Origin of the sequence: Oceaniradius stylonematis, assembly GCF_003149475.2 — a bacterium.
Classification (GTDB): domain Bacteria; phylum Pseudomonadota; class Alphaproteobacteria; order Rhizobiales; family Rhizobiaceae; genus Roseitalea; species Roseitalea stylonematis.
Map to the genome: position 1 here is coordinate 984,077 of NZ_QFWV02000004.1, position 57,671 is coordinate 1,041,747.

The 57,671-nt window shown below is 66.1% G+C and carries 48 protein-coding genes, 4 pseudogenes and 1 riboswitch (2 of these 53 running past the window's edge); of the genes and pseudogenes, 19 read left to right on the forward strand and 33 right to left on the reverse strand.

From position 1 onward, the window contains the following. The 3 genes in view from DEM25_RS08390 to DEM25_RS08400 are tightly spaced (at most 17 nt apart) and all read right to left on the reverse strand, a layout consistent with a single transcriptional unit that may run on beyond the window. Positions 1–656, reverse strand: partial view of an ABC transporter substrate-binding protein gene (locus tag DEM25_RS08390; RefSeq protein ID WP_109765320.1) — the 5' portion only. It extends 292 nt beyond the left edge of the window; only the first 656 of its 948 coding nucleotides appear in the window; its start codon is at positions 654–656; the stop codon falls past the left edge of the window. 17 nt (positions 657–673) lie between these two features. Further along, a complete protein-coding gene (locus tag DEM25_RS08395; RefSeq protein WP_109765318.1) occupies positions 674–1,495 on the reverse strand; it encodes an ABC transporter ATP-binding protein in 822 nt (273 codons plus the stop codon). Beyond that, positions 1,492–1,995: a DUF1636 family protein gene (locus tag DEM25_RS08400; protein ID WP_342633466.1), complete on the reverse strand. Its 504-nt coding sequence runs from the start codon at positions 1,993–1,995 to the stop codon at positions 1,492–1,494. Before DEM25_RS08400 ends, DEM25_RS08395 begins: the two co-directional genes overlap by 4 nt. Before the next feature lie 11 nt (positions 1,996–2,006). Continuing rightward, positions 2,007–2,229, reverse strand: a riboswitch (cobalamin riboswitch). Positions 2,230–2,428: 199 nt separating this feature from the next. Between DEM25_RS08400 and DEM25_RS08405 the strand changes: the two genes are divergently transcribed. Together DEM25_RS08405 and maiA are read left to right on the forward strand one after the other, a co-directional pair. Then, positions 2,429–3,124 carry a fumarylacetoacetate hydrolase family protein gene (locus DEM25_RS08405; RefSeq protein ID WP_109765759.1) on the forward strand — a complete coding sequence of 232 codons (696 nt, stop codon included), beginning with the start codon at positions 2,429–2,431 and terminating at the stop codon, positions 3,122–3,124. A gap of 4 nt (positions 3,125–3,128) precedes the next feature. Further along, positions 3,129–3,776, forward strand: a complete 648-nt coding sequence (maiA, locus tag DEM25_RS08410) for a maleylacetoacetate isomerase (RefSeq protein ID WP_109765316.1) — start codon at positions 3,129–3,131, stop codon at positions 3,774–3,776. A 66-nt stretch (positions 3,777–3,842) separates the two neighbouring features. On the opposite strand, the gene DEM25_RS08415 is transcribed toward maiA, so the two are convergent. The 7 genes and pseudogenes from DEM25_RS08415 to DEM25_RS08440 all read right to left on the reverse strand — a co-directional run bounded on the left by DEM25_RS08415 (position 3,843) and on the right by DEM25_RS08440 (position 10,552). Next, complete coding sequence (locus DEM25_RS08415) at positions 3,843–5,684, reverse strand: AMP-dependent synthetase/ligase (protein ID WP_109765314.1); 1,842 nt, start codon at positions 5,682–5,684, stop codon at positions 3,843–3,845. Positions 5,685–5,694: 10 nt separating this feature from the next. After that, entirely contained in the window at positions 5,695–6,489 is a 795-nt protein-coding gene (locus DEM25_RS08420; RefSeq protein ID WP_109765312.1) for an ABC transporter ATP-binding protein, read from the reverse strand. Positions 6,490–6,535: 46 nt separating this feature from the next. Further along, positions 6,536–7,264 (reverse strand): ABC transporter substrate-binding protein, encoded by a 729-nt coding sequence (locus tag DEM25_RS08425; protein ID WP_281004528.1) that lies wholly within the window; start codon positions 7,262–7,264, stop codon positions 6,536–6,538. A 139-nt stretch (positions 7,265–7,403) separates the two neighbouring features. Further along, positions 7,404–7,673, reverse strand: a pseudogene (locus tag DEM25_RS18425) (ABC transporter substrate-binding protein); the annotation flags it as partial. A 31-nt stretch (positions 7,674–7,704) separates the two neighbouring features. Beyond that, the gene (locus DEM25_RS08430) at positions 7,705–8,778 is read right to left on the reverse strand and encodes a branched-chain amino acid ABC transporter permease (protein ID WP_109765308.1); all 1,074 of its coding nucleotides are present in this window, start codon (positions 8,776–8,778) and stop codon (positions 7,705–7,707) included. Beyond that, positions 8,775–9,779, reverse strand: a complete 1,005-nt coding sequence (locus tag DEM25_RS08435) for a branched-chain amino acid ABC transporter permease (RefSeq protein WP_109765307.1) — start codon at positions 9,777–9,779, stop codon at positions 8,775–8,777. Before DEM25_RS08435 ends, DEM25_RS08430 begins: the two co-directional genes overlap by 4 nt. Positions 9,780–9,790: 11 nt before the next feature. Then, on the reverse strand, positions 9,791–10,552 hold the full coding sequence (locus DEM25_RS08440) for an ABC transporter ATP-binding protein (RefSeq protein WP_109765305.1): 762 nt from the start codon (positions 10,550–10,552) through the stop codon (positions 9,791–9,793). A gap of 230 nt (positions 10,553–10,782) precedes the next feature. On the opposite strand from DEM25_RS08440, the gene uxaC reads away from it, so the two are divergent. Together uxaC and DEM25_RS08450 are read left to right on the forward strand one after the other, a co-directional pair. Then, positions 10,783–12,204 carry a glucuronate isomerase gene (gene uxaC / locus DEM25_RS08445; RefSeq protein ID WP_109765301.1) on the forward strand — a complete coding sequence of 474 codons (1,422 nt, stop codon included), beginning with the start codon at positions 10,783–10,785 and terminating at the stop codon, positions 12,202–12,204. Positions 12,205–12,225: 21 nt separating this feature from the next. Further along, entirely contained in the window at positions 12,226–13,647 is a 1,422-nt protein-coding gene (locus DEM25_RS08450; RefSeq protein ID WP_109765300.1) for a mannitol dehydrogenase family protein, read from the forward strand. A 42-nt stretch (positions 13,648–13,689) separates the two neighbouring features. Here DEM25_RS08450 and DEM25_RS08455 read toward each other — a convergent pair whose 3' ends face one another. The 9 genes and pseudogenes from DEM25_RS08455 to DEM25_RS18170 all read right to left on the reverse strand — a co-directional run. Then, the gene (locus tag DEM25_RS08455) at positions 13,690–15,093 is read right to left on the reverse strand and encodes a sulfatase family protein (protein ID WP_109765298.1); all 1,404 of its coding nucleotides are present in this window, start codon (positions 15,091–15,093) and stop codon (positions 13,690–13,692) included. Beyond that, positions 15,090–16,025 carry a carbohydrate kinase family protein gene (locus DEM25_RS08460; RefSeq protein WP_158585213.1) on the reverse strand — a complete coding sequence of 312 codons (936 nt, stop codon included), beginning with the start codon at positions 16,023–16,025 and terminating at the stop codon, positions 15,090–15,092. Before DEM25_RS08460 ends, DEM25_RS08455 begins: the two co-directional genes overlap by 4 nt. Before the next feature lies 1 nt (position 16,026). Beyond that, the gene (locus DEM25_RS08465) at positions 16,027–17,046 is read right to left on the reverse strand and encodes an ABC transporter ATP-binding protein (protein ID WP_109765294.1); all 1,020 of its coding nucleotides are present in this window, start codon (positions 17,044–17,046) and stop codon (positions 16,027–16,029) included. A 4-nt stretch (positions 17,047–17,050) separates the two neighbouring features. Next, entirely contained in the window at positions 17,051–17,884 is an 834-nt protein-coding gene (locus DEM25_RS08470; protein ID WP_109765292.1) for a carbohydrate ABC transporter permease, read from the reverse strand. Next, a complete protein-coding gene (locus DEM25_RS08475; protein WP_109765290.1) occupies positions 17,881–18,861 on the reverse strand; it encodes a carbohydrate ABC transporter permease in 981 nt (326 codons plus the stop codon). The genes DEM25_RS08470 and DEM25_RS08475 overlap by 4 nt, the downstream gene beginning before the upstream one ends. 60 nt (positions 18,862–18,921) lie before the next feature. Continuing rightward, on the reverse strand, positions 18,922–20,187 hold the full coding sequence (locus DEM25_RS08480; RefSeq protein WP_109765758.1) for an ABC transporter substrate-binding protein: 1,266 nt from the start codon (positions 20,185–20,187) through the stop codon (positions 18,922–18,924). A 49-nt stretch (positions 20,188–20,236) separates the two neighbouring features. Further along, positions 20,237–21,805 carry a PHP domain-containing protein gene (locus DEM25_RS08485; protein WP_109765288.1) on the reverse strand — a complete coding sequence of 523 codons (1,569 nt, stop codon included), beginning with the start codon at positions 21,803–21,805 and terminating at the stop codon, positions 20,237–20,239. Continuing rightward, positions 21,802–23,028 (reverse strand): Gfo/Idh/MocA family protein, encoded by a 1,227-nt coding sequence (locus DEM25_RS08490; RefSeq protein WP_158585214.1) that lies wholly within the window; start codon positions 23,026–23,028, stop codon positions 21,802–21,804. The genes DEM25_RS08485 and DEM25_RS08490 overlap by 4 nt, the downstream gene beginning before the upstream one ends. A 1,228-nt stretch (positions 23,029–24,256) precedes the next feature. Further along, positions 24,257–24,685: pseudogene (locus DEM25_RS18170) on the reverse strand (Lrp/AsnC family transcriptional regulator); the annotation flags it as partial. 176 nt (positions 24,686–24,861) lie between these two features. On the opposite strand from DEM25_RS18170, the gene rocF reads away from it, so the two are divergent. From rocF to purU, 3 genes are read left to right on the forward strand one after another with little or no spacing between them, the layout of a single operon-like run. Next, positions 24,862–25,806, forward strand: a complete 945-nt coding sequence (rocF, locus tag DEM25_RS08500) for an arginase (protein WP_281004532.1) — start codon at positions 24,862–24,864, stop codon at positions 25,804–25,806. A gap of 34 nt (positions 25,807–25,840) precedes the next feature. Then, on the forward strand, positions 25,841–26,941 hold the full coding sequence (gene ocd / locus DEM25_RS08505) for an ornithine cyclodeaminase (protein ID WP_109765757.1): 1,101 nt from the start codon (positions 25,841–25,843) through the stop codon (positions 26,939–26,941). Between the two features lie 45 nt (positions 26,942–26,986). Next, a complete protein-coding gene (gene purU / locus DEM25_RS08510; RefSeq protein WP_109765278.1) occupies positions 26,987–27,874 on the forward strand; it encodes a formyltetrahydrofolate deformylase in 888 nt (295 codons plus the stop codon). A gap of 13 nt (positions 27,875–27,887) precedes the next feature. Here purU and DEM25_RS08515 read toward each other — a convergent pair whose 3' ends face one another. Continuing rightward, a complete protein-coding gene (locus DEM25_RS08515; RefSeq protein ID WP_342633467.1) occupies positions 27,888–29,303 on the reverse strand; it encodes a formimidoylglutamate deiminase in 1,416 nt (471 codons plus the stop codon). Between the two features lie 53 nt (positions 29,304–29,356). Between DEM25_RS08515 and hutI the strand changes: the two genes are divergently transcribed. The 3 genes from hutI to hutU all read left to right on the forward strand — a co-directional run bounded on the left by hutI (position 29,357) and on the right by hutU (position 34,018). Continuing rightward, entirely contained in the window at positions 29,357–30,562 is a 1,206-nt protein-coding gene (gene hutI / locus DEM25_RS08520; protein WP_109765277.1) for an imidazolonepropionase, read from the forward strand. After that, positions 30,559–32,097: a histidine ammonia-lyase gene (hutH, locus tag DEM25_RS08525; protein ID WP_196780306.1), complete on the forward strand. Its 1,539-nt coding sequence runs from the start codon at positions 30,559–30,561 to the stop codon at positions 32,095–32,097. Before hutI ends, hutH begins: the two co-directional genes overlap by 4 nt. A 253-nt stretch (positions 32,098–32,350) precedes the next feature. After that, positions 32,351–34,018 carry a urocanate hydratase gene (gene hutU / locus DEM25_RS08530; RefSeq protein WP_109765273.1) on the forward strand — a complete coding sequence of 556 codons (1,668 nt, stop codon included), beginning with the start codon at positions 32,351–32,353 and terminating at the stop codon, positions 34,016–34,018. 3 nt (positions 34,019–34,021) lie between these two features. On the opposite strand, the gene DEM25_RS08535 is transcribed toward hutU, so the two are convergent. The 4 genes from DEM25_RS08535 to DEM25_RS08550 are packed head-to-tail and all read right to left on the reverse strand — an operon-like array spanning position 34,022 to position 39,696. Further along, the gene (locus DEM25_RS08535) at positions 34,022–35,002 is read right to left on the reverse strand and encodes a universal stress protein (protein WP_109765271.1); all 981 of its coding nucleotides are present in this window, start codon (positions 35,000–35,002) and stop codon (positions 34,022–34,024) included. Beyond that, on the reverse strand, positions 35,002–36,720 hold the full coding sequence (locus DEM25_RS08540) for a cation:proton antiporter (protein WP_109765269.1): 1,719 nt from the start codon (positions 36,718–36,720) through the stop codon (positions 35,002–35,004). The genes DEM25_RS08535 and DEM25_RS08540 overlap by 1 nt, the downstream gene beginning before the upstream one ends. Before the next feature lie 6 nt (positions 36,721–36,726). Next, complete coding sequence (locus tag DEM25_RS08545) at positions 36,727–39,450, reverse strand: cation-transporting P-type ATPase (protein WP_196780307.1); 2,724 nt, start codon at positions 39,448–39,450, stop codon at positions 36,727–36,729. Positions 39,451–39,483: 33 nt separating this feature from the next. Continuing rightward, a complete protein-coding gene (locus DEM25_RS08550; protein ID WP_109765265.1) occupies positions 39,484–39,696 on the reverse strand; it encodes a helix-turn-helix domain-containing protein in 213 nt (70 codons plus the stop codon). Between the two features lie 206 nt (positions 39,697–39,902). Between DEM25_RS08550 and DEM25_RS08555 the strand changes: the two genes are divergently transcribed. Beyond that, positions 39,903–40,781 (forward strand): UTP--glucose-1-phosphate uridylyltransferase, encoded by an 879-nt coding sequence (locus DEM25_RS08555; RefSeq protein WP_109765263.1) that lies wholly within the window; start codon positions 39,903–39,905, stop codon positions 40,779–40,781. 3 nt (positions 40,782–40,784) lie between these two features. On the opposite strand, the gene galE is transcribed toward DEM25_RS08555, so the two are convergent. The 3 genes from galE to trhO form a co-directional block, all read right to left on the reverse strand. Continuing rightward, complete coding sequence (gene galE, locus DEM25_RS08560; RefSeq protein WP_109765262.1) at positions 40,785–41,807, reverse strand: UDP-glucose 4-epimerase GalE; 1,023 nt, start codon at positions 41,805–41,807, stop codon at positions 40,785–40,787. 93 nt (positions 41,808–41,900) lie between these two features. After that, positions 41,901–42,761, reverse strand: a complete 861-nt coding sequence (locus tag DEM25_RS08565) for an urease accessory protein UreD (protein WP_439650660.1) — start codon at positions 42,759–42,761, stop codon at positions 41,901–41,903. Further along, positions 42,751–43,686, reverse strand: coding sequence for an oxygen-dependent tRNA uridine(34) hydroxylase TrhO (gene trhO, locus DEM25_RS08570; RefSeq protein ID WP_109765260.1), 936 nt, complete (start codon positions 43,684–43,686; stop codon positions 42,751–42,753). Before trhO ends, DEM25_RS08565 begins: the two co-directional genes overlap by 11 nt. An 894-nt stretch (positions 43,687–44,580) precedes the next feature. Here trhO and DEM25_RS08575 point away from each other — a divergent pair. Continuing rightward, positions 44,581–45,498, forward strand: a complete 918-nt coding sequence (locus tag DEM25_RS08575; RefSeq protein WP_109768566.1) for an N-acetylmuramidase domain-containing protein — start codon at positions 44,581–44,583, stop codon at positions 45,496–45,498. Between the two features lie 77 nt (positions 45,499–45,575). Next, positions 45,576–46,211 (forward strand): 2-dehydro-3-deoxy-phosphogluconate aldolase, encoded by a 636-nt coding sequence (locus tag DEM25_RS08580; protein WP_109768567.1) that lies wholly within the window; start codon positions 45,576–45,578, stop codon positions 46,209–46,211. 249 nt (positions 46,212–46,460) lie between these two features. Here the strand turns inward: DEM25_RS08580 and DEM25_RS08585 are convergent, their stop codons facing one another. Continuing rightward, the gene (locus DEM25_RS08585; RefSeq protein ID WP_109768568.1) at positions 46,461–47,567 is read right to left on the reverse strand and encodes a TRAP transporter substrate-binding protein; all 1,107 of its coding nucleotides are present in this window, start codon (positions 47,565–47,567) and stop codon (positions 46,461–46,463) included. 261 nt (positions 47,568–47,828) lie between these two features. Here DEM25_RS08585 and DEM25_RS08590 point away from each other — a divergent pair, with 261 nt between their 5' ends. Beyond that, complete coding sequence (locus DEM25_RS08590) at positions 47,829–48,590, forward strand: gamma-glutamyl-gamma-aminobutyrate hydrolase family protein (RefSeq protein WP_109768569.1); 762 nt, start codon at positions 47,829–47,831, stop codon at positions 48,588–48,590. Between the two features lie 440 nt (positions 48,591–49,030). Here DEM25_RS08590 and DEM25_RS18175 read toward each other — a convergent pair. The 3 genes and pseudogenes from DEM25_RS18175 to DEM25_RS08605 form a co-directional block, all read right to left on the reverse strand. Then, positions 49,031–50,014: pseudogene (locus DEM25_RS18175) on the reverse strand (2-hydroxyacid dehydrogenase); the annotation flags it as partial. Positions 50,015–50,017: 3 nt separating this feature from the next. Further along, on the reverse strand, positions 50,018–51,037 hold the full coding sequence (locus DEM25_RS08600) for a LacI family DNA-binding transcriptional regulator (protein ID WP_109768572.1): 1,020 nt from the start codon (positions 51,035–51,037) through the stop codon (positions 50,018–50,020). Between the two features lie 82 nt (positions 51,038–51,119). Then, positions 51,120–51,608 carry a MarR family winged helix-turn-helix transcriptional regulator gene (locus DEM25_RS08605; protein WP_109768618.1) on the reverse strand — a complete coding sequence of 163 codons (489 nt, stop codon included), beginning with the start codon at positions 51,606–51,608 and terminating at the stop codon, positions 51,120–51,122. A 129-nt stretch (positions 51,609–51,737) separates the two neighbouring features. Here DEM25_RS08605 and DEM25_RS08610 point away from each other — a divergent pair, with 129 nt between their 5' ends. The 5 genes and pseudogenes from DEM25_RS08610 (at position 51,738) to DEM25_RS08630 (ending at position 56,792) form a co-directional block, all read left to right on the forward strand. Beyond that, complete coding sequence (locus DEM25_RS08610; protein WP_109768573.1) at positions 51,738–53,096, forward strand: 8-oxoguanine deaminase; 1,359 nt, start codon at positions 51,738–51,740, stop codon at positions 53,094–53,096. 43 nt (positions 53,097–53,139) lie between these two features. After that, positions 53,140–54,084: an NAD(P)/FAD-dependent oxidoreductase gene (locus tag DEM25_RS08615; protein WP_158585215.1), complete on the forward strand. Its 945-nt coding sequence runs from the start codon at positions 53,140–53,142 to the stop codon at positions 54,082–54,084. Positions 54,085–54,136: 52 nt separating this feature from the next. Further along, complete coding sequence (locus tag DEM25_RS08620; RefSeq protein ID WP_109768575.1) at positions 54,137–55,057, forward strand: LysR family transcriptional regulator; 921 nt, start codon at positions 54,137–54,139, stop codon at positions 55,055–55,057. 70 nt (positions 55,058–55,127) lie between these two features. Next, a pseudogene (locus DEM25_RS18360) lies at positions 55,128–55,764 on the forward strand (DUF1007 family protein). Continuing rightward, on the forward strand, positions 55,755–56,792 hold the full coding sequence (locus DEM25_RS08630) for a nickel/cobalt transporter (protein WP_439650661.1): 1,038 nt from the start codon (positions 55,755–55,757) through the stop codon (positions 56,790–56,792). Before DEM25_RS18360 ends, DEM25_RS08630 begins: the two are co-directional and overlap by 10 nt. 10 nt (positions 56,793–56,802) lie before the next feature. On the opposite strand, the gene DEM25_RS08635 is transcribed toward DEM25_RS08630, so the two are convergent. Next, positions 56,803–57,045 carry a hypothetical protein gene (locus DEM25_RS08635; RefSeq protein WP_109768576.1) on the reverse strand — a complete coding sequence of 81 codons (243 nt, stop codon included), beginning with the start codon at positions 57,043–57,045 and terminating at the stop codon, positions 56,803–56,805. Next, positions 57,042–57,671: the 3' portion of an SDR family oxidoreductase gene (locus DEM25_RS08640; protein WP_109768577.1), read on the reverse strand. 129 nt of this gene lie beyond the right edge of the window; 630 of the gene's 759 nt are visible here — the last part of the coding sequence; its start codon lies beyond the right edge, outside the window; its stop codon occupies positions 57,042–57,044. Before DEM25_RS08640 ends, DEM25_RS08635 begins: the two co-directional genes overlap by 4 nt.

Consider the following 57,671-nt stretch of genomic DNA (forward strand, 5'->3'; position numbering starts at 1 on the left):
TCGATCATGGCGGTGGTGATGGCGTATTTGCCTGCCGTGAAGGGCTGATCTTCGCCGGAATCATAAAGAAACACGCGCGTGGCTTCGCCTTCCGGCACCGATTGCCGGATGGCTTCGAGCTTGGATGTCCAGTCATCGACAAGGGCCTTTGCCTCGGCTTCCTTGCCGAACACTTTGCCAAGGCGCAGCGTGTCGTCAAACAGAAGGTCCATCGATGCCGCGGGCCGATCCTGGTCCAGGTGAATGCAGCTTTCCGTCAGAACCAGCGTCTTGATGCCCTGCGCTTCCAGTGTTTCCGGCGTCACTTCGCCGCCCGGGCGCATGCCATAATACCAGCCGGCGAAGAAGAGGTCGGGCTCGGCGGCGACAAGGTTCTCCATGGTCGGATATTTGGGTGCGAGTTCGGGAATGTCGCCCCGACGCTCGTCGAACTCGGCGCTTGTCTTGTACCAGCCCGAGATGCCGGTCACGCCGACCATGCGGTCCTGCAGGCCCAGTGCGAACGCCATGTCGGCCATGTTGATGTCGTGAACGACCATGCGCCCGGGCGCCGCCTCGAAGGTGACGAGCGTGCCGCAACTGTCAACGGTGACCGGGAACGCCATGGCGGGCGAGGCCAGCGCGGCCAACAGAAGGGTGGTGAGCAATCGTTTCATCGGAACGTCTCCATCTTTCAGCATGGCGTCGTGGAGTGTGTCGTCGGCATTGGAAGCCGGATATCCAGCGTCGGCAGATGGTAATCGTGTTCGGGGTGTTTGAGCCGGTGCATGTCGACCCCGAACACGTCGCGGACATTGGCGGTCGACAGCGTCTCGCCCGGAGGCCCGAAGGCGCGCAGGCGCCCATCGGCGAGGATTGCGACCTTGTCGGCAAAGGCATCGATCAGGGTGAGATCGTGAAGCGCGGCGACGATCGGAACGCCCATCGATGCGACGATGGCAAGCTGTTCGCCGCGAGCCAGGGGGTCGAGATGATTGGTCGGTTCGTCCAGGACCAGAAGCGACGGCTTTTGACACATGGCGCGCGCAATCCTGGCCCGCTGCCGCTCGCCGCCCGAAAGCTGGTCGAGCCGCCTTTCGGCAAGGTCGCCAAGCCCGACCGTTTCGCAGGCCCGGCGGGCCTCGTCCCGCCCTGTGCCGCCGGCGAACAGCCGCGCATGGGGCAAAAGGCCGAGCGCGACATAGTCGGCAACGCTCAGCCGCCCGTCGGCTTCGTCGGACTGGCCGACATAGGCGATGCGCCGTGCCCGCTCGGCAAAGCTCATCGCCGATATGGACTTGCCATCGATCATGATCGTGCCCGTGCCGGGCGATGCAAGGCCGGCGATCATCCGGACGAGCGTGGTCTTGCCGGCGCCGTTCGGGCCAACCAGAGCGACGCACTCGCCGGCGCCGACGGAAAAGCTGATGGCTGAGACCAGCGCGTCGGCGGGGCTTCGTCCGCTCGGCCAGTAGCCGACATCGCGTAGGTCGAGAGCGGCGGTCTGGCGGGTCATTGGACCGATACGCCCGCTTCGGCCACCAGGAGCGCGGCGGGAATCCGTGCCAGCGTCTTGCCGGACAGGCCCGGCGGCCGCGATGTGGACGAGCACCAGCCATCGTCGAGCGATGCATACTGGCGGGCAAACGCGACCAGATCGTCAATGTTCGCGTCGGCGTCGATGTCGCCGAACAGATAGGTGGCCTTGTGCGAACCGAAATAGGCAACCGTGCAGGGCCGGTCGCAGCCGGCCATGCAGACCGTCCCCGAGATTGCGAAGTCCGCGCCGATGGCATCGCCGGCAAGGGTCATGGCCTTCCGAAGGCGCGCGATCAGCTCAATGCCGGGCCGGCACTGGTCGTCGGGCTCACCTCTCTTGTGACGGCACGAAACGCATACGGTTATCTTGTGGTTGGATCGATCGACCATCCGCTGCTCCGCGGGGCGGAGGGCAAAGACCGTGATGTGCGGCGCAAGGCGCCAGATCGTCTCATCATGTGTCTCTCCTCCGGACATCCCCGTCCGGTTCGAGTGAAATGATGATGGCAGGTCTCCTGACTTGCGGTTCCTCGCTTCCCCGCGCCTTCCCGGACGGACGATGCCGGCCAGTGGCATTGGTGGGGGTCGCTCTCCGCTCACAGTTGCGGGGGCAGTCACGGTTTTGGCGCCCTTGAGGCTCCTCCTCACCGTGTTCCCTTTTCATCCCGCGGACGCGCTCGGCCCGCAAGAACCATCGCGTCCACGCTAGTCCGGTTGCCGGCCGGCTTCAACTCCGAAATTGTCCGAACGCTCGATGTGCACATGCAGCGATACCGGCTGCCATGACCGTTATCGATGTTTGGGGCGACTTGCGCCTCGATGCTGCCCGCCATGGCGGGCGGGACCGGGCAATGATAAGCGTCTGCCAGGGCCACCCGGCCAAGACCATGTTCAATTGAAGGAAGCCTGCATGTCGTATGTCTTCGAACCGGCGCCGGTCCCGACAATCGCGGTGGCTGACAGCGACGATCTGGTCCCCGTGCGCCGCATCTTCTGCGTCGGCCGCAACTATGCCGCCCACGCGCGCGAAATGGGCCGTGATCCCGATCGCGAGCCGCCCTTCTTCTTCACCAAGCCGGCCGATGCGGTCGTCATGGACGGCGAGACGGTGGCCTATCCGCCGGAAACCGAAAACTTGCATCATGAAGCCGAACTGGTGATCGTCGTCGGCACCGGCGGGCGCGACATCGCCGAAGCCGACGCCCTGTCCCATGTCTGGGGCTATGCGGCGGGCAACGATCTGACCCGCCGCGACCTGCAATCGGCGGCACGTGAACTGGGCCGTCCGTGGGACATGGGCAAGGCGTTCGACCGCTCGGCGGTGATCGGGCCGGCCCATCCGGCCTCGAGGGCCGGCCATCCGGACAAGGGCTTCATCCGGTTGACGGTCAATGGCGAGACCCGGCAGGATGCCGACCTGTCCGAAATGATCTGGTCGGTGCCGGAAGTCGTCTCGATCCTGTCGCACTCGATTGCCCTGCGGCCCGGAGACCTGATCATGACCGGCACGCCCGCCGGTGTCGGCCCTCTGGCCGCAGGCGATGTCTGCGTGGTCTCCATCGAGGGGCTCGGCGAAATCACGACCACGATCGGACCGCGCGGATAAGCCAATGACCCTCAAACTGCACAATTATTTTCGCTCATCCACATCGACCCGGCTGCGCGCGGCGCTCAATCTCAAGGGCGTGGACTATGACTATGTCTCCTACGCCCTGCGCGCCAAGGAGAACTATTCGCCGCGCTTTCTGGCCCTCAACCCGCAGGGCCTCGTGCCGGCGCTCGAACGCGACGACGGTACGGTGCTGACCCAGTCGCTGGCGATCATCGAATGGCTCGATGAAACGCATCCCGGGCCGGCGCTGCTGCCTCCCGATGCGGACGGGCGTGCGCGCGTGCGCGCGCTCTCCTACATGATCGCCTGCGAGGTGCATCCGCTCAACAATCTGCGTGTCCTCAACCATCTCGCCGACCGTTTCGGCGCCGATGAGGCCGGTCAGAAAGCCTGGTTCACCCATTGGGTGACGACCACGTTCGAACCGCTGGAGGCGATGCTCGCGGGCGATCCGGCGACCGGTCCGCTCTGCCATGGCGACACGCCGGGCATGGCGGACATCTGCCTTTACGCGCAGGTCTGGAACAACAGGCGTTTTGCGATCGACACCGCCCGGTGGCCGACGATCTCCGCGATCTTCGAGCGGCTTGACGCAATCGATGCTTTCCGCAAAGCCGCGCCGCCCAACCAGCCCGACGCCGCGTGACCGCGACCGACCCGGACCCGCCCGGGGGAATGCCATGAGCCGGCGCGCAATGCACGACGCTGGCGCTCAGTTCGCCGGCGCCTTGTCGTAGAGCGCCTCGATCTCGGTGCCGTAGAAATCGTAGATCTTGGCGCGGCGCACCTTCATGGTCGCGGTGACCTCGCCATCGTCATGATCGAGTTCCTTGGGCAAAAGCCAGACCTTCTTGACCTGCTCGACGCGCGCCAGAAGCTGGTTCTGCTTGTCGACTTCGCGGTCGATCAGCGCCTTGACGTCAGCGTTTTCAGCCAGCGAACGGAACGTTGTGTAAGCGATGCCTTTCGATTCAGCCCACAGGCGCACCGTGTCCATGTCGAGCTGGATCAGCGCGACGGCATAGGGCCGCCGGTCGGCGATGACGATGCATTCCTTGATGAAGGGTGAGGCCTTCATCGTGTTCTCGATCAGCGACGGCGCCAAGTTCTTGCCCGCCGCGTTGATCATGATGTCCTTCTTGCGGTCGACGATGGAGATCGAGCCGTCGGGCGCGGCTTCCGCGACATCGCCCGTGTGCAGCCAGCCATCGGTGATGGTCTCCGACGTTGCCTCGGGATTGTTGTAATAGCCCTTGAAGACGAGGCCCGACTTGACCAGCAGTTCGCCATCGTCGGCGATCTGCCATTGCACCTCCGGCAGGAAGAAGCCGACGCGGCCTTCGCTGCCGCCCCAGTCGGGCTGGACGCTGGCCGCGCCGGTGGTTTCCGTCATGCCCCAGATCTCGCGCACATTGACGCCGATGCCGCGCAGGAAATGCACGAGATCGACCGAGATGGGCGCTGCCGCGGTGATCGCGAAACGGCAGCGGCTGAGGCCGAGATAGCTGCGGATGTGGCGGTAGACGAGCACGTCCCAGAAGGCGTTCTCCAGGCGCTGGGCCAACGACCAGTCGCGGCGCGGCGTGTCGCCGCGCTTTTTCGCCGAGGCCAGCGCCGCCATCGTGAGCGCCCGGCGGACCCGGCCGGACGTGTTGGCCTGGACCATCACGCCCGCCTGCATCTTCTCCCAGATGCGCGGCACGCCGAAAAAGATCTGCGGGGCGACATCGCGCAGATCGAGCGTGATCGTGCGCAGGGATTCGCCGAAATTCATGACGAACTGGCCGGTAAGCGCGTTGATCACCGTCATGTTTTGCTCGGCGATGTGGCACAGCGGCAGATAGCTCAAAATGTTGGTGCCCGGCGAGAAGCCGGCAAAGATCTTGGCCGCCTGCGTGCTGGCCACATAAAGGTTGCTGTGGCTGATCTCGGCCGCCTTGGGCAGGCCCGTCGAGCCGGACGTGAAGACCATCATGGCGGTCTGGTCGGGCCGGATCGACGCCTTGCGGGCATCGATCTCGGCGCCATGGTCGGCGATCGAGGCATGGCCGGCTTCCAGAAGCGCGTCGAAGCTGATCAGGCCCAGTTCGGTCTCGTGCTGCGTGCCCTTGGGTTCGAAGATGACGAGCTTGCGCAGTCTTGGCAGCTTGCCGCGCAGTTCGATGATCTTGTCGAGCTGTTCCTGATCCTCGATGAACAGGATCTCGGTGTCCGACGCGTTGACCAGATGTTCGATCTCGGCGGCGGGGCTCGTCGGATACATGCCGACGACGGTACCGCCTGCGGCGTTGATGCCCAATTGCGCCAGCACCCATTCGCGGCGGTTCTCAGACAGGATGCCGACATGGGTGCTGTTGCCGACACCCAGATCGATCAGCGCCGCGGCCATGGCGTGCATCGTCGTTTCAAGGCCGGCCCATGTCATCTCGTTCCAGATGCCGTGGCGTTTCTGGCGCATGGCGACGGCGTCCGCGTGGGACCGGGCATGTTCGGACACGATGGCAACCAGCGGCCGGAAGCCCTTGTCGGCGAATGTGGAGACGTCGTAGCGCATCGCTTCGTCCTCAGCTCAGCCAGCGTTTGCGGCGCTTGTAATGTTTGACTTCGCGAAAGCTCTGGCGCCCGGTGCCCCGCTCGGCAACGCCCAGATAGAAGCTGCGAATGTCGGGGTCTTCCTTCAGCTTGGCGACCGGGCCCTCGAGCACGATCTGCCCGCTTTCCATGATGTAGCCATAGTCGGCGACCTGGAAGGCGACGCCGGCATTCTGTTCGACCAGCAGGATCGATGCGCCGTCCTCTTCATTGAGTCGCTTGATGGTCGAAAAGATCTCCTCGACGATCTTCGGCGCAAGCCCAAGCGAGGGTTCGTCCATCAGGATCAGGCGCGGCTGGGCGATCATCGCGCGCCCGAATGCCAGCATCTGCTGTTCGCCGCCGGACAGATAGCCGGCGATCTGGCCGCGCCGCTCACGCAGCCGCGGGAAGAAGTCGTAAACCTTGTCATAGTCGGGCTTCCGGCTCGACCCGTCCAGCGCGTAGGAGGCGGCGATCAGATTGTCGTCGACGGTCATCTCGGTGAAGATGTGCCGCCCCTCCCGGACGTGGAACATGCCGCGCTGGACGAGCTTGTCAGGCGGCACGCCCTTTGTGGGCTGGCCGCGAAAGATGATGCGTCCGTCGCCGATCTGGCCGTTTTCGAGTTGCAACAGGTTCGAGGCCGCCTTCAGCGTCGTCGTCTTGCCGGCGCCATTGGTGCCCAGAAGCGTCACGATCTTGCCCTCGGGCACCTCGAGCGACAGGCCCCGCAGGGCCTGCAGCGTGTGGTGATAGGTGACCTCGATGTTCTCGATGGTGAGCATGAACGCGCAGCCGGCCTGCGCCCGGACCGAAGCCCGGGCGTCAGGGTCAGACCGTGAACCAGTCGGATGTCGGCGTGAACAGGCCCGACTCCGTCGAATACTGGTACACCCGGCCGGTGCCGATCTTGTTGTCGACCATCGATACGGGGCCGCCGAAGAAACCGCCCGTATCCCAATCGGTGATCCCCGACAGGGCCTCGGCGAGGTTGTCCGGCGTCGGTTCCTTGCCGCCTTCGACCGTGTCGCGCAGCGCCTTTATGGCGATTTCGAGCGCGCACATGGTCTGCAGCGTCCAGGTCGACATGTAGTTTTCGAGCGGCGTGCCGGCGAACATCTCCTTGGCGGCTTCGGCGAACAGCTGGTAACGCGGCGCGTCCTCGCGGTCGTAGAAATAGCGATAGGGCATGACGCCCTGATAGCCATCGAGGAACGGGCCGGCCTCGGCGGTCACGCGGTCGGCGATCAGCTTTTCCATGCCCCAGAAGGTTCCCATGAACTGGGTGGGCAGGCCGAACTGGCGGGCGCCGCCGATCAGTTGCGGCCAGACGCCGGTCACATAGCCCTGAAGGATCGCATATTCGGCGCCCGACTGGGCCAGCTTGGTCACATGGGTCGGAATGTCCGCGCCCTGCGGCTTGGTCGATTCTTCCAGAACCACTTCGATGCCCAGTTCCTCGGCGCGCATCTTGCCATGCTCGATCGGATCGCGGCCGAACTCGGTGTTCGAGAAGATGAAGGCGACGTTCGAGCCACCGGCATCCTTGATGTTCTGCAACAGGATGTCGAACTGGTCCTGATAGGACGGCCCGGCGAGGTACTGGTAGGGGTTGGTGGCNGACCAGTTTCATGAAGCCGGTCGAGTCGCCGAAATAGGCGACCAGCGCATCGCCTTCTGTTGCGAGCGCGCGCTGATAGTTGGCCAGCGCGTTTTGCGGGATATAGCCCGAATCCTCGGTGACGAAGCGGATCGGCGTGCCGCCGATGCCGCCCTCATCATTGATCAGCTTCTGGGCGAGGGTGAAGGCCGGTGCGACCAGTTGGCCCGCGGTGGCGAACGGGCCGGTCAGCGGCAGCGAGGCGCCGATGACATATTCGGACGGCTGCGCGCGCAGGATGGTCGGCATGCCCAGCGCAGCGGTCGCGGCGGCACCGGTGGCGATAAAGGTACGGCGGGTCTGTTTCATGTCGGTCTCCTCCCTGAGACGGTTTGATCGGTCAGCCGCGGGCGAACGGCCAGCGGTTGAGGGCCCGAATGCCCCTGTCGACCAGTTGGTTGATGCCCAAAGGTTCGAACATCAAGAAAAAGATGATCAGAAGACCGAAGACGATCTCCTGAACCGGCGCGCGCAACTGCGCCACTTCGGCCGCTCCTCCCGCGACCATACCGAAGGTGAACTTCAATACTTCCGGCACCATGACAATGATCATCACGCCGAACACCGGCCCCATGGTGCGGCCCATGCCGCCGACAATCAAGGCGGCGACCAGTTGAAGCGACAGGGCCAGTTCGAACTGTTCGGGCAGGATGCGGGCGTAGAAATAGGCGAACAGCGCTCCCGCCAGACGGCAGCAGGCAGCCGAGATCGCAAAGCTCATCAGCTTGTAGCGGAACAGGGATATGCCCAGAATCTCGGCGGAATAGTCGCGTTCGCGAATGGCGATGAAGGCGCGGCCGACCCGTGTGCGGAAGAGGTTCTGGATGGCCAGAATGGTGACGAAGGCGAGGGCTGCGATCAGCGCGAACATTTCGCGCTGCGTGTCGAACACCCATCCCAGAATGTTGGGATCGGGCGTGTTCAGCCCGACAAGGCCGCCGGTCCATGGCGCAAGCGCCTCGAGCTCGATCAGGAAGATGATGATGAAGTTGGCGCTGAGCGTTGCGACCGCCAGATAGAGCCCTTTGACCCGCAGCGACGGCAGGCCGACAATGATGCCGACGATCGCGGAGATGGCGATCGCGCCGGGGATTGCGATGAACGGCATGATGCCGTCCGGCAATCCGATATTGTCCATCAGGCGGTGGAGGATCGGTACCGAATAGGCGCCGATCGCCATGAAGGCGGCATGGCCGAGCGACAGGAGGCCGGTATAGCCGATGACGACGTTCACGCCGACGACGGCGATCAGCATGATGCCCATCTGCGAGGCGACGAGGATGATGTAGTCGTTGGCGATGAAGGGCATCAGCGCACACAGCGCCGCCATCGCCAGAACGAAGGCCTGCTTGTAGCCATTGTTGAGAACGCGCTCGTCGGCCGCGTAAGTCGCCTTGAGGTCGCCGGTGATCATATGCGCTCGACCTCCTTCTGGCCGAACAGGCCGTGCGGCCGGATCAGGATGACGACCAAGACAGCGATGTAGGGCACGACCTCGGCGAATTCGCCGCCGAACTGCCACTGGGCCATGGCTTCCAGGAAGCCGACCGTCAACGCCGCGATGAAAACGCCGACATAGCTGTCGAGCCCGCCCATCAGGACGATGGCCAGCACCGAAAAGCCGAACAGGCCCAGCGAGGGCGATACGCCGTTTCGGGTCGCAAGGATCGCGCCGGCTATCGCGCCGGTCGTCGCCGCCAGCACCCATGCCCGCGAAAAGACGCGCGGCACGGAGATGCCCATCGAATAGGCCGTCGACTGATCCTCGGCGGTGGCGCGGATCGCAACGCCGCTCTTTGTGTAACGCACCATGGCGACAATGGCACCGAACAGCAGCAGCGCGACGGCGACGTTGACCAGATCGGCGCCGAACAGGAAGATCGGCGTGTCGAAAAGGTTCAGCCGGATCGGCGTGTTGGGCGCGATGTGCGGCACGAATTCGGCATCGGCCGTCCAGATCAGCCCCTTGGTGCCCGACAGGACCGAGATCAGCCCGACTGTGATCATGATCATCGCAAAGGTCGACTGGCCGATCAGCGGCCGCATCAGGGTGCGCTCGATCAGAAGGCCCAGAAGCGCGTTGCAGATGACGGCGCCGGCGAGACCCAAAATGATGCGCGGCAGGTTGGACAGCCAGTCGAGCACCGCGCCCATGGGCGAGAACATGGGCAGATCGGCCTTCATGGCCACCATCCATGCGGGCTCCCAGCTCTGCAGCCAGTCGGGCGCCCATGCGGCGCCCGGCACGATCACCGAGAAGGTGAAATAGAAATAGGCGCCGAACATGATGATGTAGCCGTGGGCGAAATTGACCACCTTGGTCGCCTTGAAGACCGAGACGATGCCGACGGCGATCAGCGCATAGATGGCGCCGGACATCAGCCCGTTCAGCGTAAACTGTATGAACTCTCCCATCGCCAGGCCCCCTACGCTGCCGCGCCGAGATAGGCTTCGATGACGCCGGGGTCGCCGGAGACTTCCGCCGGCGTGCCGGACGCGATCTGCTGGCCGAAGTTCAGCACCACGATATGCGAACAGATGTCCATGACCATGTGCATGTCATGTTCGACCAGAAGGACGGTGATGCCGAACTGCTCCTGCACGTCGAGGATGAAGCGCGCCATGTCGGCCGTCTCCTCGCGGTTCATGCCGGCCACGGGCTCGTCGAGCAGCAGCACCTTGGGCTGCATGGCCAGCGCGCGGCCGAGCTCGACGCGTTTTTGCAGGCCGTATGGCAGGATGGTGATCGGGTATTTGCGGATGTGGTCGATCTCGAGGAAGTCGATGACCTTCTCCTCGATCTCGCGGCGCAGTTCGAGCTCCTCGCGCCGGGCCGGCCCGAAATAGCTCAGTGCCGACCAAAGCCCGGTCCGCAGCCGCGTGTGGCCGCCCAGCTTGATGTTGTCGAGCACCGTCATGCCGCGGAACAGCGCGATGTTCTGGAAGGTTCGCGCGATGCCCATCTCGGCGCGCCGGTCTGGCGAAAGATGGGAGATATCGTTGCCGCCAAAGAAGACCTGGCCGCGATCGGGCTGGTAAAAGCCGGAAATGGCGTTGAACAGGCTTGTCTTGCCGGCGCCGTTCGGGCCGATGACGCCGGTGATCTCGCCGGGTTTTGCGGCGAAGCTGACGCCTTGCAGCGCCTTGATTCCGCCGAACGACAAATGAACGTCGCGCACTTCGAGCATGCGCCGTTTTCCTCCCCAAGCGGCGAAGACGCATCGCGCTCGCTGCCGCTTTCAATCCTCCGGCATCGGCGTCGATCCATCGGGCCTTGGACTTTCTTCGCACGGCCCGCACCGGGCTGCAACATGCCACTCAAGCACGGCGACGGTTGCCGACGTGTGGTTTCGGTTGACCGCACCGGCCGAAGGCTTTTGACATGGGGCGGTGAGGGAACCGGCAAAGGGTGGTGTCATTGGGCGCTTTGAGTTCGGACAATCTGCTGTTGGGCGACGAGGGCAGGCAGGCCGGTCTGGCGCGCGCGCTCTACCGCACCGTCTGCGATCTGCCGATCATCAGCCCGCACGGCCATACGGACCCGGCCTGGTTTGCGCTGAACGAGCCGTTTCCCGATCCGGCGCACCTGTTGGTCGTGCCCGACCATTACGTATTCCGGATGTTGGTCAGCCAGGGCGTGCGGCTTGACGATCTCGGTATTGCCCGTATGGACGGTGCACCGGTCGAGGCCGATCCGCGCGCGATCTGGCAGCGTTTCGCCGAGAACTGGCATCTGTTCCGCGGCACGCCGACGCGGCTGTGGCTGGACTATACGTTCGAGAAGCTGTTCGGGCTGACCGAGCCGCTGAGCGCCGCGACCGCAACTGAGGCCTACGAGCAGATTGACGCCTGTCTCAAGCGCGACGAATTCCGGCCGCGCGCGCTTTTCGAGCGGTTCAACATCGAGGTGATCAGCACCACCGAGGGCGCGCTCGATCCGCTCGATCATCACCGGGCGATCGCAGAAAGCGACTGGCAGGGCCGTGTGGTGACGACCTACCGGCCCGATGCGGTGATCGATCCCGACCATGAAGGCTTTTCCGGCGCGCTCGATGCGTTCGGCGAACTCACGGGCTGCGACACGGGACGCTGGCAGGGTTATCTGGATGCACATCGTGTCCGCCGCGCCTTTTTCCGCAGCCATGGCGCGACGGCCACCGACCACGGGCTTCAATCGGCTCGGACCGCCAACCTGTCGGGTGCCGACGCACAAGCATTGTTCGACCGTATCCGGTCGGGACGGGCGGGCGAGGGCGATGCCGACCTGTTTCGTGCGCAGATGCTGACCGAGATGGCGAAGATGAGCGCCGAGGACGGCATGGTGATGCAGATCCACCCCGGCTCGGTGCGCAACCATCATGGCGGCGTGTTCGAGACCTACGGCCGCGACAAGGGTTTCGACATTCCTTCCGCCATCGACTACGTCCACGCGCTGCGGCCGATGCTCGACGCGGTGGGCATGGAGCCCGGCCTGTCGGTGATCGTCTTCACGCTGGACGAGACCAGCTATGCGCGCGAACTGGCGCCGCTCGCCGGCGTCTACCCATCGCTGAAGCTGGGACCGGCCTGGTGGTTCCATGACAGCCCGGAGGGCATGCGGCGCTTTCGCGAGATGACGACGGAGACGGCGGGCTTCTACAACACGGTCGGCTTCAATGACGACACACGCGCCTTCCCTTCGATCCCGGCGCGCCACGACATCGCCCGGCGGGTCGATTGTGCGTTCCTTGCGCGGCTCGTGTGCGATCACCGCCTGCGCGAGGACGAGGCGTTCGAGCTGGCGCGCGAGTTGACGGTGGACCTGCCGCGCAAGGCCTACAAGTTCGATGAACCGCGCTGAAAGCCATCGAGGAACGAGCCGATCCGCCTGACCAAAGACACTGTTGACCATGCCGCCGCGCGCCGGCCCGGCTATGACCGCGCAAGGGTTACGCCCGGCATCGTGCACTTGGGCGTCGGCAATTTCCATCGCGCTCATCAGGCCGTTTTTGTCGACGATTGCCTGGCGTCGGACGGAACGTGGGGCATTCGCGGCGTATCGATGCGCCGGCCCGACATGCGCGATGCACTGGCGCCGCAGGATGGTCTCTACACGCTGGCAGTCAAGGACGGCGCGTCCACCGAAGCCCGCATCATCGGGTCGATCCTCGATGTGCTGGTCGCGACCGAGGGTGTCGAGCCGGTGCTGGCCGCGTTGACCGATCCGGCGACGCGGATCGTCAGTCTGACGGTCACCGAGAAGGGCTATTGCCGCGATCCGGCGACCGGCGATCTCGATCCGGAAAATGCCGGCATCAAGGCCGATCTGGCCCGCCCCGGTCGGCCGGCAACGGTGCCGGGGCTTCTGGTCGAAGCGCTGCGCCGGCGGCGACGGGCCGGTGTCGCCCCTTTCACCGTTCTGTCCTGCGACAACCTTCCGTCCAACGGCAAAACGCTGGGTCGCATCGTCGGCCAGTACGCCGCGCTTGCCGACGGCGCTCTTTCTGAATGGATCGCCGGCCATGTCGCCTTTCCGTCCAGCATGGTCGACCGGATCGTGCCGGCGACGAGCGATGCGGACCGGGCTGAGGTCGAGGCCTTGATCGGTCTCGAAGATGCCTGGCCGGTCGTCACCGAGCCCTTCACGCAATGGGTCATCGAGGACATGTTTCCAGCAGGCCGGCCCGATCTCGCCGCGGCCGGCGCCGAACTGGTGACCGATGTGGAACCCTTCGAGCGCATGAAGCTGCGCATGCTCAATGGCGCCCATTCGACGCTGGCCTATTTCGGCCAGCTTCTCGGGCACGAGACGGTGGCCGATGCGATGGCGGACGACGCGCTTGCGCGGCTGATCGCGCGGGTGATGGACGAGGCTGCCGCGACGCTCGATCTGCCGGCCTCCGACCTTGCGCGCTACGGGACCGCGCTGCGGACCCGGTTCCGCAACCCGGCGCTGAAGCACAGGACCGCGCAGATCGCCCTGGACGGCAGCCAGAAGATCCCGCAGCGGCTGCTCGGCACGATCGCCGACGCACATGCCGCGGGCAAGCCGTGGGATGGCCTGGCAAGCGGCGTGGCGGCCTGGATCGCCTTTCTTCAGCAAGGTCCGGTCGACGATCCGATGGCCGGCCGGTTTTCGGCGCTCGCCGCCCGTCATGCCGATCCGGTACACCATGCCAATGCGGTGCTCGGTCTGCGTGAGGTCTTCGGCACGCTGTCGGATGCCGACTGGTTCACAAGCCGGATGCGGTCGCTTGTCCAGACCATGGCCGACGCAGGTCCGCGCGCGGTCCTGCCGCAATGACCGTGCGAGCGTCAAACGCTGATCGAAAATTTGGCTTGCCGGTCAGCGGCTGGCCGGATCGTCGCAATCGAAATCGAAACGGTCGGGCAATCGGAGCCCGGCGTCGAGATGATGGCGCACGGCGCGCACCGACACGCCGTCGCGATAGAGCCAGGGATCGTCGGTGGCGCGTTGCCAGTCCTCGGTCGCCGCGCGCAGCTGTTCGAGCGTTTCCCGATGGTCGGGATGGCCGGCCAGATTGTCCACCTCGAACGGATCGGCATCGAGGTCGTACAACTCTTCGGGCGGGCGGCGAACATAGTCCCTGACGGTGCGCTTGCCGATCATGGCCGGGTCGGCATTGCGCATGCCCTCCCAGGAGAGCGAGCCGTAGAGATCGCCGGAGAACGGAAAGTCTAGCTGCCATGCGACATTGCGATGGTATTTGTAGCGCGGCGTGCGGGCGAAGCGGGTCGGCCAGTAATTGGTGATCTCGTGGAAGGTGTGCGAGCCGAAGACGATCTGCCAGTCATCGTGCAGCGTCTCGTCTTCGAGGATCGTCAGCAGCGACCGACCCGGTCTCGTGCCCTTGGCTTGCGCGGCGCCGGCCCAGTCGAGCAGGGTCGGCAGGATGTCGACAAAGGAGACGAGGTTCGGATTGCTCAGGCCGGCGCGCGCGCCGGGCTTTCGCATGATCAGCGGCAGATGGACGCCGGCATCGTAGAGCGTCGTCTTGGAATTGAGGAACGGCGCGCCATTGTCGCTGAGAAAGACCACCAGCGTGTCGTCCGCATGGCCGGCCTCTTCCAGCGCATCGAGAAGAAGCCCGACACCCCGGTCGAGCCGGTGGACCGAACGGTAGTATTCGGCCAGTTCCAGCCGCACCTCCGGCAGGTCGCTGAGGAAGGGCGGCACCGAGACCTCGGCGGGTGAAAAGACGCGCTCGTTGGGGTCGTCTTCGAAATCGCCGTTGCCGAAACCCGAGCGCGTCATGTCGCGATGCGGATCGATGAAGCCGACCGTCAGGAAGAAGGGCTTTTCGGCGTTGCGGGCGGCATCGAGAAAGGCGCGCGCCTGTGCGGCGACCCAGGCGATGTCGCGCGTGCCGCTCTCCTCGCGCACCGCCCATGGATAGGTCTCGGGCGGGCCGACATGAACCTTGCCGACGATGCCGGTCAGGTAGCCGCGGGCATTCAGAAGGGCCGGCGCGGTCTCGACATGATGGAAGGTCATGAAATGGTGATGGTCGTGATGCAGGCCGTATTGGCCGTTCTGGTGCGTGTGCAGGCCTGTGTAGATCACCGAACGGCTGGCAGAGCAGGATGCCGTCGACGTGAAGGCCATGTCAAAGCGTGTGCCCTGGCCGGCGAGCCGATCGATGTTGGGCGTCGCGATCGTCGGTTCGCCGTAGCAGCCCGCCATGCGGCCCAGATCGTCGGCGATCATCATCAGGATGTTGCGGCTCATGCGGGGACGCTTTCGGGAGTGGTGCCGAGCGGCGACGATGTGCGCGGGAACTCGGCGATCACTTCGCCGGCGACGGCAACGGCGTGCTTGAGGCGCTCATGCAAGGGCATGCCACGTGCCAGCGCGTCGAGATAGCCGGCATTGAAGCTGTCGCCGGCGCCGACCGTGTCGACCGGTTGCGCGGGGACCGCGCTCGCGTGAAGCGTCCGGCCATTGCTGTGGCCGGTGGCGCCCTTGGCGCCTCGCTTGATGACAAGCGTCGCCTCGGCGTCCAACCAAGGCGCAAGCGTCGCGGTGGCGCTCTCGGCATCGTCGGTGCCGGCCAGCGCGGCGGCTTCCTTGTCATTGACCAGAAGGTGGTCGCAGCCGGCGATCCAGTCGCGCGCCAGGGTTCGTTCATCCGGCGTCCAGTCGCCGTCCGGCCAACCCGGATCGATGGCAATCTCCGCGCCGCGTGCGCGCAGCCAGTCCTGCAGCGCACGGTGACCTTTCATGAGCGCGGGCATCGCAAATCCGCCGCTGAGCATGACGAGAGTACCGTCCAGCGGCAGGCCGTCCAGTTCGGTGCAGAAGAAATCGGCGTCGAGATCACCCAGATGTCCGAGCGAGGACAGGAACGTGCGCTCGCTGTCGGGGTGCAGCAGGCCGATCGTGAAGCCGGTGGCGCCGGCGCGCGTGGCCACGCGGTCGAGCGGTCCGTCGAAGGCGCGTCCGATGGCTTCGCCGGCAAAATCGTCGCCGCGCGCCGAAACAAGGCCGGATCTGGCGCCCAGCCGCTGCAGCACGAGCGCGGTGTTGGCCGCAGAACCGCCGACGCGCAGGTCGCCATGCGCGAAGAAGGATTCGGTTCCCCGCTCGGGCCACTGGTCAAGATGGCCAATGATCACGTCCAGATTGGCGTTGCCGACGACAAGGATCGGTCGGGCCGCCATGTCAGGCTGCCCTGGCACCATGCACCGGACGGCCCGATGCATCGAACAGGTGAATGGCGTCCGGTTGCGGGGTCAGGAACACCATCTCGCCTTCGCCAATCGGTTCGGCGCCGGCGAGGCGCACATTGACCATGCCGGCCGTCTCGGTGTCGACATGGGCGAATGTGTCCGAGCCGAGCGCTTCGGTCAGCCGGACGGTGCCCTTCCACAGGCCCTTGTCGCGCGACAGGTCGACATGTTCGGGCCGGATGCCGAAGGTGGCGGCGCCATGGCCGGCAGCGACCTCGCCAACGATGAAGTTCATGCGCGGCGAGCCGATGAAGCCGGCGACGAACTGCGAGGCGGGCCTGGCATAAAGTTCGAGCGGGGTACCGACCTGCTCGACATTGCCCGCGTTGAGGACGACGATCCGGTCGGCCAGTGTCATCGCCTCGACCTGGTCGTGGGTGACATAGATCATGGTCGTGTCCGCAAGCCGCTTGTGCAGGGCGGCAATCTCAAGGCGCGTATCGACGCGAAGCGCCGCGTCGAGATTGGAAAGCGGCTCGTCGAACAGGAAGACGCGCGGCTGCCGGGTGATGGCCCGGCCGATGGCGACGCGCTGGCGCTGGCCGCCGGACAGTTGCCGCGGCTTGCGCTCCATGTAGTCGCTGATCTGCAGCATGTCGGCGGCCTGGGCGATCCGGGCCTTGATCTCGTCGGACGACAGCTTGGCCTGTTCAAGCCCGAAGGCCATGTTCTCGAACACGGTCATGTGCGGATAGAGCGCATAGGACTGGAACACCATCGAGATGCCGCGCTTGGCCGGCAGCACATCGTTCATGCGCTGGCCATCGATCATCAGGTCGCCGTCGGAGATGTCCTCGAGCCCGGCGATCAGGCGCAGAAGGGTGGACTTTCCGCAGCCCGACGGGCCGACGAAAACGACGAACTCGCCGCCCTCGAGCGCCAGATTGACGTCGCGCAGCACCTCGACGGTGCCGAACGACTTGCAGACGTTTTTCAGTTCGACCGAGGCCATGTGGTTACCCCTTGACCGCGCCGGCGGTGAGGCCGGAGACGATCCTGCGTTGGAAAATGAGAACGAGCACCACCAGCGGCAGCGTGACCACGACCGAGGCGGCCATGATGTTGCCCCAGGGCACTTCGAATTCGCTGCGCCCGGAAATCAGCGCGATGGCGACGGGCACCGTGCGCTGGGCATCGGTGGACAGGAAGGTGAGCGCGAACAGGAACTCGTTCCAGGCCTGGATGAAGGCGAGAAGGCCGGTCGTCACCATGGCGGGCCACAGAAGCGGCACGAAGATGCGCCTGATGATGGTGAAGGAGGAGGCGCCGTCCATGATCGCTGCCTCCTCGATCTCGACCGGCAATGCGCGCATGAAGGTGGTCAGCACCCAGACCGTGAAGGGCAGGGTGAAGATCATGTACGAAAAGACCAGCGACCAGAGCGAGTTGAACAGGCCAAAGGCGCGGACAAGTTCGAACAGCCCGGACAGGACCGCGATCTGCGGGAACATGGACACCGACAGGATGGTGAGCAGCAGAAGGCCGCGCCCGCGAAAGCGGATGCGGGCGAGGGCGAACGAGGCGGTGATCGCGAGAAACAGCGAAATGATGACCGTTACCGTCGCCACGAAAACCGAGTTGACGATCTGCTTTCCGAAAACCCCGTCCGACAGCATGGAGCGGTAGTTGGACAGGTCGAACACGGCCGGCAGATAGTTGACATCGAACAGCGCCTGGCCGTCTTCCAGCGACGTCAGGACCGCATAGTAGAACGGGAACAGCGCCTGAATGACGATGATCGCAACCAGGGTGTAGAAGCCCGTCGTCTTGAGCCAGGCCGGCGCGGTCATCGCTCGTCTCCCTCAAGGTTCATGCGGGTCGCGTAGATGAAGCCGATGGTGATCAGCGCGATGATGAAGAACAGAAGGGTCGATGCGGCCGAGCCGTAGGCGAAGCGGTCGAAGTCGAACAGGTTCTCGCGGGCGTAGACGCTCATGGTGCGCGTGGCGTCCGTGTTGGGCGTCATCACATAGACGATGTCGAAGACCCGCAGCGCATCGAGCGCGCGGAAGACGATGGCGACCAGAAGCGCCGGCATGATCAGCGGCAGCGTCACCCTGCGGAACAGGCGGAACGGCGGCACGCCGTCGAGCCTGGCCGCCTCATACATGTCCCTGGGCACCATTTGCAGGCCGGCGAGGATCAGAAGCGCCATGAAGGGCGTCGTCTTCCACACATCGACCATGATGACGGCGATCATCGCGGTCTCGGGCGACGCGGTCCAGGCGACGGGCGCATCGATCAGGCCGATGCGCTGCAGCATGTCGTTCACGATGCCGAACTGGTCATGCAGCATCCAGGCCCACATGCGGGCCGAGACGATCGTCGGGATCGCCCAGGGGATCAGGACGGCGGCCTGCACCCAGACGCGGCCGGGAAACTTCTTGTGCAGGACGAGCGCGATGACGAGGCCGAACAGGGTCTCCAGCGACACCGAGACGATCGCGAACCAGACCGTGTTCCAGACCGAGCGCCACCAGCGCGAATCGGCGAGCAGGCCAAACCATTCGCCGTCGCCGTTTCCGTAATCGACATATTCGAGATAGTTGCGCCAGCCGATGAAGCGCGCTTCGCCCAGCAGGTCGAGCGAGGCGTCGGTGAAGGAAAACCAGATCGTCCGATAAAGCGGATAGAGCGCGACGCCGGCGAGAACGATCAGCATCGGCGCCAGGAAAAGCCATGCCGACCGGATGCGCTCGCGCGACAGGCGCGAGGTCCTGGCGCTGGCCCTTGCGGTGGCCGGGGAGATGTCCGGTGCAGCACTCATGGTCGGTTCCGAGAGGGTTTGCGCACGGGCCGCGAACGGCCCGCGCGCGGGGAGGAAAGCTTACCAGCCGGCGCCCTTCAAGCGCTTGAGGCGCGCTTCGAGCTTGGCCAGGTTCTCTTCGGCGGTGCCGTTGCCGCTCATCGTGTCGTGCACGGCGGTCCAGAACTCAGAGGAGACCTCATTGTACTGGCGCTTGGTGGCGGCCGACGGGCGCGGCAGTGCACCGTCCACGACCGGCTTCCAAAGCGGGATGAATTCCTGCTCGGCGGCGACCTCGGCGTCTTCATAGACGGCGGTCAGGGTCGGCGGGCGCGAGGTGACGATGGCGCGCTCTTTCTGGTTCTCATAATTGTTCAGGAACCGGACGAGTTCGATCGCTTCCTCCTGGTTTTCGGAGTATTTCGACACACCCAGATGCCAGCCGCCAAGCGTGTGCGCCGACGGCTTGCCTTCGCCGCCCGTCGGCAGGGTGCGGACGCCGAAATTGCCCTTGATCGGGCTGTCGTCGCCATTGCCCAGCGCATAGGCATAGTTCCAGTTGCGCATGAAGACCGCATTGCCCGACTGGAACACGCCGCGCGCATCCTCTTCCTTGTAGTTGAGCACGCCATCGGGCGCGATGTCGCCGACCCAGGATGCGGCCATGGTCAGCGCCTCGGCGGCCTGCGGATTGTTGATGCCGATCGAGCCGTCGTTTTCGACGATGCGTCCGCCGCCGAAGCTGACGATCCATTCCTGCGCATTGCAGGTCAGACCCTCATAGGCGGCACCCTGGAAGACAAAGCCCCACATGTCGGCATTGCCCTCGGCCCGCTCGGCTTCCATGATCGCGCGTGCGGTCTCGGTCATCTCCTGCCAGGTCTCCGGCACCGCCTTGCCGTGCTTTTCCAGAAGGTCCGAGCGGTAGTAGAGCGCCGGCGCGCCCAGGAACATGGGAAGCGCCACCAGCTTGTCGCCGACCATCTGGCTTTCGACGGCACCGGGCACGAAGTCGCCGATAATGTCTTCGACATGCGGCATCAGGTCGATGAAGTGGGTCTCGATCTGCGGTGCCCAGATCACGTCGAGCCGATAGACGTCGATGTCGGACGACTGGGCCGCCAGCCACAATTTGTACTGGGCGAACTGGTCGGTGGTCGATTCGGGCATGGAGACGATGGTCACGGTGTGACCGGTCTCGGCCTCGAACTTGTCGAGCTGGGCGCGCAGGATCTCCTGGTCGCGGCCCACCGAGCCATGCACGATGTTGAGTTCGGCCGCGATGGCGGTGCCCGCAAGAAGCGTGGCGCCGGCCAGCGCGGTCATGAATTGAAGATGTCGTTTCATCGGAATTCCTCCCTGGTTGGTGAAACGGTCGGCGGTTTGCGGAGACGGTTCATTGAGCTGCGTCTCCAAAAAAGATCGGTGAAGTCCAGGCCATCTGGCCATCGCGCTGACAAAGGCGCGCATAGACGGTTTCGCCGGGCTCGGCCGCGCCCAGATCGAGGGTGCCGGCCCATTGCCACTGGTGCGGCTGCGGCAGCATGTGAAAGCGGAAGGCGGGCGAATCGATCGGCCCCAGATTGCCGCTCAAGGCGCCTTCCATCAGGCGCGTCAGCGGAACGGAGATCGACGTTTCGTCAAGTTCGGCATGGATGACGGCGTCGGCGCGGGCGGTCAGGCGCAGCGCGAAGCCCTGCGTCGCCGAGGTGACATTGTTGGGGTTGGCTTCGGCGGTCACGGCAAAGCGCACCGTTTCGCCGTCGTGGATCAGTTGCGGCAGCGGATGGGCATTGTCGCCGCCCTCCAGCGGCGAGACCACTTCGGGGCCGCGAAAGCGCGGTTCGACGGCATCGATGGCGCCGTTTTCGAGCCGGACGGTGCCGGTCCAGTGGTGGCTGGTGCGCCGTGCGCCCCAGCCCAGTTCGACATAAAGAACGGTCTCGACGGTGCCGGCGGCCGAACGGCTCACCGGCGCCGGTGTCAGATCGGGCGAGATGCGCGTGAAGAGCTCGCCATTGCGGACGATGTCGATCGTGTCGATGAACCCGCCGGCAACGGCCTCTATCTGCAGTGTGGCGCGCGGCGCCGGCGCGGCAACGTCACCCTGGATCGCGTCGCCCGCTGCGATGAGGAGATGGGTCGTGTCGCCGGTCAGCGCGTTGGTGTGCCGGCCGCGCATGGCCGCCCAGATCGCCTCGCGTCCGCCGCCGTCGATCGCGCCATAGGCCGCCATCCGGCCATGGCCCCACGAGCCGGGAAAGCCGCTGTGATGGTCGGTGTTGCCGACAATGCCGAACCGGGCGCCGCGCCGCAGCCCCTCGGCCATGGTCGAGCGGCCGTCGACGGGACCCATGGAATGCAGATAGCCGCGTGATGTCTCGGATGCCTCGGCGCAGCCATGCATCGAAAACATTTCGACAAAGGGCGACAGGGCGGGATCGAACGTGTCCCAATTGATGCCGCGGGCGCCCTGCCGGTAACCGATATGGTGCGGGAAAGCCAGCGCCCGGCCACCCTTGTCGGCGGCAAGCCTTGTCCTCAGCTCTGCCGGCGTGTCGGCCAGCACGATCGGGTCCGGCTCGAGATCGGCATAGACGATCGTGTAGTCGCCATCGGCGCATGAGTGGATTTCATATCCGGGAAAGACCCAGAAGCCGTTCTCGTCATTGTGGCGGGAGAGCGTCTCGAAATGGTCCTTCCAGCCGGCACGCAGCTTGGCGAAACCCTTTTCGTGGAAGTCGACAATGTGGGCGACGGCAGGGTCGTCGACCGGCATGTCGGGCCAATGGGCATGGCCGGTGATCGAGACGAAGTCGAGCTGGAGGGCCGCGCGGTCGAGCGCGCCGTCGAGGCTGCCATGGCCGTAGGACAAGGCGCAGTGATTGTGGATGTCGCCGAAATAGGCGCGCACGCCGCGCGCGGCGGCAAGGGGGGCGAGCCGGTCTGGCAGGGGCGCTGTCATGGCGCGTCCTCCACCCTGGCGGGATCGATCGGCTGGCCGCCATTGCGCAAGGACCACAGGGCCGCATGGACCATGCGCAGCGAGGAAAGCCCGTCGCCGGGACCGACCGGCGGCGTGGCGCCGGCGCAGAAGGCGCGCATGGTGCGCACCAGTTCGAGGTCGGCGCCGAAATGGGTGGACTGGCGTTCCGGATCGGTGAAGGTCACCGTCTCGGCCTTGTGGCCGTGGGCGGAGACGATGTCGATGCTGCCCGAATGGCGTTCCATGCGCAGCCGGCCCGACGCGCCGACGATCTCCAGCGTTTCCTGATCGGCCGCCCACGGGCCGAAAATGGTGAAGAACAGGCAGGCCGTCATGCCGTTCTCATAGGCGACCGAGATGATCGCGTGGTCGTCAATGTCGGCGCCGGGCAGGAAGACGCAATTGTCGTTGCGGTCCTCGATGCGGTGCGCATGGGTCCAGCTGTCATTGGCGACGCGGCCGACACCCTCGAACTTGTCGACCAGCGTCTGGTGCCGGCGATAGGGGCAGACACGCTCGCACTGGCTGCACCGCGGCGGCGCGTCGGGGTCGGGCGCGAAGATGCCGCTGCGCCCGCCGATGGCCGACACCGAGACCGGGCGGGCGCCGGCGATCCAGTTGAGCACGTCGAAATGGTGCGAGCACTTGTCGTTGATCGCCCCGCCGGACTTGGACTGGTTGCGGTGCCAGAGCTGAAGATAGCGCGTGTAGGGGATGACCGAGCGCAGCAGGATCATCTGCGGATCGCCGATGCGGCCCTTGTGGGCCAGATCGACGGCCTCGATCCAGGGCTTCTCGTAGCGGCGGGTGAACCCCATCATGACCGGGCTCGAAGCCGCCTCGGCGCGCAGGATCGCCTCGGCGTCGGCGAGCGTGACCGAAATCGGCTTGTCCAGATAGATCCGTTTGCCGGCTCTGGCGGCGATCTCGACCGGCTCGCGATGAGCGTCGGTGTGGGTGGTGACGAGGACGAGACCGACCGATGGATCGGTGATGGCCGCTTCCATCCCGTCTTCGGGCATGACGGTGTGGGCGATGCCCTTGTCGGCATAGATCGCGGTCAGGTGGTCGGCGGCGTGGCGCGCACGGTCGGGCAGCGCATCATGCACCGAGACGATCCTGAAACCGGTCTCGGCGGCGATTTCGGCCATGCGCGCGCCGATGTAATAGGCGCCGCGTTCGCCCGCCCCGATGATCGTCACGCCGATCTGATGTTGCTGTTGTGGGGTGTGAAGCACGCCGCGCGTCCGCAATTGGTCTGAATGGCGGCACGTTATTTGAGTACAGGAATGGCTACAATGTGCCCTATACTCAATCGGCGTCCGGCGGCACGACACTGCCATGGACGATGTGGCCGATCGGCAGATAGTGCACGGTCGGCGCCGAGCCGGACATGGCGATCCGTTCGGTGATGATCCTTTCGAACAGGTCGAGCTTTTCGCGGTGCGAATTGCCGATCACGTCGAAGCGGCGCACATGCTCGGACGGAAAATCGGTGCTGCCGAGCAAGAGTACGCTGAGTTCGTCGCCGATCGTCTGGCCCAGATCGGTCAGCGCGCGCTCCAGCATGAAGCCCTCGACGATCCCCCAGGCGATCAGCGCGGTGAAGGGCAGCTTGCCGTTCTCGTCGCGCAGCGGGCCGAGGGCCGCGGTGATGTCACCGATCTGGGTGGCGCCGGGAAGTTTGTCCATGGCGATCAACCGGCCGGCATCGGGGTCCGGCAGCCAGCGGCACAGAAGCTCGAATTCGCGCCGCGCCATCGCGATCTGGCGGGCCTCATGACCGGAGGTGAGAAAGCCGATCCGCTCATGACCCTTGTCCTGAAGCGTGCGGAAGGCGATCGACAGCGCCTCGCGCCAGTTGGTGCCGATGGCGTCGGCATCGATGCCGGTCGCCGACACGCCGTCGACGATGATGGCGCGCGCATGGCGCTGCAATTCGGCCAGAAGCTCGATCGACATGACCTCGAAATGGATCTGGATGAGGCAAGCCTTGAAGCGGCCAAGACGCCCGAGCAATGCGACCGCCTGCTCCTCGCTCGAATAGCCGATCTGCAGCACCGAGTGCCCGCGCGCCTTGAGCCGCTGTTCCATCTCCTGAAGCACCGACCGGGCAAGCCGGCTGTCGGAAATCCGGTAGAGAACGAGAAGGTCGCCCTCCCACTGTTCGGCCTCGCCCGTGTCGGGATCGGCGACAATCAGGCCCAGGCCGGGCTGGGCGCGCAGGCGGCCTTCGTCGAGAAGCGGCCTGAGCGCCTGTTCGACGGTGCGTTGCGCCGTACGGTGGGTGCGCATCAGCGTCTTGACCGTCGGCAGTTTTTCGCCCGGTTCGGCCGCTTCGATCCGCCGGGTCAGCGTCTGTCTTATGCGGTCTATCTTGTCGATGGTGCTCTGGCGCATCGGTGTGCTTGTGCGGGTTGCCNGGGGCGCGGCGCGCCTGGCGCGGCGGGTCGACAGGTAGAGGCTGGTCTGCGAATTGGCGATGCCGTCGACCAGCCGGATGCGGTTGAGCACCGCATCGACATCCGACAGCGTGTCGGCGGCCAGTTCGACGACGAGATCCCAGCGGCCATTGGTCGTGTGGACGGCATGAATCTCGGGAAATCCGCCGAGCGTTTCGACGATGCGGTCCTTCCCCTTGCCCTCGATCTCGATCATCGTCACGCCGCGCACGCCGCGTTCCTCGACATCGCCGCGCAGCACGACCGAGTATCCCAATATCTCGCCGCTCGCCTCAAGGCGGGACAGGCGCGCGCGCACCGTCGCGCGGGTGATCCCAAGCTGCGCGGCGAGCTGCGAAATGGACGCGCGTCCCTCGCCGCGCAGAACCGACAACAGCCGATAATCGGTTTCATCCATGGTTTGTCGCCCAAACTGGTCGTTTCCATTGATCACAACAGATAATCGGAATGCAAGTTTGGTCACTATTTTGGCTTGTGACTGCGCATTTCACCGTGGTCGTTTGGGCGGAGAGCGATACAGGGAGCCGACGCGTGCAGCACACTGGCAACAGACCGGACATTGGGGGAACGAGGGTGCCCGGTGGGGCGGCGGCCGCGCCTCTCGACATAACGCTTGTGGGCGTGCCGGTCGATTGCGGCAGCGCCTATCGGGGTTGCCTGATGGGTCCCGACGCATTGCGTGTCGCCGGGCTCGCCGAAAGCCTGTCCGAACTCGGCCATCGCGTGTCGGACGCCGGCAATCTGGCGCCCGACTTGCCCGGACCGCGCGAGCATACCAATCCGGCAATCCACGATCTGGGACCTTCGGCGGGCTGGGTATCCGCCCTGTCGGATGCCGCCTTTGCCGCCAGTGCCGACGGGCCGCCGATCTTTCTGGGCGGCGATCACCTGATGTCGGCGGGCACGGTTTCAGGCGTTGCGCGACGGGCGGGAAAACGCGGCAGGCCGCTTTTTGTGCTGTGGCTCGACGCACACACCGATTTCCACGATCTGAACAGCACGCGCAGCGGCAATCTGCACGGCACGCCGGTTGCCTATTTTACCGGCCGCGCCGGGTTCGAGGCTTTCCCGCCAATGCCGGCGCCGGTCGCCGAAGAAAGGGTCGCCATGCTGGGCATCCGCTCGGTCGATGCCGAAGAGGCCGCGCGGATCGGTGGGACGGCGATCGCCGTCACCGACATGCGGGCGATCGACGAGGTGGGCATCGCGCGGCCGCTGCGCGCTTTTCTGGACCGCGTCGCCGCCGAGGATGGCGACCTGCATGTGAGTTTCGATGTCGATTTTCTCGATCCGGACATCGCGCCCGCTGTCGGCACCACCGTGCCCGGCGGCGCGACCTTCCGCGAGGCGCATCTGGTGATGGAGATGCTGCATGACAGCGGCCGGGTGACCTCGCTCGACATCGCCGAACTGAACCCGTTCCTCGACGATCGCGGCCGCACTGCCCGGCTGGTCGTCGATCTGGTCGCCAGCCTGTTCGGCAAGCGGGTGATGGACCGGCCGACGCGCGCCGCCTGACACCGCTTTTTCAAGGGAATCCGCCATGACCGCCATGACATCGACACCGTCAAAGCCCGCATCGCAGACGCCGCCCGGACCGCCCGAAGGCTCCAATCTGGTGCCGTTCGTTTCGGTCGACAACATGATGAAGCTGGTCAATGCGATCGGCGTCGAGCGGGTGCTGACGGAGCTTGCCGATTACATCGAGGACGACTTCCGGCGCTGGCCGCATTTCGACAAGACGCCGCGCGTCGCCTCCCATTCCAAGGTCGGCGTGATCGAATTGATGCCGACGTCGGACGGCGAGTATTACGGCTTCAAATATGTCAACGGCCATCCAAAGAACACGCGCGAGGGACTGCAGACCGTCACCGCTTTCGGCGTTCTGTCGTCGGTCGAAAACGGCTATCCGCTGCTTTTGAGCGAGATGACGATACTGACGGCGCTGCGCACGGCGGCGACATCGGCGGTCGCGGCGCGCCATCTGGCGCCCAAGGGCGCGCGCACCATGGCGATGATCGGCAATGGCGCGCAATGCGAGTTCCAGGCTCTGGCCTTCAAGGCGATGCTCGGCATCGACGCGGTGCGCCTCTATGACACCGACCCCGGCGCGACCGCCAAGGCGGCGCGGAACCTTCAAGGCACCGGCCTTGCGGTCACCTCCTGCACGAGCGGCGAGGAAGCGGTCGAGGGTGCGCAGATCATCACAACCTGCACCGCCGACAAGCAATATGCGACGATCCTGACCGACAACATGGTCGGCTCGGGCCTGCACATCAACGCGATCGGCGGCGACTGCCCCGGCAAGACCGAACTGCATCGCGACATCCTGCTGCGGTCGGACATTTTCGTCGAATACCCGCCGCAGACGCGCATCGAGGGCGAAATCCAGCAACTCGACGACGACCATCCGGTCACCGAATTGTGGCAGGTCATCACTGGCGACACCGCCGGGCGCACGGCGCCCGAACAGATCACGCTGTTCGATTCGGTCGGGTTCGCGACCGAGGATTTTTCGGCGCTGCGTTACCTCCATGACCGGCTGCGCGGGACCGGCTTCTTCGAGGAACTCGACATGCTGGCCGACCCGGACGAACCGCGCGATCTCTACGGCATGCTGATGCGGGCTTCCGCGGCTTCCCGATCGGATTGAACCGCTCTACAAGCCGGGTGCAACATCCCACCTTCGGCAAGAGCCATGAACATCATCATCAAGATCACATGCCCGGACCGGATGGGCATCGTCTCCGCCCTGTCCACGGCGCTCGCCGCGCATGGCTACAACATCATCGAGAGTTCGCAGTTCCACGAGCCGGCGCTGGGCACGGCGCGCCGCGCGGGCGAGGGACGCTTCTTCATGCGCGTCGATTGCGTCCAGACCGCCGACGGTGCCGGGGCCGAAACCAATGCCGCCGGCCTTGCCGCCTTCCTCGACGGGTTCCGCAGCGAGTTCGATGCCCAAGTGTCCGTCGACGACAAGGACCGGGTGATCCCGGCGATCGTCATGGTCTCGAAATTCGACCATTGCCTTCAGGACATCTGGTACCGGGTACGCACCAACACCCTGCCGATCCGCATGGCCGCGATCGTTTCCAACCACACCGATTCGCAGGCCGATGCCGCGCGCTGGGGCGTCGATTTTCATCATCTGCCGGTAACGCCCGGGACCAAGGCGGAACAGGAGGCGCGGCTTGAGGCGATCATGGCCGAAACGGGCGCCGAACTGGTGGTGCTCGCCCGCTACATGCAGATCCTGTCCGACGGGTTCAGTTCGCGCCATTTCGGCAAGCTGATCAACATCCACCATTCCTTCCTGCCGGCCTTCAAGGGCGCCAAGCCCTATCACCGGGCATGGGACCGCGGCGTCAAGCATATCGGCGCGACCGCCCATTATGTGACGCCCGATCTGGACGAAGGGCCGATCATCGAGCAGGGGACCGAGCGGGTGAGCCACACCTCAGACCCCGACGATCTGGTCATGCGCGGGCGCGATGTGGAGGCGCGCGTCCTGTCGCGGGCGATCCGGCTCCACGCGGAGGGGCGCGTCTTCATCAATGGCAGCCGCACGGTCGTGTTCGAGCCGTAAGGACCGCCCCGGTTCAAAGCCGGTCGACGATCCGCTGCATCGCCGCCTTGTAGCGCCGGCTGACATCGTCGCGCGCGATGTGCCGTCCATCGCGGACCACATGCCGGCCGGCCGACCAGACATCGCGGAGCGCTTTCGATGCACCGGCGAATATGAACCCGTCGAGCAGCTGACCGGTTGTCAGCGGCAGCAGCGTCTCATCGTTTCGATCAAGCGTCAGAAGATCGGCGCGCATGCCCGGCGCGATGGCGCCGCACTTGCGGCCAAGCGCCCGGGCGCCGCCGGCGAGCGCCGCGCGGTAAAGCGTGTCGCCCGTCGATGTGCTGCGTCCGGCGATCACGTTTCGGGCGCGGTGGTGAAGGCGGTGGCCATATTCGAGAAGGCGCAGTTCGCCCGCCAGCGTGATCTGCACATTGGAATCGGTGCCGATGCCGAATGCGCCGTCAGCAGCGAGATAGTCCGCCGCGTTGAAAAGCCCGTCGCCGAGATTGGCCTCGGTGATCGGGCAGAGGCCGGCCACCGCTTCGCTTTTCGCAAGCCGGCGTGTTTCCTCGGCGCTCATGTGCGTGGCGTGCACGACGCACCAGTTTTCACCGATGCCGACCCGGTCGAGCAGCAGTTCGATCGGCCGTGCGCCATGGGCCGCGACGATCGCCTCCACTTCGGCGGTCTGTTCGGCGGCATGGATGTGCACGGGGCCGTCCGCGAATGCTGCCTGCAATTCGGCGATCTGGTCGAGCGTCACGGCGCGCAGGGAATGGGGCGCGATGCCGAGCGCGCCGTCTTCGGCAAGCACTGGCCGCGCCGCCTCGGCGATCCGCAAAAGGCTGTCCGTGTCGTTGCCGAAGCGGCGCTGGCCGCCCGACAGCGGCTGTCCGCCCGTGCCCGCAAATGTGTAGAGAACGGGCAGCAGTGTCAGGCCGATGCCGGTCTCCGCGGCGGCGGCGATGATGCGATGGCTCAGTTCGGCAGGGTTTTCGTAGGGTGCGCCGCCCGGCTGGTGGTGCAGATAGTGGAACTCGGCGACGCTGCCATGGCCGGCCTCCAGCATCTCGATGAAGGCGAGCGCGGCGACGGCGCCGATCTCGTCGGGCTCAAGCGTGCCGACGAAACGGTACATCAGGTCCCGCCAGGTCCAGAAGCTGTCGTCGGTCTCGCCGCGCCGCTCGGTCATGCCGGCCATCGCCCGCTGGAAGGCGTGGCTGTGCAGATTGGCCATGGCCGGCAGCAAGGCGCATCCGGTCAGGCGCCGGTCGCCGTGCTCAGCCGGCGTGTCCGCGACCACTGAGGCGATTTTTCCGTCTTCGACGGTGACGCGGACATTTTTTGCCCAGCCGTTCGGCAACAGCGCTTCGGGCGTCCACAATGCGGTCATGATGCCGTCTCCGATTGGTGCCATCGCCGCGTCGAATGCGATTGACAGCGTCATCAATGGCTTATTGAGTTGGCCGCGTTCAAGCCAAATCTGCGAGGGGAGGGCGGATGGCCGGGCCGGTCGACATGGTGATCCGCAACGCGACCCTCGCCACCATGGTGCCGGGCGGCGCGCCCTATGGGCTGGTGCGCGACGGGGCGATCGTGATCGGCGACGGTCTGATCGTCTGGGCCGGGCCGGCGGAGGAATTGCCAGATGCAGGCGACGCGACGATTCGTGATCTGGGCGGGCGCCTCGTCACACCGGCGCTGATCGATTGCCACACCCATCTCGTGCATGGCGGCAACCGGGCGCGCGAGTTCGAAATGCGGCTCGAAGGGGCGAGCTATGAAGAGATCGCGCGGGCCGGCGGCGGGATCGTCTCGACGGTCGCCGCGACCCGCGCCGCCGACGAAGACTCACTGCTCGCCAGTGCGCTGCGCCGTGTCGATGCGCTGATCGCCGAAGGCGTCGGCGTCGTCGAGATCAAGTCGGGCTACGGGCTCGACGCGGACACCGAACTGCGCATGCTGCGCGTGGCGCGGCGCATCGCGCGGGACCGGCCCGTGCGGGTGCGCACGAGCTTTCTTGGCGCTCATGCGGTGCCGGCCGGAATGGAAGCGGACGCTTACATAGATGATATCTGCATTCCCGCGCTGCGCCGCGCGCATGCAGACGGGCTGGCCGATGCGGTGGACGGGTTCTGCGAAGGGATTGCGTTCTCGCCGGAACAGATCGCCCGTGTGTTCGATGTGGCGGTGGAACTGGGCCTGCCGGTCAAGCTGCATGCGGAACAATTGTCCGATCTCGGTGGCGCGAAGCTCGCTGCATCCCACGGCGCGCTGTCGGCCGATCATCTCGAATATCTGGGCGCCGAGGGCATCGCCGCCATGGCGGAGGCCGGCACGGTGGCGGTGATCCTGCCCGGCGCCTTCTACACGCTGCGCGAGACGCAAGCCCCGCCGATTGCCGCATTGCGCGCGGCGGGTGTGCCGATGGCGGTGGCGACCGATGCCAATCCCGGCTCGTCGCCGATGGTCTCGCTGCTGCTCGCCATGAACATGGCCTGCACGCTGTTTCGCATGACGCCCGAGGAAGCGCTGGCAGGCACCACGCGCAATGCCGCGCGCGCGCTGGGGCTTGACGATTGCGGCACGATCGCGTCCGGCCTGCGTGCCGATTTTGCGGTATGGGATGTCGAAGAACCGGCTGAACTCAGCTACCGGATCGGCTTCAATCCGCTGTACAGACGGATCTTGGGAGGCCAGTTTTGACACAAACGTTCGAGCCCGGCCGTCTGGACATGGCGCAGATGCGCGCTTTTTTCGCCGGCGGGCGGGCGCCGGGCGTCGATGCGCGCGCGCGTGCCGGCATCGACCGCGCCGCGGCGGTGATCGCCGATATCGCGCGGGGCGATGTGCCGGTCTATGGCGTCAATACCGGGTTCGGCAAGCTGGCCTCGATGCGGATCGCGCCGGACGACACGGCCCGTCTGCAGCGCAATCTGATCCTGTCGCATTGCGCCGGCGTCGGCGATCCGCTGCCGCGCGCCGAAACGGCGCTGATGATGCTGCTCAAGGTCAACTCGCTGGCGCGCGGCGCATCGGGCGTGCGGTGGGAATTGATCGCACTGCTCGAAGCGATGCTCGCCCATGACATCTGGCCGAACGTGCCCGAACAGGGGTCCGTCGGCGCCTCGGGCGATCTGGCACCGCTTGCGCACATGGCCGCCGTGATGATTGGCGAGGGGCAGGCTTGGGGTGCCAAGGTGGACGGTCATCCCGTGTCCGGGAGCGAAGCGCTGGGGAACGCCGGCCTTGATCCGATCGTGCTCGGCCCGAAGGAAGGGCTCGCGCTGATCAACGGCACGCAATTTTCGACGGCGGTCGCGCTCGGCGCCCTGTTCGACCTGTGGCATCTGGTCGAAAGCCAGATCGCGGTGGCGGCCCTTTCGACCGATGCGATCATGGGTTCGACCGCGCCCTTGCGCCCGGAGATCCATGCGCTGCGCGGCCATCGCGGACAGATCGAGGTGGCAGCCGCGATGCGCGGCCTGCTGGACGGCTCGGAAATTCGCGAAAGCCACCGGGAGGGCGACACGCGCGTCCAGGACCCCTATTGCATCCGCTGCCAGGCGCAGGTGGCGGGCGCCGCGCTCGACCAGCTGCGCATGGCAGCGCACACGCTCGCCATCGAAGCCAATGCAGTCACCGACAATCCGCTGGTGTTCGAGGACGCTTCGGTCATCTCGGGCGGCAACTTCCATGCCGAGCCGGTCGCCATGGCAGCCGACCAGATCGCCATCGCGATCGCCGAGCTGGGCGCCATCGCGCAGCGCCGCATCGCGCTGATGGTCGACCCGACATTGAGTTTCGACCTGCCGCCGTTCCTGACGCCCGAGCCGGGGCTCAATTCCGGCCTGATGATCGCCGAGGTCACGTCAGCCGCGCTGATGAGCGAGAACAAGCATCTGGCCAATCCCTGTTCGACCGATTCGACGCCGACATCGGCCAATCAGGAAGATCATGTGTCGATGGCCGCCCACGGCGCGCTGCGGCTGAGGCGCATGGTCGACAATCTGGCCCATATTGTCGGCATCGAATTGTTGTGCGCGGCGCAGGGGGTCGAGTTCCGCGCGCCGCTTCAGACCAGTGCGCCGCTGCGCGAACTGGTCAAACGACTGCGAACGACGGTGCCGCCGCTGGGCGAAGACCGGATGGTGTCGGCCGATATCGGCCGGGCTGCCGCCCTGTGCGCGACCGGGCTCGACCTTTGCACCCTGGAGATGGGCGAGAGCGCTTCGTTATGAGATCGGAACAATTCTGTTTGCCGACCGGTGTGGCGATCCGCCAGGAGAAGCGTGCGGCGCGTAGCGGGGCTACGGGCAAGCGGTTTGACGTCGCGGGTGTCCACCGGTCGCAAACCCGAAGGGCCGGGCCGGTTTGGTCCAACTCCGGCGGCCTTCGGCTCGGCCGTATCCCGATACGACCATCGCCAAAGCCCTTGGCCTTGAACCAAACCCACACCGGCAGAATGGTTCGATCTCATAACGGAGCGCTCTAATGACCGACCCGCGCCACAATGTCCGAGACGTGTTCCCGCCGACCGGACCGGAAATCACGGCGAAAAGCTGGATGACCGAGGCGCCGATGCGGATGCTGATGAACAATCTGCATCCCGATGTCGCCGAAAACCCGCACGAACTCGTCGTCTATGGCGGCATCGGCCGGGCGGCGCGGACCTGGGGCGATTTCGACCGGATCGTCGATGCGCTCAAGGGCTTGGACGATGACCAGACGCTGCTGGTCCAGTCGGGCAAGCCGGTCGGCATTTTCCGCACCCATGCGGACGCGCCGCGCGTTCTGATCGCCAATTCCAATCTGGTGCCGCACTGGGCCAATTGGGACCATTTCAGCGAACTCGATCGCAAGGGTCTGATGATGTACGGCCAGATGACGGCGGGCTCGTGGATCTATATCGGCACGCAGGGCATCGTGCAGGGCACCTATGAGACCTTCGCCGAGGCCGGCCGGCAGCATTATGATGGCGATCTGACAGGCAAATGGATCCTGACGGCGGGCCTTGGCGGCATGGGCGGCGCGCAGCCGCTGGCCGCCGTCTTCGCCGGCGCGTCGTGCCTTGCCGTCGAGTGCGATCCGACGCGCATCGATTTCCGCCTCAGGACGAAATATCTCGATGAGAAGGCCGAGACGCTCGACGAGGCGCTGGCGATGATCGACGCATGGACGAAGGCGGGCGAGGCCAAGTCGGTCGGCCTTCTGGGCAATGCGGCCGATGTTTTCCCTGAACTCGTTCGGCGCGGCATCCGGCCCGACATCGTCACCGACCAGACATCGGCGCACGATCCCGTCCACGGCTATCTGCCGCAGGGCTGGTCGGTCGCCCAGTGGCGCGAAAAGCAGGAAAGCGACCCCAAGGCAGTCGAAGCTGCGGCTCGCGCATCGATGAAGGTGCATGTGGCGGCGATGGTCGACTTCTGGAACCAGGGCGTGCCGACGCTCGACTATGGCAACAACATTCGGCAGGTCGCGCTTGAGGAGGGGCTCGAAAACGCATTCGCCTTTCCGGGGTTCGTGCCTGCTTACATAAGACCGCTCTTTTGCCAGGGTATCGGCCCGTTCCGCTGGTGCGCATTGTCGGGCGATCCCGAGGACATCTACAGGACCGACACGGCGATGAAGGAACTGTTTCCGGACAATGCCCATCTGCATCAATGGCTGGAGATGGCGCGCGCGCGGATCGCCTTTCAGGGGCTGCCGGCGCGCATCTGCTGGATCGGGCTGGGCGACCGGCACCGGGCCGGTTTGAAGTTCAACGAAATGGTGGCCAGCGGCGAACTCAAGGCGCCGGTTGTGATCGGCCGCGACCATCTCGATTCGGGCTCGGTCGCCTCGCCCAACCGCGAGACCGAGGCGATGAAGGACGGCTCCGACGCGGTGTCGGACTGGCCGCTTCTGAACGCTCTTCTGAACACCGCCTCCGGCGCGACATGGGTGTCGCTTCATCATGGCGGCGGGGTCGGCATGGGCTTTTCGCAGCATTCGGGCATGGTGATCTGCGCCGATGGCACCGAGGACGCCGCGCGGCGGATCGAGCGCGTCCTGTGGAACGATCCGGCCACCGGTGTGATGCGCCATGCGGATGCCGGCTATGAGATCGCGCGCGACTGCGCGACCGAACACGGCCTCGATCTGCCGGGCATCCTGTAGCGGTCATCCCGATGCCAGCGGGCTGACATAGCCGGGGGGCTTGACGGTGAGCACCGAGCAATCGACCGCATTGAGCACGTCTTCGGCGGTATTGCCGATGATCAGGCCCGGAATTCCGGTGCGCACCAGCGTGCCGATCACCAGAAGGTCGACGCCCATCGCATCGACATGGGCCGGGATGACATCGCGGGGCCGGCCGCGCGCCAGATGAGGCACGATGGCGGCCGGCAGCGCGTCTTCAGCCATGTCCTCCCTGGCTTGCCGCGTAAGCGCATCGAGCGCCTTGCGGCGGGCCGCTTCGGTTGCGTCCAGATAGCGGCGCACATCGCCCGAATCATTGGTCCAGCGGCGCACCAGATCCTCGGCCGGCGCGTCCCATACATGGGTGATGTGCAACGTCGCGCCGCTTGACGCTGCGACGCGGCAGGCGGTCTCGACGATGATGCGGTTGAGGGCGTCGTCCCTGTCGCCCTCTTCGTCGTCGAGATCGACGGCGGCCATGATCGTCCTGGGCGGCTGGGCGGCGCCGGGCATGGCGAGCCAGACCGGGCATGGGCATTTGCGCAGGAGGTGCTGGTCGGTCGAGGTGAACAGGTAGCGGTGCTTCTGGTCGAACGGCTCGGCCATCTTGATGACGAGATCGCGTCCGTTCTCGATCACATCGCCGATGATCTCGCGGAACGGCCGCCCCAGCCGGGTCTCGATGGCGATGGTCAGGTCGCCGGCAAACGGCGCGACCCTTTCGGCCAGTGCGGACTTGAGCGCATCCATCATTCCCGCTTCGATCTCGGCGGCCTCGACGCCGGCAAAGCGTGCGAGATGTTTGATCTCCGCATGATCGTCACCGACGGCCAGCGCCGTCAGCCGGGCATTGTTCGCGCGGGCCAGATCGGCGGCGCGCGCCAGGCTTTCGGCGCCGCCGTCGCCGGTTTCGCAGACCGCAACGATGTTGGAGAACGGCGCTGCCGCCGGGCGGTCGGCCATCACTGGACCTCCTCTTTCTTGGAAGCGGGTCTGGCGGGTTCGCGCGCCTGCGCGCGTTCGGTGCCGAGCACCAGGCTTGCGGCCTGCGAGGCGGCATCGCGATAGGGATTGAGCACCAGATCGGCGCCGCCCTGCTTCAGCCGTTCGGCATTGTCTTCGCTGTGTACCGCAACAGCGGTGCGGCCGGCAAAACCGGTATCGTGCAGCGACCGGATCAGCGACCGGCGCGGATCGTCATGGGTGATGCCGCTATCGTGCTCGGGCACCGCCGAGATCGCCCAGCGAACCGGGGCCAGCGGCAGATGGGCGATGAACTCCGGATCGGTGGCGTCGCCGAACATCACGTCGAACCCCAACTGACGCGCCTCGCGCACGGCAACCGGATTGAAGTCGACGCCAAGCACCTTCAGCCCGGCGCTGTCGAGTTCTTCGGCAATCGCCAGGCCGTAGCGCCCCAGCCCGAAGATGACGACATCGTGCCCGTCGGCGCTCGGCTGCCAATTGTCCTCCTCGGTGCCCGCGCCGCGCCGCTCGAACGGACCAAGGACCGGCTCGACGAACCGGTAAAGCTGGTGCGACCAGGTGATCATGTAGGTGGAGGCGGCGATGGTGATCAGGCCGACCAGCGTCACCAGCCCCATGGCGTCGGCTGCGACATGGCCGATGGCGACGCCCATGGCCATGAAGATCAGCGAGAACTCGGAGATTTGCGCCACGGTGAGGCCGGCGAGGAAACCGGTGCGCTTGCGGTATCCCATCGCGCCCATGATCGCGAGCACGATCAGCGGATTGCCGATCAGCACGAACAGCGAGAAGACGATGGCCGCGCCGATATTGTCGCCGAGCACGCCCAGATCGAGCGACGCGCCCAGCGCGATGAAGAAGAACAGCAGAAGAAAGTCGCGCAGGCTGGCAAGCCGCGCGGCGATCGCTTCGCGGAACGGTGTCGAGGCGAGCGAAACGCCGGCGAGGAGGCCGCCGAGCTCCTTGCCGAAGCCGAAATAATGGCCGAGCGCGGCCAGAAGCGCGGCCCAGCCGATGGCGAAGGAGATCATCAGTTCGGGCGCCCGCGACAGCCTTTCCATCAGCGGGTTCGCGGCGTAGCGGATGAACAGGCCGACGGCGACGAGCATCAGCGCGCCATAGCTGAACACCGACAGGATGTCGGTGAGCGCCGAGTCGCTCTGCGCACCGACGCCGAGCGCCGACAGCATGATCATCGCCAGCACGACGACAATGTCCTGCACGATCAGGAAGCCGAGCGCGATGCGGCCGTGCAGCGAATCGATCTCGCGCTTGTCCGACAGCAGCTTGACGATGATGATGGTCGACGAAAATGTCAGCGCGATCGCCACATAGATGGCCGTCACCGGATCGAGCCCGAGACCCAGCCCGATCAAAAAGCCGAAGATGGTTGTGAACGCGACCTGGCCAAGCCCGGTCAGCAGCGCGACCGGCCCGAGCGTTCGCACCAGATTAAGGTCGAGCTTCAGCCCGACGAGGAACAGCAGCACCGCGATGCCCAGCTCCGCCAGAAGATCGATATATTCGTCCGACCGGGCGATGTTGAGCACGGACGGGCCGGCGACGATCCCCACCGCGATGAACGAGACGATCAGCGGCTGGCGCAGCAAGAGGCCGACGAAGCCGACGCCGGCGGCCAGCACAAGAAGGGCGGCGACCTCGTAGAAGATGTAGTCGGTGATCGTCTCGGTCATGGGCTATCATCCACGCGCCTGGGCGCTTTTTCCATGGGGCGCACTGCCGCGCCGGTCGCGCCAGGCCCACATGGCGCGCTTTTCCAGTTCGAGAATGACCAGCACGGCGACGCCGACAAGGACAATCTGCAAGCCTTGCAGAAGCGACAGGGGCCGGGTGTCGAAGAAGGCTTCCATGAATGGTGCATAGGTGAACAGAAACTGCAGCGCGGTCACGGCTGTGATCGCGATCAGCACCGGCCGCGTGCCGAACAGGCCGCGCAGCGTCAGTGAGGGTTCGCCCAGATAGCGCACCGAGAACAGGTAGAAGATCTCCATCACCACCAGCGTGTTGACCGCGATGGTGCGGGCTTCCTCGACCGATGAGCCCTGCGCCTGTGCGAGCGCGAACTTGCCGAAGATGCCGGCCATGAACAGGACCGAGACGAAGCCGACACGCCACAGCACGAAGGGCGACAGGATCGGTTCGGAGGCAGGACGCGGCGCGCGCGCCATCACGCCCCTCTCGGCGGGCTCGAAGGCCAGCGTCATGGCGAGCAGCACCGAGGAGACCATGTTGACCCACAGGATCTGCAGCGGCGTGATCGGCAATGTCAGGCCGAGCAGGATGGCGGCGACCAGCGACAGCGATTCCCCGCCATTGACCGGCAACAGGAAGATGATCGCCTTTTTCAGATTGTCGTAGACCGTGCGGCCGGCTTTGACGGCGGCGGCGATGGTCGCGAAATTGTCGTCGGCGAGCACGATTTCGGAGGCTTCCTTGGCCGCCTCGGTGCCCTTCTGGCCCATGGCGATGCCGATATCGGCGCGCTTGAGCGCGGGCGCGTCATTGACGCCATCGCCGGTCATGGCGACCACGGCGCCGCCGTCCTGCAGCGCTTCGACCAGGCGGAGCTTGTGCTGGGGGCTGGTGCGGGCGAAGACATCCACTTCCGCCACCCGTTGGCGCAACTGCTCGGCGTCCAGCGTGTCGATCTCGGCGCCTTCCATGACCGTGGCGGTGTTGGCGAGCCCCAGTTGCCGGCCGATGGCGGCGGCGGTGCCGGCATGGTCGCCGGTGATCATCTTGACGTCGATGCCGGCGGCCCGGCATTCGCGCACCGCTTCGATCGCCTCCTTGCGGGGCGGGTCGATCAGGCCGACAAGGCCGACCAGCGTCAGGTCGGTGTCGACATCGCCGAAATGCAGTTCGCCATGGTCCCCGTGGGTCGGCTTGACCGCGATGGCCAGAACGCGCTGGCCCTGGTCCGCAACGGTAGCGGCCTGTTCGCGCCAATAATCGGCATCGATCGGCGCGTCGGTGCCGTCCTTGATGCGCTGGGTCCGGCACATGGCAAGGATGCGCTCCGGCGCGCCCTTGACGAAGATGGTCGCATGGCCATCGTGATCGTGGCGCAGGCTCGCCATGAAGCGGTGCTGCGCGTCGAACGGTATCGCATCGGTCTGCGGCTGGCGGGCCCGTTCGGCGTCCGGCTCGAAGCCGGCCTTGCAGGCAAAGGCGACGAGCGCGCCCTCCATCGGATCGCCGATCACCTGCCACTGGTCGCCGGCGCCGACGAGGTCGGCCTCGTTGCACAGGAGCGCGGCGCGGCCCAGTTCGGTCAGAACAGGATGGTCTGCGACGCGCGCTTCGGCGCCGTCCAGCACGAAGCCGCCATGGGGCGCATATCCGGTTCCGGTGACGCGGTAGGCATGGTTGGCGGTGATCACGCCGGCAACGGTCATCTCGTTCCTGGTCAGCGTTCCGGTCTTGTCCGAGCAGATCACCGAGACCGAGCCGAGCGCCTCGATGGCAGGCAGGCGGCGCACGATCGCGTTCCTCCGCGCCATGCCCTGCACGCCGATGGCGAGCGTCACCGTCAGGATCGCCGGCAGGCCTTCGGGAATGGCGGCGACCGACAGGCCGACCAGCGCCATGAACAGTTCGGTGAAGCCGTAGCCGCCGAGCGTCAGCCCGAAGACCAGGATCAGCGCGCTGAAGCCGACGATGAAGACCGTCAGCCACTTGGCGAACACCGCCATCTGGCGGATGAGCGGCGTCTCGGTCGAGGGGACGTCGGCGATCATGCCGGAAATTCGACCGATCTCGGTGTCCGCACCGGTGGCGATGGCGATGCCGCGTCCCTGTCCGGCCGCCACCATCGTCCCGGAAAAGGCCATCGAGCGGCGGTCGCCGAGCGGCGCGTCCGCCGCCACCGGACCGGTCGCCTTATCGACGGGCACCGATTCGCCGGTGAGCACCGCTTCCTCGATCTTCACGCCGCGCGTTTCGCAAAGGCGCAGATCGGCGGGAATGCGGTCTCCCGCCTCGACGATGACGATGTCGCCGGGCACGATGTCCTCGCCCGGAACGGTTCGGCGGCGGCCATCGCGCAGAACCGTGGCCCTGGGCGCCAGCATGTCGCGTATCGCCGCCAGCGCGCTTTCGGCCTTGCCTTCCTGGACGAAGCCGATGATGGCGTTGACCATCACGACCGCAAGGATGACGGCCGTGTCGATCCAGTGGCCGAGCATGGCCGTCGTCGTGCCGGCGGCCATCAGAACGTAAATCAGCACATTGTGGAACTGGCGGGCAAAACGGGCGAGGGGGCCCGCCCGCCTGGGTTCGGGCAGCCTGTTGGGCCCGTAACGTGCAAGGCGTTGCCGCGCACCGTTCTCGTCGAGCCCCTGCTCGACGCGCGTGCCGAACCTTGTCAGCGCTTCGCTGAACGGTTGGTCATGCCAACTCATCATCGTGTCCTTTGGTTTACCGTTGCGACCCGCTCAGCCCTTGGCGCCGTCCGCCTGTTCCCAGGCCGGCGGCCGCGTTGCGTGGGCGTTGACGAACGCTTCGAGATCCCTGACCGCGACGCGGAACTCCCGCCCGAGCTTCACCGCCCGCAGATCCTCGCCGTGAATCCATGCCCGCACCGTGGCCTCGTTCACCTTGAGCAGTTCGGCTATCTCGTGCGTTGTCATGAAGGGTTTGCTCAGCATCGATCGGCTCCACTGAAGTGATTTGAGCATCGGTCAGATCGTCTCAAGCCGCTTTGACACCGATCAAGACGGTTGACGATCGATGGGCCGGGACATGCAGGCGCGCGCGCAGGGTTCCGATGCATCGGGTCGTGCCGGTTGGCTGTTTTCTGTTTGCGTGCACTGCAGTATGAGGGGCTGAGGTCCCAACCCCGGAGAGACGCCCCGTGTCCCATAAAGTCCGCAAAGCCGTCATCCCCGTCGCCGGTCTCGGCACGCGCTTCCTGCCCGCGACCAAGGCGGTGCCCAAGGAAATGCTGACGGTCGTCGACAAACCGGTGGTGCAATATGCCGTCGAGGAGGCGCAAGCCGCCGGCATCGAGCACATCATCTTCGTCACCGGCCGCAACAAGAACGTCATCGAGGATCATTTCGACCACCAGTTCGAACTGGAGCACACGCTCGAACAGCGGGGCAAGGACGAGCCGCTGGCGATGCTGCGGGCCGACCTGCCGCAGGCGGGCCAGATCAGCTATACGCGCCAGCAGCAGGCGCTCGGTCTTGGCCATGCCGTGTGGTGCGCGCGCGAGATGGTCAGCGCCGGCGAACCCTTCGCCGTGCTTTTGCCCGACATGGTGATGACCGGCGATCCGGGCTGCCTGTCACAGATGGTCGAGGTGCATGGCGATCGCGGCGGCAATGTCGTCTCGGTGGAATCGTGCGATCCCGACCAGGCTCACAAATACGGCATCGTCTCGATGGGCGAGACGTTCGACGATGGCTCGTTCTCGATCACCGGTATGGTGGAAAAGCCGGAACCGGGCACCGCGCCGTCGACCTATTTCCTCAACGGTCGCTACATTCTCGATGCGTCGATCATGGGGCTTCTGGGCCGGCACGAAAAAGGCGCGGGCGGTGAAATCCAGCTCACCGATTCGATGCTGGCGCTGATGGACGCGCAGCCATTCTACGGCGTGCCGTTCAACGGCCGGACCTACGATTGCGGCTCGAAACTGGGCTTTTTGAGCGCAAACATCGCGCTCGGCCTTGCCCATGACGAACTGGGCGCGGATCTGCGCACCTTCATCAAGAGCCTCGATCCGTAAGGCCTATTCGGCGGCGATATCCAGATAGCCCATCGGATTGCGCGACTGCCAGTGCCAGGCGTCGGCGCACATGTCGGTCAGATCGCGCTGGGCGGTCCAGCCCATCAGCGCCCTGGCGCGTGACGGGTCGGCATAGCATGCGGCGATGTCGCCGGCGCGCCGTTCGGCTATCTTGTAGGGTATCGGCCGTCCGCTGGCGGCCTCGAAGGCGCGCACCATGTCGAGTACCGAATAGCCCTGCCCGGTGCCCAGATTGACCGCCGTGCATTGCGGTTCTTCGAGCATCTGCAGCGCGGCGACATGCCCTTCGGCCAGATCGCAGACATGGATGTAGTCGCGCACGCCGGTGCCGTCGGGCGTCGGGTAATCGTCGCCGAAGACGCTGAGGTACGGGCGCCGGCCGACCGCGACCTGGCTTATAAAGGGCATCAGATTGTTGGGCACGTCGGCCGGGTCCTCGCCGATCAGGCCGGACGGGTGGGCGCCAACCGGGTTGAAGTAACGCAGGATGGTGATCGCCCATTGCCGGTCGGCGTCGTAGAGCGCACGCAGCATGTTCTCGACCACCAGCTTGGTGTGACCGTAGACACTGGCCGTCGACAGCGGGTGATCTTCGGGGATCGGCAATTGCTGCGGGTCGCCATAGACCGTCGCCGACGATGAGAAGATCAGTTTCCTGACGCCGGTGTTCCTCATCGCGGTCAGGAGCCGCTCGGTGCCGCCGACATTGACCTCGTAATATTTGAGTGGCTCGGCCATGCTTTCGCCGACCGCCTTGTAGCCGGCGAAGTGGATGACCGCCTCGCAGCCATGCTCCGTGATCGTCTTTTCAAGCGCGCCGACATCGCGAATGTCGCCCTCGACGCAGGTCGCGGTCTCCTGAAAGAGCTGGCCGAGCCGGTCGAGCACGCGCGGCGAGGAATTGCAAAAATTGTCGAAAATGACGGGACGATGGCCCGCCTCGCGCAGCGCCAGATAGGTGTGCGAGCCAATATAGCCGGCGCCGCCGGTGACGAGAATCTTCATGACGGCTGCTCCTTGCGGTTGGGCCGGGGTTGCGGCCAGCCTGTCACGCAAGGGTTGAGAAAGGGTTCGCGGCGTGTGCCGGCAGGTGTGCCGCTATGACCGCCAGACCGCCGGCAGAGGCGCGCCGTCGCGCAGGATCGATAGCGCTGCGATCGCCAGTGGCCGCAAGCGGTAGGCGTCGGGCGCCATCAGCCGGACAACGCATTTGCCGGCAAAGGCGCTGACGCCAACCTGTAGTGCGCCGGCGGTCATCGGCGCGAGCGCGGCCCGCAGCCGTTCGGACAGGGCCGCCCGCTGTTCGTCGTCGCCGGGCGCGACATGGACCAGCGTGGCAATTGCCGTGCAGCCCGCAAGCGTTGCCGGGCCGTCTGCGAGCGCCGTGGCATCGCCATCAAGGCGCACATTGTCGGCATGGATCAATTGTCCGGCGCGGCGGATCCGCCAGCGGTCGCGCAGATGCGTGCGGCGCACCGTCTCTCCCATCGCCGCGCGGCCCAGCACCAGCGTTTCAAGCCCCACGAAAGCGGCGTCCGGGGCCATGTCGATCTCGATCGACCGGTCGAGCCCGCTGTCGTCGAAAAGGATCGTTTCCTGCGGCAGCCAGTCCAGTCGGGCGCCGGCGCCGACATCGAGCCGGGTCGTCTGCTGCGCTGTGCCGCCGGCGCTCTTGTAGATGCGCTCGCAGGCCTGGGTGGCGATCGCCAGATGCGTGCCCGCGCCCGCCGCCGCCGACCAGTCGAGCCGGTCGCCGCCGGTCAAACCGCCGGCGGTGTTGATCAGCACCGCTTCGAGCGCGGTCCCATAGGCTTTCGGGATGCGGATCTTCGCGTTGGCCTTCTGGTGGAGCGCGTCCAGCCGGGTCCGGCCGTCCGGGCCGGCCTTGACCGCGATCCGCCCGGCGCCGACCGAGCGCTGCATCGCCGCCGGTTCGATCCGGCCCTGTTCAACGGTCACCGGGCTGGCTTCCGTCGCCGATATGCCGTGTGCCGCGTTCGCGGGCCAGTTCCACCTGCCGCTGGCGTTCTTCGAAGCGGGCGCGGTCCGCTTCGCTCATCGTGCCGGCGCAATGGCCGCACTGGACGCCGGCCCGGTAATCGGGCGAACGCAGATCCTCGGGCGACAGCGGAGCGCCGCAGGCGCGGCACAATCTGTGGGTGCCCTGCGCGAGGCCCTGGCCGACCGAGACGCGCTCGTCGAAGACGAAACACTCGCCGCGCCAGGCGCTTTGCGCTTCGGGCACCGTTTCGAGATATTTCAGGATGCCGCCCTTGAGGTGGAAGACGTCGTCGTGCCCGAGCGATTTGACGAAGGCGGTCGCCTTTTCGCAGCGTATGCCGCCAGTGCAGAACATGGCGATCTTCTTGCCGCGCAGCGCATTTTCGTTGCGGCGCACCCAGTCGGGGAATTCGCGGAAGGTGGCGGTTTCCGGATTCACCGCGTTTTCGAACGTGCCGATCTTCACCTCGTAATCGTTGCGCGTGTCGACGACGATCGTGTCCGGGTCGGTGATCAGATCGTTCCAGTCCTCGGGCGCGACATAGGTGCCGACGATCCTGGTCGGGTCGGTGCCCGGCACGCCCATGGTGACGATTTCCTTCTTCAGCCGCACCTTGAGACGGTAGAAGGGCATGGTGTCGGCGAAGCTCTCCTTGTGTTCGAGGCCTGCCAGTTCGGGCCGGGCGCGCAGGAAGGCGAGCATCGCGTCGATGCCCGCGCGCGGGCCGGCGACGGTGCCGTTGATGCCCTCGGAGGCGAGCAGCAGCGTGCCCTTCAGGCCGGCCTTGCAGCACAGCTCCGCCAGCGGCTTTTGCAGCTCCCGGTACGTGTCGAGCCGGGCGAAATGGTAGAGGGCGGCGACGATGACGGGTTTGTCGGTCATGGCGGCGTTCTAGCGATTGATGGCGATGGCGGGAAGGGGTTCGGGGTTCCGGGTTTGTGTTGGCGTAGGGGTGCTCCTCACCTCCCCCTTGAGGGGAGGTCGGCGAGTGGCGAGTGTGAACGAGACAGAGCCGGGTGGGGGTATATGTCAGCTGCGGCCTTTGACTGTCACCCCCACCCGCTCGACCATCGCAGGCTCGGTCTCGCGTGCCTCCCCTCAAGGGGGAGGCGGGCATGTTCAATCCCTCCGCACCTCCTTTGGAAGCCGAGAGCATGAAACATCTTCAATCGCCCAAGGATTTGCGCTTCCCCTCGGGTCGAGCCCGAGGGTCAACGTGCGCCCTGGGCAAACGCAAAACGCACGTGGGCGCCAGCCCGCGCAAGATTTTGCGCCAGCTTCAAAANAGTCCAGAACAACGGGCGGTTTGGTGAGCCGCGATCCGNNNNTAGTTATGTAAGTTGCGGTCGCCAAACCGCCCGTCCGGCGGGCTTGCGGTGATCGTCATGTGAAGCGCCGGCGCGAGGCTCACGCCCTGCCGTGGCCGGCTGAACCTTTCGGATTGCCACAGGACCCGTGGCGTCCGGTTGGTTCGGTCGGCCCCGTCCGATCCTGATCGCCGGCCGGGTCTGGTCGAGGACAGGCGCGGACGGACACCGCACACCTTCATTCCGCCCTGCCGTGGGGGTTCATCACCCAGCAACGCGACCGCTCGCATCGCCCGGCAGGCCACCGCCGCGCCCGCCGAAGGTGGTGGCCATCCGACGTTCCGATGGGCGCGGTGGCAGGAGTATGGGGGAGGTGTGAAACGGTTGGACAAGTTTCCCGTCCGGTCCGACTTATCGAACCGCCCGCGCAGCGGCCAATACTGGACGCCCCCAGCCAGAGGAGCGAAAGGTGGCGGCATTTTCCGACGAGACCCTTCAGATCATCGAGCGCGTGGCGCGCGACAACGGCATCGAGCCGGCGGCACTCAAGGCGGTCGCCGAAGTCGAATCGGGCGGCCGGGCGTTTGCCTATGTCGGCGGGCGCAAGGAACCGCTGATCCGCTTCGAGGGCCATTATTTCGACCGGCTGGTCGGCGAACACCGACGTGCGGAAGCGCGGTCCGCCGGCCTTGCTTCGCCCCGCGCCGGCGCCGTCAAGAACCCGCGCGGACAGGCCGGGCGCTGGCAGATGCTGGAGCGCGCGGCGCGGATCGACCGGGCTGCTGCGCTGCAATCGGTGTCGTGGGGCATCGGCCAGGTGATGGGCGCCCACTGGAAGCATCTGGGCTTCGGTTCGCCCGAGGCGCTGGCACGCGAGGCGCGGTCCGGCATCGAAGGCCAGGTGCGGCTGATGCTGCGCTTCATCCATGCCAACCGGCTGACGTCGCTGCTGCATGCGCGCGACTGGGCCGGGTTCGCGCGGCGCTACAACGGCCCGGCCTATGCGAAGAACCGCTACGATGTGCGGCTGGCGGCGGCCCATGCGCGCCATCGCGACGGGCGTCCGTCATCCGTGCCGGCAACGTCAAAACGTGGTCGAAAGGGCACGCTGCTGCGGCGCGGCGACCGGGGTGACGCGGTGCGCGACATGCAGCGCATGCTGACCGCGGCGGGCCATCCGTTGCGCGCCGACGGTGTGTTCGGCCTGCGCACCGAAGCGGCGCTGCGCGCGTTCCAGAGCCGTCACGGGCTCGCCATTGACGGCATCTACGGTCCGGCGAGCCGGGCCGCGCTGTCCGATGCACTGCCGAAATTCGGCTCGTGGCGGGGTCTTTTGACATTTGTGGCGCGGCTGGTGGCCGCGTGGTCCGGCCTGCGGCGCTCCTGACGGACGCATGGACAGGGATGTTCAACCGATTTAAAGACAGCGGGATATAGCGGGTTTCGGGGAAGGGAAGACAGACAATGGGTCAGAACGTAGCGGCGCTTGCGCCGATCATGACCGGCCAGCCGGTGATCCCGGTGATCGTGATCGAGGATGCGGGCAAGGCGGTTCCGCTGGCGCGGGCGCTGGCCGCCGGCGGGCTTCCGGCGGTCGAGATCACGCTGCGCACCGAGGCGGCGCTCGATGCGATCGAGGCGATCGCGTCCGAGGTTCCCGAAGCGGTTGTCGGCGCCGGTACGGCGCTGAACGCCAAGCAGTATGAGGCGTGTCGGGCGGCCGGCGCGCGCTTTGTCGTCTCGCCGGGTTTCACGCCGGAGCTTGCCGAAGCGGCGGACGGCGCCAACGTGCCGCTCCTGCCGGGATGCGTGACGTCCAGCGAGATCATGGCGGCGCTCGAAGAGGGCTACACCCATCTGAAGTTCTTTCCGGCCGGACAGGCGGGCGGCGTTGCCTATCTGAAGGCGCTCGCCTCGCCCTTTTCCGCCGTCCGGTTCTGCCCGACGGGCGGCGTGTCGCCCGACAATGCCGGCGATTATCTGGATCTGCCGAACGTTGTGTGCGTCGGCGGCTCGTGGGTGGCGCCCAAGGAGGCCGTCGCGAGCGGCGACTGGGACCGCATCACGGCCCTCGCCAAAGAGGCGGCCGGGCTGGGGTAACGCCGTCTTACCTCCCCCTTGAGGGGAGGTCGGCGATCGACGAGCGAAGCGAGACAGAGCCAGGTGGGGGTAACACCCACCGATCGTGCCCAATTGTGACCCCCACCCGATCAGCGGCCCTTCGGGCCGAGCCCGAAGGTTGCTTCTCTTGCCTCCCCTCAAGGGGAAGGCGGACAAATCATTCTTCAGACAACGAAAAAACCCGGGATGTTGCCATCCCGGGTTTCGCGTGTCGGACAGTCGCTGGCCTCAGAGGCGGCCGGCGCGCTGCTGCAGCATGAGGAAGGTGTCGAAATTGTATTCCGACAGCTGCATCCACAGATAGGCGTCCTTGCGGTAGCCCATGTAGCTGTCGTGCACCTTCTTGAACATTTCGTTCTCGGCGGCGATTTCCGCATAGGTCTCGTTGGCCGCCTCGAAGCACGCTTCGAGGATCTCCTGGCTGTAGGGGCGAAGCTGCGTGCCCGACGCCGCCAGTTCCTTGAGGACCTGCGGGTTGAGCGTGTCGTAGCGCGCCATCATCACCGAGTTGGCCATGGCGGACGCGTTCTTGACGATGCCCTTGTAGGTGTCCGGCAGCGCGTTCCAGGCGTCCAAATTGATCATGTTGAGAAGCGCGACGCCGCCTTCCCACCAGCCGGGATAGTAATAGTACTGGGCGACCTTGTTGAAGCCCAGCTTGGCATCGTCGTACGGGCCGACGAATTCGGCCGCGTCGATCGTGCCGCGCTCGAGCGCCGGATAGATGTCGCCGCCGGGCAGGCCCTGCGGAACGACGCCGATGCGCTCGATGATGCGGCCGCCGAAGCCGCCGATGCGGAACTTCAGGCCCTGCATGTCTTCAAGCGTGTTGATCTCGTTGCGGAACCAGCCGCCCATCTGCGCGCCGGTGTTGCCGGCGGGGAAGGCGATCATGTTCTGCGTGGCGTAGAATTCGTTGAGCAGTTCGAGACCGCCGCCCTCATAGAGCCAGGCATTGGTCATGCGCTGGTTCAGGCCGAACGGCACGCCGGTGCCGAAGGCGAAGGTCGGGTCCTGGCCCCAGAAATAGTAGGAGGCGGTGTGCGCGCACTCGATCGTGCCGGCGGTGACGGCGGCAGCGCCTTCCAGCGCGCCGACGATTTCGCCGGCGGCGAAGACCTGGATGTTGAACTTGCCGTCGGTCATCTCGCTGACGGCATCGGAGAACACTTCCGCCGCACCGTAGATCGTATCCAGCGCCTTGGGGAAACCGGACGAACAACGCCAGGTGATGCTCGGCATTTCCTGCGCGATGGCGGGCGCTGCCAGGGTGGTGGCGGCTGCCGCACCCGCGCCGGCGACGCCGGCCTTTTTGATAAATGAACGACGATCCATATGATCCTCCCGTGAACACAATGGGTCGAAGGCGGCAAAATCTCCTCTCGCCATCTTCAACAAGCCGCAAACTTGCAGCTTTCGCGTGCGCTGTCCACTATCGGGACCCCAACTGGTCAATATTTTTTTCCACTTAATCGATTTGGGTGCAGGAGCCCGGACTTCGAGGGTTATTCCGTCCGGCCGGCAAACCGATTATGGGGGAAGCGAGCCGGCACCGGATGCCGGCCCCGATGCTCGTGACCATGAAGCGGAGCCCCCATGCAGCCTATCGTTGCCGTCGTCTGCGATGTCCGGCAGTTCGACACCTATACCTGGCACGCAACGCCGGAGACCTATCTGACGGCGGCGATCGAAGTGGCCGGCGTGCTGCCGCTGATGGTGCCGGCCTTCGGCGAGCGGATCGACATTGACGGGCTGCTGAGCCGCGTCGACGGCGTGATGCTGTCGGGCTCGAAGTCGAACGTTCATCCGGGCCTTTACGGCGCCGAGCCGGGACCGGCCTACGAGCCATACGATCCGGCGCGCGATGCGACCAGCCTGCCGTTGGCGCGGGCGGCGGTGGAGACGGGCGTGCCGTTGCTTGCCATCTGCCGGGGGCTGCAGGAGCTGAACGTGGCGCTCGGCGGGACGCTCGCGACCGAGATCCAGGAGCTGGACGGCCGCAGGGACCATCGCGCACCGCAGCACGAGGATCACGACGAGCGCTTTGCCATCGTCCACGATGTGGCGCCCAGGACGGGCGGATGTCTGGCGTCCATCGTCGGCGGCGGTCCGGTGCCGGTCAATTCGCTGCACCGGCAGGCGATCAGCGCGCTGGCGCCGCGGCTTCAGGCGGAGGCGGTCGCAGAGGATGGCACGATCGAGGCGGTTTCGGTGATCGACGCACCCGGCTTTGCGCTCGGGGTGCAGTGGCACCCGGAATATTGGGCGAAGTCCGACACGCCCTCGCGGCGGCTGTTCGAGGCGTTCGGCGAAGCGGCCCGCGTCCATGCGGGCGGGCGGCTGGCGGCGGCTCAGTAGGCGGCCAGCGACACTTTCACATTGTCCGGCTCGACCACTTCCCAGGCAAAGCCGTCGCCGGGGGCAAGGCGCATCAGGGGCGTTCCGCGATGGTCGGTGACCGTCACCGTGCCGCGGCGCGATTCCTGCCAGGCGCGGGCGCGGGCGAACAGTTCGCCCAGGCGCGCGCAGGAGGAGCCCGGTTCGACCCGGTGCACGTCATAGCCGTCGGCGCGATGCAGGGTGAAACTGCAACTGATGTTGGTGCGGTGATCGAGCGCCATGAAACGGTCGCCGCCGGCGGCCGCGGCCGATGCCACCGATGCGGTCGTCACCGGATCGATGCCGGACGGCGCCGAGCCGGGCGCGCCGGCACCCGCCGCGATAATCATCGCAGCGGCACCTGCCACGGCAAACCCGTTCAGCCATTGGGTCGTGTTGAACCGCATCGCATTGCCCCCTTGATCGGTGCGGCGAGCATGATCGGTCAGGGNCACCGGCGTCAGAGGCGCGTCGCCCGCGAACCAGGCGGCGAGATTGTCGATGACGAGTTGGCCCATGGCCTGCCGGGTGGCCACCGACGCCGAGGCGACATGGGGCAGAAGGCAGGTGTTGGGCGCATCGAGCAGCGCCTGCGGCACGTTCGGCTCGTCCTCGAACACGTCGAGCCCGGCGGCGGCGATCGCGCCGGTGTGCAGGGCGTCGGCCAGCGCCGTCTCGTCGACCACCGAGCCGCGTCCGACATTGATCAGGACGCCGTCCGGCCCGAGCCGCTCAAGAATGCCGGCATCGATGGCATGGCGCGTCTCCGGTGTGCCGGGCGCGACCGAGATGAGCGTGTCGCAGGCTTCGGCCAGATCGGCGAGGCTGGCATGATAGGGGTAGGCGACATCGGCGCGCTGCGAGCGGTTGTGATAGTGAATCGCGACGCCGAACCCCTCCAGACGCCGCGCCACGGCCAGGCCGATCCGTCCCAGCCCGAAAATGCCGACGGTGCGGCCGCGCAAGGTCAGCGGCGTCAGCGGATAGTTGCCCTCGGTCTGCCATTTGCCGGCCCGCAGCCAGGCTTCGGCACGCGGCAGTTCGCGCAGCGTGTTCAGGAGCAGGCCGATGGCGGTGTCGGCCACCTCGTCGTCGAGCACGTGCGGCGTGTGGGTCACGATGACGCCCCGGCGGGCGGCGTGCGCCGCATCGACATGGTCGTAGCCGACGCCGAACGAGGAGACGATCCGCAGGTTGGGCAGCGCGTCGATCAGTGCGGGCGTCACCGGCGACATGAGCGTCGCGAAAGCCGCGATGCCGGCGCGCGCATCTTCGTCCATCGCCATCACCTCGCCGGGCTCGGCGACGACGCAGTCGAAACGCTCGACAAGCCGTTCGCGCGTCCAGGAATGGCCGCGACTTGAGACGAGCACGCGCCCGTTCCGCCGGTCCGGCTGCGTCATCGTTCAGGTCTCCACGGGATGGGTCGTCGATTGGCGCACATGCAGTTCGGGCCGGACCAGATGCAGCGTGCCCTCCAGCGACTTCTTGCCCTCGATCCTGTCGAGCAGCGCACGGGCGGCGTCGCGGCCGACATCGCGCTGGCCGTTCCACACCGTCGTCAGGGCCGGCGTCGCGATCGAGGCTTCCTCGAGATCGTCATAGCCGGTCACCGAAATGTCGACGCCGGGCGTCAGGCCGGCGCGGGCGATGCCGTTCATCAGGCCGATGGCGACCAGATCGTTCCAGCAGACGGCGGCGGTCGGCCGGTCGCGCAGGGCGAGGAACTGGCTGGCCGCCTCGAAACCGGCCGCTTTGGTGCGCGGACCGGGAATGCGCCATTCGGCTTCCACCGGAAGGCCGGCCTTTTCCATCGCTTCGCGATAGCCGCGGAAGCGGTCACGGCCCGTCGAGGTCTTGTCCGATCCGCCGATCATGGCGATGCGCGTGTGGCCGAGCGAGATCAGATGGTTGGTGGCAAGGCCGATGCCGAATGCGTCGTCGCCCCTGAACACCGGCACATCCGCGCCCTCGACCGAGCGCGCGATGAAGACGAAGGGCAGGCCGTTCCTGATGCCCAGTTCGATGTCCGAAGGCGGGGTGTCGATGGCCGGCGACATGATCACGCCGTCGGCGCCGAGCTGCATCAGCGTTTCGAGAAAGGCGCGCTGCTTGTCGACCGAGTCATAATGGTTGGACAGAAGGAAGGTCTGGCCGGAGCGGTCGAGCTCGGTCTCGATGGCGCGCAGGATTTCCGCATAGAACGGGTTCATGATGTCGTGCACGACGACGCCGACAATGCCGGATTTGGAGGTGCGCAGGCTGGCGGCGCGGCGGTTGTAGATATAGCCGATCTCCAGCGCATGGGCCTTGACCCGTTCCTTGGTGGCCTCGGCGACAAGCGGGCTGTCGCGCAGGGCCAGCGATACGGTGGCGGTCGAAACGCCGAGCGCTTCGGCAATGGTCGACAGTTTGATCTTCTGCAAGGCGCGCCCTTCAAGGAGCCGTTTAAACCGGTGAAAGACGTTTAAATGGCTTTAATCGGGCGGTAAAGGGCGCTGCGGCGCGTCAGTCCCGTTCGCTCTGTTCGTCCTCGCCGGTGTCCTCGCGGACGATCAGATTGCCCTCGATCTTGCCGAGGATCTTTTCGAGCTGCTTGCGCTCTTTCTTCTTCAGGCCCTTGAGCGCCTGTTTCTCGGCTTTGGCGATGGCCTTTCCCATCACGCCCAGAACGTTGCGCCCCGCCTCGGTCAGTTGCACGAGAACCTGACGGCCGTCCTCCTTGGACGCGGCGCGCGCGACAAAGCCTTGCTCCTCCAGACGTGTGATCGTCTTGGTGATGGTCGGCGGGCGGACGTCGAGGGCCCTGGCGAGGGCGCCGGGGGTCATCGGGCCGCCGGTCGCAAGCGCCTCGATGATCTTTTCCTGGCCGGCGTAGAGCCCGGTCTTCAGCAGATGGCGGGCATAATGGGTCCGGCCATGGCGTGCCACGTCCTGAAGGCGCGCCAGCAAGCTGCCGCCTTCGGTCTCTTCGGCGGGGATGTAGAACCGATTCATGGCCGCACGATAAGCCGCCGGGCAACCGCCGACAAGCAAAGCCGGCAAGGTTGGCGCTTGGCCGGGAGCTGGCGATGCCGTAACGCTGGACGAACCGGTCGGGTGAACCGTTTGGAGGACTTCGGATCGATGAACGACGGCAAGGGGCGGGCGCTCTGGATCCGACATTCGCTGGCCGCGCTGGTGCCCGACGGCGTCGATGCGCGCGGCGGGCTGCTGGTCCGGGACGGGGTGATCGAGGCGGTGATCGGCGCCGGCGAAACACCGGCCGAACCGCATGACGTGTTCGACGCTTCGCGCCATGTCGTGCTGCCCGGGCTGATCAACACCCATCATCATTTCTACCAGACGCTGACGCGCGCCCATCCGGCGGCGATCAACCGGGAATTGTTCGACTGGCTGAAGGCGCTCTACCCGCTCTGGGCGCGGCTGACGCCGGACCATCTGCGCATCGCCACCCGGCTGGCGCTGACCGAACTGATGCTGTCGGGCGTCACCTGCGCGTCGGACCATCATTACGTCTTCCCTGACGGGCTGGACGAGGCGATGGACATCCAGGCCGGGGAGGCGGCGGCGCTCGGCATGCGGATCGTGCTCAACCGCGGCTCGATGAACCTTTCGGTGCGCGATGGCGGCCTGCCGCCGGACAGCGTCGTTCAGGATGCCGACACGATCCTCGCCGACTGCGAGCGGGTGATCGGCCGCCATCACGATCCGGCGCCGGGCGCGATGACGCAGGTGGCGCTGGCGCCATGCTCGCCCTTTTCGGTGACTCGGGAGCTGATGGCCGAGACCGCCGCGCTTGCCGGCCGCTGCGGCTGCGCGCTGCATACCCATCTGGCCGAGACGTTCGACGAAAACGCGTTCTGCGAGGCGACCTATGGCTGCCGGCCGGTCGACTATCTGGAAGAGACCGGATGGCTGACCGACCGGACATGGCTGGCCCACGGCATCCATTTCAACGACGAGGAGATGGCGCGGCTCGGCCGCGCCGGCGTCGGCGTCTGCCATTGCCCCACCTCGAACATGGTGCTCGCCTCGGGCCAGTGCCGGACGCGCGAACTGGAGGCCGCGGGCGTTGCGGTGGGCCTTGGCGTCGACGGCTCGGCCTCCAACGATTCCTCCAATCTGATGGAGGGCGTGCGGCACGCGCTGATGATCGGCCGGCTGACCTACGACGCCTCTCTGACCCATCTGGACGCGCTGCGCTGGGCGACCGAAGGGTCGGCGCGGTGCCTGGGACGAAGTGACATCGGCACGATCGCGCCGGGAAGGCAGGCCGACCTGGCGCTGTTCACGCTCGACGAATTGCGCTTTTCGGGCGCGCACGACCCGCTGGCCGCGCTCGTTCTGTGTGGCGCGCACCGGGCCGACCGGGTGATGATCGCCGGGCGCTGGACGGTCGAGGACGGCGCGCCGGTGGGCGTCGATGTCGCGGCGCTGCGGTATGCCCACGGTCAGGCGGCGCGGGCGTTCATGCACGGCTGACCCCGCCGCGCGGCGCCCTATATGCCTTGGCAAGCGAGGGACCATGACACAATCGGTAGCGATCATCGGCGCCGGGCTGGCCGGCGCGGTCTGCGCGCGGGCGCTGGCCGATGCCGGGCTTGCGGTGACGGTTTTCGAGAAATCGGGCGGCACCGGCGGGCGCCTGTCGACCCGGCGCAGCGCGGCCGGCAGCTTCGATCACGGCGCACAATATCTGACCGGGCGGAGCGCGCCGATGCGGGCGTTGCTGGACCAACTCGGCGAAGAAGGCGCGGTGGCGCCGTGGACGCCGGAAGGCAAGGACCGGCCGGGCGACTGGCATGTCGGGCTGCCCGGCATGAGCGGGTTCGTCAAGCCGCTGCTCGGCGGCATCGATGTGCGGCTGCGCACACGCATCGACGGCATCGGTTTCGACAGCCAGGGCCAGGTCCGCGTGACCGGCGCCGACGGGCTCGACCACCGCTTCGGGCGGGTGGTCGTCACCGCGCCGGCGCCGCAGGCGATGGCCCTGACCGCGCCGCTCGACCGCGGTTTCGAAGCCTTGCGCGATATCGTCTACGCGCCGTGCTGGGCCGGCATGTTCGCCTTTGCCGAACCGGTCGCCGATCTGCCCGACCTGACGCGCGGTGACGATCACGGCCCGGGCGCGCTGATCGTGCGCAATTCATCCAAACCGGGCCGGGACGGCGCGACCTTCGTCGTCCATGGCGGCGGCGCGTGGAGCGCGCAGCATCTTGAGCATGAGCCGAAGGCGATCGTGCCCTATCTGCAGGGCGCGCTGGAGCGCTGCGCCGGGCAACCCTTGGCACCGGTCCACGCGACGGCGCATCGCTGGCGTTATGCGCGGGTTGACCGGGCGCTCGGCGAATCCCATCTGGTGACGGGCTGCGGCCGCGTCGTCGTCTGCGGCGACGGGCTGGTCGGCGGCCGGGCGGAAGCGGCGGCGCAAAGCGGATGGGCGGCGGCGGCCGCGATATTGGACCGATAGATGCCGCCTGGCGGCGGACGAACGAGACTGAAGGGTTGGGGACCGGACAATCATGGACACGCTGACCCGGATGCGCGCCTTCGTGGCGGTGGTCGACAATGAGGGCTTTTCGGCGGCGGCGCGGGCACAGGGGCGCTCGAAGGCGCTTTTGTCGAAATATGTGCGCGAACTGGAGGACGATCTGGGCGCGCTTCTGCTCAACCGGACGACCCGTCAGTTCTCTCTGACCGAAGCGGGCCACACCTATTATCGCCGCGCGCTCGATCTTCTGCGCGAGTTCGACGATCTGCGGGACGAGATACGCGACACCCGATCCGATCTTGCCGGACCGATCAAGATTTCCGCGCCGCGTTCGCTCGCCGATGCGGCGATCGGTCAATCGCTGGTCGATTTCGCCGTGGCCCATCCGGAGATCAGGCTCGATATCGATCTCGACGACCGGTTCGTCGATCTGGTCGAGGAGGGGTTCGATCTCGCCATCCGCATAACCCAGCTGGAGGATTCGACGCTGATCGCGCGCCGGCTGAACCCGTTCCGGCTGGTCCTTTGCGCCACGCCGGCGGTGATCGAACGCCATGGCACGCCCGAATCGATGGCGGAGCTGGCCCGGCTTCCGTTCATCGTCGACACCAATGCCCGGCGCCGCAACATCATCCCCTATCGCGACGATGACGGGCAGGCCACCTCGGTGACCGTGGACGGGCGGATCAGCGTCAACAGCCCGCTGGCGGTCAGAATGGCGGGTCTCGCCGATCTGGGCTTTTTCGTCTCGCCCGACTTCATCGTCCTGGAGGATTTGCAGGCAGGACGGCTGGTCGAGCTGATGGCCGGCCAGCTCGAAAACGATGCCGGCATCTATGCGGTCTATCCGCACCGGCGCTATCTGCCGGCCCGGGTGCGGGCGCTGGTCGACTATCTCGCCGACTGGTTCAAGTCCAACTGCCGGACGCCGCGCCGCAACGGGGCGTCATAATTCGGCCCGCTTCGCGTGGCGCAAACGATCCGTGCCGGATCAGGGGTGACGTGATTTGACCCGCCAGACGATGTTCGCAGCCTTTTTGGCGCCGGTGGCGTTTGCCGTGCCGGCGACGGCGCATGCCCATCCGCATGTCTTCGCAGAAGCGCGGCTCGAAGTGACGGTCACGCCGCAGGGCATGGTCGACCGGCTGCGCCATGTCTGGCGTTTCGACGATCTGTTTTCATCGACGGTGCTGTTCGAATTCGACACCGATTCCAGCGGCGCGCTCGAGATTGGAGAGCTGGAACAGGTGGCCGAGGTGATCGTCACATCGATCGCCGAGTTCGGCTACTTTCAGTCGGTGACGGTCGGCACCAAGGAGATCGCGATCGCCGAGGTGACCGACCTGCGCGTCGACATGGTCGACAACCAGCTGCTCGTCCTGTTCACCTCGCAGCCGTCCGAGCCGGTGGCGCTGGCGGACAATCCGTCCTTTGCGGTCTATGATCCGACTTTCTATACCGCGATCGATTTCTACGAGGACGNAGAACATGGTGCTGATCGGCGCGCCGGCGGGCTGCGGGCACCAGATGGTGATCCCCGATCCGGACGAGGCGATCGCCCAGAACCAGGACACGCTGACCGAGGCGTTCTTCAACGAGCCGGACGGCAATGACTGGTCGAAGATCTTCGCAACGCGCATGGAAGTGCGTTGCTCGTGAGACGCGCGGCAACCATCGCACCGGCGGCCCTGATCGTGCTTGTCGCGGCGGTCGGCATGGCGGCGGCGCAATCCTCGCTCGGCATTGGCGTCGCCGAGCAGGCGCCGGCGTCCGACAGCGGCCTGTTGGGCGGCTTTTTTGCCTGGATCGCCACCCGGCAACGCGAATTCTATGACGCGATGCGCGCCGCGCTGACCGCCATGCGCGATGGCGGCCCGGGCGCATGGCTGCTGGTCGGCCTGTCGTTCCTTTATGGCATTTTGCACGCAGCGGGGCCGGGCCATGGCAAGGTGGTGATCTCGTCCTACATGCTTGCCAACGAGACGGCGCTCAGGCGCGGCATCGCCCTGTCGTTCTCCGCCTCGCTCGTGCAGGCGCTGTCGGCCATCGTGATCGTCGGCCTCGGCTTTCTGGTGCTGCGGCAACTGGCCGTTAGCCAGACCGACACGACCCGCTTTTTCGAGATCGCATCTTACGGGCTGGTGGTCGCGCTGGGGCTGTGGCTTCTGGTGCGCAAGCTGCGCGCGCTGCGCCCGGCGGCGCCGAAACCTGCTGCCCTGTCTTCGGCGGCCGTGCACGATCATGGTCATCATCATCACAACCACGACCGTCACGCACATGATCACCATCATCACGATCATGCGCCGGGCGAAGTGTGCTCGACCTGCGGTCATGCCCACATGCCGATGCCCGACCAGCTTTCCGGCCCGATGAAGCTGCGCGATGCGGCGGCGGTGGTCCTGTCGGTGGGGCTCAGGCCCTGTACCGGGGCGCTGATCGTGTTGACGTTCGCCTTCCTGAACGGGCTGTGGGCCGCCGGGCTCGTCTCGGTTCTGGCGATGGCGCTCGGCACCGCGATTACCGTCTCGGCGCTGGCGACGCTGGCGGTGACGGCGAAGAATGTGGCGCTGCGGATGTCCGGCTCGTCTGCCCTGTCCGGCCCGGTGAGCCACGCCATCGAGATCGGCGGCGCGCTTCTGATCATCGCCATGGGCGTGATCCTGCTGGGCGGCGCGCTCGGCGCCTAGGGAAGTCTCCTCAGCGCAGCTTGCGGCGCGCGCGGCCCCGAAGCCACAGACCCAGAAACGGCAGGACAAGAACGGCGGCGACCGCCGCGCCGGCGGCCCAGGGATTGTCGCCGCCGATGGCGGTCATGATCGCCGGCAGGAAATAGAGCAAAAGCGCGAAGCCGACGAAGATGCCGCCGGCAATGAGCAGCGTGCCGCGATCATATTCGGGCGGTTTGGGCGCGCCGTTTTCGTCGTTTTCCGGTGCGCTCACAGCGTCCAGCCTCCGTCGATCACCATGGTGGCGCCGGTCACGAAACCCGCTTCGTCCGACGCCAGATAGACGGCCATATCGGCGATTTCGCGCGGCTGCGCAATGCGGCCCATGGGCTGGCGCTGAAGGAACAGGTCGAACGCGGCATCATAGCCGCCCATCTGTTCGCCGAGCGCTTTCATGCGCTCCTGAAGCGAAGGCGAATCCACCGTGCCCGGACAGATGGCGTTGCAGCGCAATTGCCGGGCGGCGAAATCCGCGGCGATCGCCTTGGTCATGCCGATGATCGCCGCCTTGGTCGCGCCATAGACATAGCGGTTCGGCGCGCCCTTGATGGAGGAGGCGCCCGAGGACATGTTGACGATCGATGCGGTGGAGCCGGTCTGTTCGGCGCGATCCAGCATGGCCGGCAGGAAGGCGCGGATCGTTCGGTGCATCGATTTCACGTTCAGATCGAACGAAAAATCCCAGTCATCCTCGGTGCAGTCGAGCACCGTGCCGTGATGGACGAAGCCGGCGACATTGGCGAGCACGTCGACGGCGCCGATCTCGGCCGCATAGGCGTCGACCGCCACCGTGTCGGTGACGTCGAGCACGCGCGCATCGGCAAAGGCCGGGTTGGCCAG

Excerpts from the sequence above, each read along its gene's own strand:
- DEM25_RS08395 (WP_109765318.1), bottom strand. The coding sequence starts at position 1,495 with ATGACCCGCCAGACCGCCGCTCTCGACCTACGCGATGTCGGCTACTGG.
- DEM25_RS08400 (WP_342633466.1), bottom strand. The coding sequence starts at position 1,995 with ATGTCCGGAGGAGAGACACATGATGAGACGATCTGGCGCCTTGCGCCG.
- DEM25_RS08405 (WP_109765759.1), top strand. The coding sequence starts at position 2,429 with ATGTCGTATGTCTTCGAACCGGCGCCGGTCCCGACAATCGCGGTGGCT.
- maiA (WP_109765316.1), top strand. The coding sequence starts at position 3,129 with ATGACCCTCAAACTGCACAATTATTTTCGCTCATCCACATCGACCCGG.
- DEM25_RS08415 (WP_109765314.1), bottom strand. The coding sequence starts at position 5,684 with ATGCGCTACGACGTCTCCACATTCGCCGACAAGGGCTTCCGGCCGCTG.
- DEM25_RS08420 (WP_109765312.1), bottom strand. The coding sequence starts at position 6,489 with ATGCTCACCATCGAGAACATCGAGGTCACCTATCACCACACGCTGCAG.
- DEM25_RS08430 (WP_109765308.1), bottom strand. The coding sequence starts at position 8,778 with ATGATCACCGGCGACCTCAAGGCGACTTACGCGGCCGACGAGCGCGTT.
- DEM25_RS08435 (WP_109765307.1), bottom strand. The coding sequence starts at position 9,779 with ATGGGAGAGTTCATACAGTTTACGCTGAACGGGCTGATGTCCGGCGCC.
- DEM25_RS08440 (WP_109765305.1), bottom strand. The coding sequence starts at position 10,552 with ATGCTCGAAGTGCGCGACGTTCATTTGTCGTTCGGCGGAATCAAGGCG.
- DEM25_RS08455 (WP_109765298.1), bottom strand. The coding sequence starts at position 15,093 with ATGAGCCGCAACATCCTGATGATGATCGCCGACGATCTGGGCCGCATG.
- DEM25_RS08460 (WP_158585213.1), bottom strand. The coding sequence starts at position 16,025 with ATGGCGGCCCGACCGATCCTTGTCGTCGGCAACGCCAATCTGGACGTG.
- DEM25_RS08465 (WP_109765294.1), bottom strand. The coding sequence starts at position 17,046 with ATGGCCTCGGTCGAACTGAAAAACGTCTGCAAGTCGTTCGGCACCGTC.
- DEM25_RS08470 (WP_109765292.1), bottom strand. The coding sequence starts at position 17,884 with ATGACCGCGCCGGCCTGGCTCAAGACGACGGGCTTCTACACCCTGGTT.
- DEM25_RS08475 (WP_109765290.1), bottom strand. The coding sequence starts at position 18,861 with ATGAGTGCTGCACCGGACATCTCCCCGGCCACCGCAAGGGCCAGCGCC.
- DEM25_RS08480 (WP_109765758.1), bottom strand. The coding sequence starts at position 20,187 with ATGAAACGACATCTTCAATTCATGACCGCGCTGGCCGGCGCCACGCTT.
- DEM25_RS08485 (WP_109765288.1), bottom strand. The coding sequence starts at position 21,805 with ATGACAGCGCCCCTGCCAGACCGGCTCGCCCCCCTTGCCGCCGCGCGC.
- ocd (WP_109765757.1), top strand. The coding sequence starts at position 25,841 with ATGACATCGACACCGTCAAAGCCCGCATCGCAGACGCCGCCCGGACCG.
- purU (WP_109765278.1), top strand. The coding sequence starts at position 26,987 with ATGAACATCATCATCAAGATCACATGCCCGGACCGGATGGGCATCGTC.
- DEM25_RS08515 (WP_342633467.1), bottom strand. The coding sequence starts at position 29,303 with ATGACGCTGTCAATCGCATTCGACGCGGCGATGGCACCAATCGGAGAC.
- hutI (WP_109765277.1), top strand. The coding sequence starts at position 29,357 with ATGGCCGGGCCGGTCGACATGGTGATCCGCAACGCGACCCTCGCCACC.
- hutU (WP_109765273.1), top strand. The coding sequence starts at position 32,351 with ATGACCGACCCGCGCCACAATGTCCGAGACGTGTTCCCGCCGACCGGA.
- DEM25_RS08535 (WP_109765271.1), bottom strand. The coding sequence starts at position 35,002 with ATGGCCGACCGCCCGGCGGCAGCGCCGTTCTCCAACATCGTTGCGGTC.
- DEM25_RS08540 (WP_109765269.1), bottom strand. The coding sequence starts at position 36,720 with ATGACCGAGACGATCACCGACTACATCTTCTACGAGGTCGCCGCCCTT.
- DEM25_RS08545 (WP_196780307.1), bottom strand. The coding sequence starts at position 39,450 with ATGAGTTGGCATGACCAACCGTTCAGCGAAGCGCTGACAAGGTTCGGC.
- DEM25_RS08550 (WP_109765265.1), bottom strand. The coding sequence starts at position 39,696 with ATGCTGAGCAAACCCTTCATGACAACGCACGAGATAGCCGAACTGCTC.
- galE (WP_109765262.1), bottom strand. The coding sequence starts at position 41,807 with ATGAAGATTCTCGTCACCGGCGGCGCCGGCTATATTGGCTCGCACACC.
- trhO (WP_109765260.1), bottom strand. The coding sequence starts at position 43,686 with ATGACCGACAAACCCGTCATCGTCGCCGCCCTCTACCATTTCGCCCGG.
- DEM25_RS08580 (WP_109768567.1), top strand. The coding sequence starts at position 45,576 with ATGGGTCAGAACGTAGCGGCGCTTGCGCCGATCATGACCGGCCAGCCG.
- DEM25_RS08585 (WP_109768568.1), bottom strand. The coding sequence starts at position 47,567 with ATGGATCGTCGTTCATTTATCAAAAAGGCCGGCGTCGCCGGCGCGGGT.
- DEM25_RS08590 (WP_109768569.1), top strand. The coding sequence starts at position 47,829 with ATGCAGCCTATCGTTGCCGTCGTCTGCGATGTCCGGCAGTTCGACACC.
- DEM25_RS08605 (WP_109768618.1), bottom strand. The coding sequence starts at position 51,608 with ATGAATCGGTTCTACATCCCCGCCGAAGAGACCGAAGGCGGCAGCTTG.
- DEM25_RS08610 (WP_109768573.1), top strand. The coding sequence starts at position 51,738 with ATGAACGACGGCAAGGGGCGGGCGCTCTGGATCCGACATTCGCTGGCC.
- DEM25_RS08615 (WP_158585215.1), top strand. The coding sequence starts at position 53,140 with ATGACACAATCGGTAGCGATCATCGGCGCCGGGCTGGCCGGCGCGGTC.
- DEM25_RS08620 (WP_109768575.1), top strand. The coding sequence starts at position 54,137 with ATGGACACGCTGACCCGGATGCGCGCCTTCGTGGCGGTGGTCGACAAT.